Source organism: Aurantimonas endophytica (genome assembly GCF_014196845.1).
GTDB classification, from domain to species: domain Bacteria; phylum Pseudomonadota; class Alphaproteobacteria; order Rhizobiales; family Rhizobiaceae; genus Aurantimonas; species Aurantimonas endophytica.
The window spans coordinates 785,459-841,934 of the sequence record NZ_JACIEM010000001.1 but is presented as its reverse complement, the minus strand read 5'-3'; the positions used below and the strand labels follow the sequence as shown (position 1 = coordinate 841,934).

At 67.2% G+C, this 56,476-nt stretch carries 52 protein-coding genes (1 of these 52 only partly in view); 35 read left to right on the top strand and 17 right to left on the bottom strand.

Translation table 11 applies throughout. The features are described 5' to 3' along the window. The first annotated feature begins 71 nt into the window (after positions 1–71). From GGR03_RS04160 to GGR03_RS04135, 6 genes are read left to right on the top strand one after another with little or no spacing between them, the layout of a single operon-like run. Positions 72–566: a flavin reductase gene (locus tag GGR03_RS04160; protein WP_335632125.1), complete on the top strand. Its 495-nt coding sequence runs from the start codon at positions 72–74 to the stop codon at positions 564–566. A gap of 39 nt (positions 567–605) precedes the next feature. Beyond that, positions 606–1,520, top strand: coding sequence for an AAA family ATPase (locus tag GGR03_RS04155; protein ID WP_183206265.1), 915 nt, complete (start codon positions 606–608; stop codon positions 1,518–1,520). Between the two features lie 4 nt (positions 1,521–1,524). Beyond that, a complete protein-coding gene (locus GGR03_RS04150) occupies positions 1,525–2,772 on the top strand; it encodes a vWA domain-containing protein (RefSeq protein ID WP_183206264.1) in 1,248 nt (415 codons plus the stop codon). Between the two features lie 41 nt (positions 2,773–2,813). Continuing rightward, complete coding sequence (locus GGR03_RS04145) at positions 2,814–3,140, top strand: XdhC family protein (protein ID WP_183206263.1); 327 nt, start codon at positions 2,814–2,816, stop codon at positions 3,138–3,140. Next, entirely contained in the window at positions 3,140–3,856 is a 717-nt protein-coding gene (locus GGR03_RS04140; RefSeq protein WP_183206262.1) for an XdhC family protein, read from the top strand. The genes GGR03_RS04145 and GGR03_RS04140 overlap by 1 nt, the downstream gene beginning before the upstream one ends. Next, the gene (locus GGR03_RS04135) at positions 3,853–5,472 is read left to right on the top strand and encodes an NTP transferase domain-containing protein (RefSeq protein ID WP_183206261.1); all 1,620 of its coding nucleotides are present in this window, start codon (positions 3,853–3,855) and stop codon (positions 5,470–5,472) included. The genes GGR03_RS04140 and GGR03_RS04135 overlap by 4 nt, the downstream gene beginning before the upstream one ends. A 45-nt stretch (positions 5,473–5,517) precedes the next feature. Here GGR03_RS04135 and GGR03_RS04130 read toward each other — a convergent pair whose 3' ends face one another. After that, the gene (locus tag GGR03_RS04130; RefSeq protein ID WP_183206260.1) at positions 5,518–6,435 is read right to left on the bottom strand and encodes a bifunctional helix-turn-helix transcriptional regulator/GNAT family N-acetyltransferase; all 918 of its coding nucleotides are present in this window, start codon (positions 6,433–6,435) and stop codon (positions 5,518–5,520) included. A gap of 142 nt (positions 6,436–6,577) precedes the next feature. Here GGR03_RS04130 and GGR03_RS04125 point away from each other — a divergent pair, with 142 nt between their 5' ends. Together GGR03_RS04125 and GGR03_RS04120 are read left to right on the top strand one after the other, a co-directional pair. Further along, a complete protein-coding gene (locus GGR03_RS04125; RefSeq protein ID WP_183206259.1) occupies positions 6,578–7,306 on the top strand; it encodes an SDR family NAD(P)-dependent oxidoreductase in 729 nt (242 codons plus the stop codon). A 122-nt stretch (positions 7,307–7,428) separates the two neighbouring features. Then, complete coding sequence (locus GGR03_RS04120) at positions 7,429–7,710, top strand: usg protein (RefSeq protein ID WP_183206258.1); 282 nt, start codon at positions 7,429–7,431, stop codon at positions 7,708–7,710. A gap of 9 nt (positions 7,711–7,719) precedes the next feature. Here GGR03_RS04120 and GGR03_RS04115 read toward each other — a convergent pair whose 3' ends face one another. The 4 genes from GGR03_RS04115 to phaC form a co-directional block, all read right to left on the bottom strand. Further along, the gene (locus GGR03_RS04115; protein ID WP_183206257.1) at positions 7,720–8,766 is read right to left on the bottom strand and encodes an endonuclease/exonuclease/phosphatase family protein; all 1,047 of its coding nucleotides are present in this window, start codon (positions 8,764–8,766) and stop codon (positions 7,720–7,722) included. Between the two features lie 105 nt (positions 8,767–8,871). Beyond that, positions 8,872–9,624 (bottom strand): RadC family protein, encoded by a 753-nt coding sequence (radC, locus tag GGR03_RS04110; protein ID WP_183206256.1) that lies wholly within the window; start codon positions 9,622–9,624, stop codon positions 8,872–8,874. 5 nt (positions 9,625–9,629) lie between these two features. Continuing rightward, positions 9,630–10,481: a type I methionyl aminopeptidase gene (gene map / locus GGR03_RS04105; protein ID WP_183206255.1), complete on the bottom strand. Its 852-nt coding sequence runs from the start codon at positions 10,479–10,481 to the stop codon at positions 9,630–9,632. Between the two features lie 108 nt (positions 10,482–10,589). Continuing rightward, positions 10,590–12,422, bottom strand: coding sequence for a class I poly(R)-hydroxyalkanoic acid synthase (phaC, locus tag GGR03_RS04100; protein ID WP_183206254.1), 1,833 nt, complete (start codon positions 12,420–12,422; stop codon positions 10,590–10,592). A 175-nt stretch (positions 12,423–12,597) separates the two neighbouring features. Between phaC and GGR03_RS04095 the strand changes: the two genes are divergently transcribed. The 5 genes from GGR03_RS04095 to recJ all read left to right on the top strand — a co-directional run bounded on the left by GGR03_RS04095 (position 12,598) and on the right by recJ (position 18,649). Beyond that, the gene (locus tag GGR03_RS04095; protein WP_183206253.1) at positions 12,598–13,041 is read left to right on the top strand and encodes a hypothetical protein; all 444 of its coding nucleotides are present in this window, start codon (positions 12,598–12,600) and stop codon (positions 13,039–13,041) included. A gap of 52 nt (positions 13,042–13,093) precedes the next feature. Then, on the top strand, positions 13,094–14,311 hold the full coding sequence (locus GGR03_RS04090; protein ID WP_183206252.1) for an LL-diaminopimelate aminotransferase: 1,218 nt from the start codon (positions 13,094–13,096) through the stop codon (positions 14,309–14,311). Between the two features lie 40 nt (positions 14,312–14,351). Then, positions 14,352–15,656, top strand: a complete 1,305-nt coding sequence (locus tag GGR03_RS04085) for a homoserine dehydrogenase (protein WP_183206251.1) — start codon at positions 14,352–14,354, stop codon at positions 15,654–15,656. A gap of 167 nt (positions 15,657–15,823) precedes the next feature. After that, the gene (gene glpX, locus GGR03_RS04080) at positions 15,824–16,813 is read left to right on the top strand and encodes a class II fructose-bisphosphatase (protein WP_183206250.1); all 990 of its coding nucleotides are present in this window, start codon (positions 15,824–15,826) and stop codon (positions 16,811–16,813) included. Positions 16,814–16,855: 42 nt separating this feature from the next. Further along, positions 16,856–18,649: a single-stranded-DNA-specific exonuclease RecJ gene (gene recJ / locus GGR03_RS04075; protein ID WP_183206249.1), complete on the top strand. Its 1,794-nt coding sequence runs from the start codon at positions 16,856–16,858 to the stop codon at positions 18,647–18,649. On the opposite strand, the gene GGR03_RS04070 is transcribed toward recJ, so the two are convergent. Further along, positions 18,575–21,181: a cation:proton antiporter gene (locus GGR03_RS04070; RefSeq protein ID WP_183206248.1), complete on the bottom strand. Its 2,607-nt coding sequence runs from the start codon at positions 21,179–21,181 to the stop codon at positions 18,575–18,577. The genes recJ and GGR03_RS04070 overlap by 75 nt on opposite strands. A 187-nt stretch (positions 21,182–21,368) precedes the next feature. Here GGR03_RS04070 and GGR03_RS04065 point away from each other — a divergent pair, with 187 nt between their 5' ends. After that, positions 21,369–21,635, top strand: coding sequence for a DUF2312 domain-containing protein (locus GGR03_RS04065; RefSeq protein WP_183206247.1), 267 nt, complete (start codon positions 21,369–21,371; stop codon positions 21,633–21,635). Between the two features lie 43 nt (positions 21,636–21,678). On the opposite strand, the gene GGR03_RS04060 is transcribed toward GGR03_RS04065, so the two are convergent. The 8 genes from GGR03_RS04060 to GGR03_RS04025 all read right to left on the bottom strand — a co-directional run bounded on the left by GGR03_RS04060 (position 21,679) and on the right by GGR03_RS04025 (position 28,905). Continuing rightward, positions 21,679–21,921 carry an Lrp/AsnC family transcriptional regulator gene (locus tag GGR03_RS04060; RefSeq protein ID WP_183206246.1) on the bottom strand — a complete coding sequence of 81 codons (243 nt, stop codon included), beginning with the start codon at positions 21,919–21,921 and terminating at the stop codon, positions 21,679–21,681. 60 nt (positions 21,922–21,981) lie between these two features. Continuing rightward, complete coding sequence (locus GGR03_RS04055; protein WP_183206245.1) at positions 21,982–22,836, bottom strand: alpha/beta hydrolase; 855 nt, start codon at positions 22,834–22,836, stop codon at positions 21,982–21,984. 29 nt (positions 22,837–22,865) lie between these two features. Then, the gene (locus GGR03_RS04050) at positions 22,866–24,086 is read right to left on the bottom strand and encodes an acyl-CoA dehydrogenase (protein WP_183206244.1); all 1,221 of its coding nucleotides are present in this window, start codon (positions 24,084–24,086) and stop codon (positions 22,866–22,868) included. 143 nt (positions 24,087–24,229) lie between these two features. Further along, entirely contained in the window at positions 24,230–24,925 is a 696-nt protein-coding gene (locus tag GGR03_RS04045) for an ABC transporter ATP-binding protein (RefSeq protein ID WP_183206243.1), read from the bottom strand. Beyond that, on the bottom strand, positions 24,925–25,677 hold the full coding sequence (locus GGR03_RS04040) for an ABC transporter ATP-binding protein (RefSeq protein WP_183206242.1): 753 nt from the start codon (positions 25,675–25,677) through the stop codon (positions 24,925–24,927). Before GGR03_RS04040 ends, GGR03_RS04045 begins: the two co-directional genes overlap by 1 nt. Continuing rightward, complete coding sequence (locus tag GGR03_RS04035; protein WP_183206241.1) at positions 25,674–26,681, bottom strand: branched-chain amino acid ABC transporter permease; 1,008 nt, start codon at positions 26,679–26,681, stop codon at positions 25,674–25,676. Before GGR03_RS04035 ends, GGR03_RS04040 begins: the two co-directional genes overlap by 4 nt. After that, positions 26,678–27,604 carry a branched-chain amino acid ABC transporter permease gene (locus tag GGR03_RS04030; protein ID WP_183206240.1) on the bottom strand — a complete coding sequence of 309 codons (927 nt, stop codon included), beginning with the start codon at positions 27,602–27,604 and terminating at the stop codon, positions 26,678–26,680. Before GGR03_RS04030 ends, GGR03_RS04035 begins: the two co-directional genes overlap by 4 nt. 125 nt (positions 27,605–27,729) lie before the next feature. Continuing rightward, complete coding sequence (locus tag GGR03_RS04025) at positions 27,730–28,905, bottom strand: ABC transporter substrate-binding protein (RefSeq protein ID WP_183206239.1); 1,176 nt, start codon at positions 28,903–28,905, stop codon at positions 27,730–27,732. Between the two features lie 371 nt (positions 28,906–29,276). Here GGR03_RS04025 and GGR03_RS04020 point away from each other — a divergent pair, with 371 nt between their 5' ends. The 7 genes from GGR03_RS04020 (at position 29,277) to GGR03_RS03990 (ending at position 40,075) form a co-directional block, all read left to right on the top strand. Further along, positions 29,277–29,930, top strand: a complete 654-nt coding sequence (locus GGR03_RS04020; RefSeq protein ID WP_183206238.1) for a protein-L-isoaspartate O-methyltransferase family protein — start codon at positions 29,277–29,279, stop codon at positions 29,928–29,930. A 150-nt stretch (positions 29,931–30,080) separates the two neighbouring features. Then, on the top strand, positions 30,081–31,541 hold the full coding sequence (locus GGR03_RS04015) for a TolC family outer membrane protein (RefSeq protein ID WP_183207021.1): 1,461 nt from the start codon (positions 30,081–30,083) through the stop codon (positions 31,539–31,541). Positions 31,542–31,715: 174 nt separating this feature from the next. Further along, positions 31,716–32,516, top strand: a complete 801-nt coding sequence (locus tag GGR03_RS24010) for a PopZ family protein (RefSeq protein WP_246367578.1) — start codon at positions 31,716–31,718, stop codon at positions 32,514–32,516. 121 nt (positions 32,517–32,637) lie between these two features. Continuing rightward, positions 32,638–35,550, top strand: coding sequence for a valine--tRNA ligase (locus GGR03_RS04005; RefSeq protein ID WP_183206237.1), 2,913 nt, complete (start codon positions 32,638–32,640; stop codon positions 35,548–35,550). Between the two features lie 322 nt (positions 35,551–35,872). Then, a complete protein-coding gene (locus GGR03_RS04000; RefSeq protein ID WP_183206236.1) occupies positions 35,873–37,285 on the top strand; it encodes a long-chain fatty acid transporter in 1,413 nt (470 codons plus the stop codon). 245 nt (positions 37,286–37,530) lie between these two features. Continuing rightward, entirely contained in the window at positions 37,531–39,255 is a 1,725-nt protein-coding gene (gene ilvD, locus GGR03_RS03995) for a dihydroxy-acid dehydratase (protein ID WP_183206235.1), read from the top strand. After that, on the top strand, positions 39,242–40,075 hold the full coding sequence (locus tag GGR03_RS03990; RefSeq protein WP_183206234.1) for a tetratricopeptide repeat protein: 834 nt from the start codon (positions 39,242–39,244) through the stop codon (positions 40,073–40,075). Before ilvD ends, GGR03_RS03990 begins: the two co-directional genes overlap by 14 nt. A 24-nt stretch (positions 40,076–40,099) precedes the next feature. Here the strand turns inward: GGR03_RS03990 and xth are convergent, their stop codons facing one another. Next, a complete protein-coding gene (gene xth / locus GGR03_RS03985) occupies positions 40,100–40,879 on the bottom strand; it encodes an exodeoxyribonuclease III (protein ID WP_183206233.1) in 780 nt (259 codons plus the stop codon). A 7-nt stretch (positions 40,880–40,886) separates the two neighbouring features. Further along, entirely contained in the window at positions 40,887–41,228 is a 342-nt protein-coding gene (gene erpA, locus GGR03_RS03980; protein ID WP_183206232.1) for an iron-sulfur cluster insertion protein ErpA, read from the bottom strand. A gap of 106 nt (positions 41,229–41,334) precedes the next feature. Between erpA and GGR03_RS03975 the strand changes: the two genes are divergently transcribed. The 12 genes from GGR03_RS03975 to GGR03_RS03920 all read left to right on the top strand — a co-directional run bounded on the left by GGR03_RS03975 (position 41,335) and on the right by GGR03_RS03920 (position 54,505). Further along, positions 41,335–42,549 carry a deoxyguanosinetriphosphate triphosphohydrolase gene (locus GGR03_RS03975; RefSeq protein WP_281378952.1) on the top strand — a complete coding sequence of 405 codons (1,215 nt, stop codon included), beginning with the start codon at positions 41,335–41,337 and terminating at the stop codon, positions 42,547–42,549. Positions 42,550–42,655: 106 nt separating this feature from the next. Then, a complete protein-coding gene (argS, locus tag GGR03_RS03970; protein WP_183206231.1) occupies positions 42,656–44,401 on the top strand; it encodes an arginine--tRNA ligase in 1,746 nt (581 codons plus the stop codon). Between the two features lie 91 nt (positions 44,402–44,492). Next, the gene (locus GGR03_RS03965) at positions 44,493–46,382 is read left to right on the top strand and encodes an SPOR domain-containing protein (protein ID WP_183206230.1); all 1,890 of its coding nucleotides are present in this window, start codon (positions 44,493–44,495) and stop codon (positions 46,380–46,382) included. 119 nt (positions 46,383–46,501) lie between these two features. Next, positions 46,502–47,527 carry a beta-N-acetylhexosaminidase gene (gene nagZ, locus GGR03_RS03960; RefSeq protein ID WP_246367577.1) on the top strand — a complete coding sequence of 342 codons (1,026 nt, stop codon included), beginning with the start codon at positions 46,502–46,504 and terminating at the stop codon, positions 47,525–47,527. An 84-nt stretch (positions 47,528–47,611) separates the two neighbouring features. Next, entirely contained in the window at positions 47,612–48,736 is a 1,125-nt protein-coding gene (locus GGR03_RS03955) for an ABC transporter ATP-binding protein (RefSeq protein WP_183206228.1), read from the top strand. Between the two features lie 45 nt (positions 48,737–48,781). Further along, complete coding sequence (locus GGR03_RS03950; RefSeq protein ID WP_163041881.1) at positions 48,782–49,015, top strand: twin-arginine translocase TatA/TatE family subunit; 234 nt, start codon at positions 48,782–48,784, stop codon at positions 49,013–49,015. 76 nt (positions 49,016–49,091) lie between these two features. Beyond that, entirely contained in the window at positions 49,092–49,547 is a 456-nt protein-coding gene (gene tatB, locus GGR03_RS03945) for a Sec-independent protein translocase protein TatB (RefSeq protein ID WP_183206227.1), read from the top strand. Positions 49,548–49,588: 41 nt separating this feature from the next. Next, positions 49,589–50,362, top strand: coding sequence for a twin-arginine translocase subunit TatC (gene tatC / locus GGR03_RS03940; RefSeq protein WP_183207018.1), 774 nt, complete (start codon positions 49,589–49,591; stop codon positions 50,360–50,362). Between the two features lie 47 nt (positions 50,363–50,409). Then, positions 50,410–51,693 carry a serine--tRNA ligase gene (gene serS / locus GGR03_RS03935; RefSeq protein WP_183206226.1) on the top strand — a complete coding sequence of 428 codons (1,284 nt, stop codon included), beginning with the start codon at positions 50,410–50,412 and terminating at the stop codon, positions 51,691–51,693. Further along, on the top strand, positions 51,693–52,448 hold the full coding sequence (gene surE / locus GGR03_RS03930; RefSeq protein ID WP_183206225.1) for a 5'/3'-nucleotidase SurE: 756 nt from the start codon (positions 51,693–51,695) through the stop codon (positions 52,446–52,448). Before serS ends, surE begins: the two co-directional genes overlap by 1 nt. Beyond that, a complete protein-coding gene (locus GGR03_RS03925; protein ID WP_183206224.1) occupies positions 52,445–53,095 on the top strand; it encodes a protein-L-isoaspartate(D-aspartate) O-methyltransferase in 651 nt (216 codons plus the stop codon). Before surE ends, GGR03_RS03925 begins: the two co-directional genes overlap by 4 nt. Positions 53,096–53,371: 276 nt before the next feature. Continuing rightward, positions 53,372–54,505 carry a peptidoglycan DD-metalloendopeptidase family protein gene (locus GGR03_RS03920; RefSeq protein ID WP_335632275.1) on the top strand — a complete coding sequence of 378 codons (1,134 nt, stop codon included), beginning with the start codon at positions 53,372–53,374 and terminating at the stop codon, positions 54,503–54,505. Positions 54,506–54,568: 63 nt separating this feature from the next. Here the strand turns inward: GGR03_RS03920 and GGR03_RS03915 are convergent, their stop codons facing one another. Then, complete coding sequence (locus GGR03_RS03915; protein ID WP_246367576.1) at positions 54,569–55,453, bottom strand: ATP-binding protein; 885 nt, start codon at positions 55,451–55,453, stop codon at positions 54,569–54,571. Positions 55,454–55,584: 131 nt separating this feature from the next. On the opposite strand from GGR03_RS03915, the gene yajC reads away from it, so the two are divergent. Both yajC and secDF read left to right on the top strand, forming a co-directional pair. Further along, positions 55,585–55,926 carry a preprotein translocase subunit YajC gene (gene yajC, locus GGR03_RS03910; protein ID WP_183206221.1) on the top strand — a complete coding sequence of 114 codons (342 nt, stop codon included), beginning with the start codon at positions 55,585–55,587 and terminating at the stop codon, positions 55,924–55,926. A 132-nt stretch (positions 55,927–56,058) separates the two neighbouring features. After that, on the top strand, positions 56,059–56,476 hold the 5' end (the start) of the coding sequence (gene secDF / locus GGR03_RS03905; RefSeq protein ID WP_183206220.1) for a protein translocase subunit SecDF. The gene runs 2,147 nt beyond the window's last position; the window shows 418 of its 2,565 coding nt (coding positions 1–418); its start codon is at positions 56,059–56,061; the stop codon falls past the right edge of the window.

The following is a 56,476-nucleotide window of genomic DNA, read 5'->3' as shown; positions in this document are numbered from 1 at the left end:
GAATCCCCTCCTGCCGCACTATCTTGTCCGGTGAACGGTACGGGATCCGGCCGCAATGCATGGAAGAATGTTTGCTGACCACATCGACGATCGACCGCGACAGCTTTCGCCAGGCGATGAGTCGCTTTGCGTCCGCAGTGCACCTGGTGACGACCGAGGGACCGGCGGGACGCCGCGGCGTGACCGTGTCGTCCGCCTGTTCCGTCTCGGACGAGCCGGCGACGCTGCTGGTCTGTCTCAACACCTCGAGCCCGGCCAACGACCGCTTCGCGGAGAACGGCAATTTCGCGCTCAATCTCATGTCCGGCGCCGACGAGAAGCTGGCGCGTGCCTTTGCCGGCGAGGGCGGGCTCGACCCGGACGATCGATTCGCGCTGGGCGAATGGGATATCCTGCAGACGGGCGCGCCCGTGCTGCGCTCGGCGCTCGCGGGCTTCGACTGCCGGATGCGCGACACGAGGCTCGTCGCCACGCACCGGGTTATGATCGGGGAGGTCGTGGCGCTGCGCAGCGGCCCGCCCGGCCCGTCTCTCGTGTATCTCGACCGGCGCTATCGCACGCTCTAGCCTGACGCATCTGCCCTGGACCCACAGGAAGCCACCATCGTGACAATCCCATTGCCGGCATCGATCGACGAAACGGAGCGCCTGCTCGATCGGGAGAACTACGTCGCCGACCGGGCGCTCGCCACCGTGCTCTTCCTGTCGCTGAAGATGGGACGGCCGCTGTTCCTCGAAGGCGAGGCCGGCGTCGGCAAGACCGAGATTGCCAAGGTGCTGGCACAGGCGCTCGGCCGGCCGCTGATCCGGCTGCAGTGCTACGAGGGTCTCGACGTGTCTTCGGCGCTGTACGAGTGGAACTACGCCGCCCAGATGATCGAGATCCGCCTGCGCGAGGCCTCCGGCGATACGTCGCGGGATGCGACCCGCTCGGAGATCTTTTCCGAACGCTTCCTGATCCGCCGGCCGATCCTGCAGGCGCTGGAAGGCGAGCCGGGCCGCGCCCCGGTGCTGCTGATCGACGAGCTCGACCGGACCGACGAGGCCTTCGAGGCGTTCCTGCTGGAGATCCTGTCCGACAACCAGGTGACGATTCCCGAGCTCGGCACGATCCGAGCCGCCGAGCCGCCGATCGTCATCATCACCACCAACCGCACCCGCGAGATCCACGACGCGCTGAAGCGGCGCTGCTTATACCACTGGGTCGACTATCCGGGTGCCGCCCGCGAGCTGGAGATCGTCCACCGCAAGGCGCCGCGCGCCAATGCGGATCTTGCCGCCGAACTCGTCGCCTTCGTGCAGCGGCTGCGCACGATCGACCTGTTCAAGGCGCCGGGCGTCGCAGAGACGATCGACTGGGCTAACGCCCTGACCGAGCTTAACGCCGTGGCGCTGGATCCCGCCCACGTCTCCGACACGCTCGGCGTCCTGCTCAAGTACCAGGACGACATCCAGCGCATGGAACGGGGCGAGAGCCGCGAAATCCTCACCGAGGTCAAGCGCGAGCTGGCAGCGTCGTGATACGATGAGCGACCTTTCGCCGACACGCGCCGATCCCGAAGGCCGGTTGGCCGACAACATCGTCTATTTTGCCCGCGCCCTGCGCAAGGCCGGGCTGAAGCTCGGGCCCTCGACGACGATCGACGCGATCGAGGCGGTGAAGGTGGCCGGGCTTTCCTCACGGGACGATTTCTACTGGACACTCCATGCTGTCCTCGTCACCCGGCATGAGGACGACGCGGTTTACGACGAGGCGTTCCGGCTGTTCTGGCGCTCGCGCGAGTTGATCGAGAAGATGATCGCGATGTTCTCGCCGACGGCACCGGCCCGGCCTTCGGACGAGAAGAAGCGGGCCGGCGAGGGGCGTGCGGCCGAGGCGATGTTCGAGGACGCCGAGCAGCGCCTGACGCGCCAGGAGAAGCCGCAGCTGGAGATCGACGCCAGCCTCACCGTTTCCGGCGACGAGGTGCTTCGGCGGAAAGACTTCGCGCAGATGACGCTGGCCGAGGTGGCGGAGGCCAAGCGCGCCATCGCCGCACTGCGGCTGCCGGCGGACAAGGTGACGACCCGGCGATACAGGCCGGACTCGCGCGGTGCGCGGATCGACCCGAGGGCGATGATGCGGGCGTCGATGCGCACCGGCGGCGACCTCGTGCTGCCGAAGTTCCGCTCGCGCCGGGAGATTCATCCGCCGTTGGTGATCATCGCCGACATCTCCGGCTCGATGAGCCAGTACACGCGGATCTTCCTGCATTTCCTGCACGCCCTGACCGAGAAGCGGCGGCGGGTGCACACGTTCCTCTTCGGGACGCGGCTCACCAACGTCACGCGGCAAATGCGCCGCAAGGACCCCGACGAGGCGCTGGCCGACTGCGCCGACGCGGTGCGCGACTGGTCCGGCGGCACCCGCATCGGCGCGGCGCTCGGCGCGTTCAACCGCGACTGGTCGCGGCGGGTGCTCAACCAGGGGGCCGTCGTGCTGCTGATCACCGATGGCCTCGAACGAGATTCGGTCGAGGACCTCTCGCACGAGATGGAGCGGCTGCATAAATCCTGTCGGCGGCTGATCTGGCTCAACCCGCTTCTGCGCTTCGACGGCTTTGCCGCGCGGGCTAAGGGCGTGAGGGCCATCCTGCCGCATGTCGACGAGTTCCGGTCGGTGCATTCGCTGGAGGCGATGGGCGCGCTCTGCGACGCGCTGTCGGGCACCGGCGGCCGCAATGCCGATCCGAAGCTCTGGCTCGAGGCGGCCGAGCGTTCGATCGCCGCCTGATCGGGGCGTCGAAAAGTGCCGCTGGCTCAAGGAGAGCGACAATGTCTGAAACGAGCGAATTCGACGTCCTGAAGACGGCGGAAGCCTGGGCTGCGGAGGGGCGGCGCGTGGCGCTCGCCACCGTGGTCGAGACATGGGGCTCGGCGCCGCGGCCGACCGGCAGCCATCTGGTGATCGACTCCGACGGCAATTTCGAAGGATCGGTGTCCGGCGGCTGCGTCGAGGGGGCGGTGGTCGCCGAGGCGACCGATATCATCGAGGCGGGCGAGCCGCGCATGCTGGAGTTCGGCGTTGCCGACGAGACGGCCTGGCAGGTGGGCCTCTCCTGCGGCGGGCGCATCCGGGTCTATGTCGAGCGAGTGAACTGATGGACCGCGCGCTGCTCGCAGAGCTCAACGAGGAACGCGCAGCCCGCCGCGCCGCCGTCGTGGTCACCGACCTCGCGAGCGGCCGGCAGCGGCTGGTGCGCGAGGCGGAACTCGCCGGCGATCCGCTCGGCGAGGCGATTGGCCGCGCCATCCGCGCCGGCAAGTCTGGCATCGTCGAGACCGAAGCTGGCGAGATGTTCATGAACGCACATCTGCCGCCGGCCCGGCTCGTGGTGATCGGCGCCGTGCACATCAGCCAGGCATTGGCGCCGATGGCGAAGCTTGCCGGCTACGACGTCGAGATCATCGATCCGCGCACGGCCTTTGCCACCGCCGACCGTTTCCCGGGCGTGCCGCTGCATGCCGAATGGCCGCAGGACGTGCTGGCCGGCCGGCCGCTCGATCCCTACACGGCGGTCTGCGCGATCACCCACGACCCCAAGATCGACGACTATCCGCTGATCGAGGCGCTGAAGGTCGGCTGCTTCTATGTCGGTGCCCTCGGCAGCCGGAAGACCCATGCGCGTCGGGTCGAGCGCCTGACTGAAGCGGGGCTTTCGCCGCAGGCGATCGAGCGGATCGAGGCGCCGATCGGCGCCGATATCGGCGCCTCGGCGCCGGGCGAGATCGCCGTCGCCATCCTCGCCTCGGTGATCGCCGGCTTCCGCAAGCGCAAGATGTTCGCCGAGCGCCGCGGCGAGACGGCAGCGGCATGATCTTCGGCCGCGTCCCCGTCGACGAGGCCGAAGGCGCGATCCTGGCGCATTCGCGCAGCCTGCCGGACCGTCGGCTGAAGAAGGGCGCCAGGCTTGCGGCGGAGGATCTGGCGGCATTGCGTTCGGCCGGCGTGACGGAGATCGTCGCCGCGCGGCTCGATCCCGGCGATCTCGCCGAGGACGCAGCGGCCGCAGCGATCGGCGAGGCGCTCCGCGCGGCTTGTATCCGCGTGGCGGAGGCGGCGACCGGGCGGTGCAACCTGTATGCCGAGACGGCGGGGCTGTTCCTGCCCGATCGCGGCGTCGTCGACGCGCTGAACGCCATCGACCCGGGGATCACGCTGGCGACGCTGGACGAATACGAGCCGGTAGAAGCTGGCCGGATGGTTGCGACCGTGAAGATCATTCCGCTCGCCGTGGCTGGCGCCGCAGTCGAAGCGGCGCTGGCGCTGCTGCGGGAGGCACCGGCCTTCCGGCTCGCGCCCTGGCGGCCCCGGCGCGTGGCGCTGATCCAAACCGAGCTTCCCGGGGTGAAGCCGAGCGTGCTCGACAAGACCCGAAGGGCGACCGAGGCCCGGCTTGCCCCGTCTGGCAGCCACATCGTCAGTGAACAGCGCTGCCGGCACGACACCGAGGCGCTCGGGGCGCTGCTGGCAGAGCCGGGCGACGCCGATCTGACGCTGGTCTTCGGCGCCTCGGCGGTGATCGACCGGGGCGACGTGATCCCGGCGGCGATCGAGGCGGCCGGCGGCACGGTGGAGCATCTCGGCATGCCGGTCGATCCGGGCAATCTGCTGCTGCTCGGCCGGCTTGGCGGGCAGCCGGTGCTCGGCGCGCCGGGCTGCGCCCGCAGTCCGAAGGAGAACGGCTTCGACTGGGTGCTGCAGCGCATCCTGGCGGACGTGCCGGTCACCGCGGCCGATATCCGCCGCATGGGCGTCGGCGGGCTGTTGATGGAGATTGCCTCGCGGCCGCAGCCACGCGAGGCGGACACCGCCGCGGCGGAGCCGGTCGTCGACATCATCGTGCTCGCCGCGGGGCGTTCCAGCCGCATGGGCGGCCCGAACAAGCTGCTGGCGACCTTCGGCGGCGTCCCGCTGATCCGGCGGTCGGTGGAGACGGCGCTCGCCGCGCGCAACGCCGGAATGGTCCGGGTGGTGGTGGGGCACATGCACGAGGCGATCGAGGCGGCGCTCGCGGGACTGCCGGTCGAGATCGTCGCCAACCCGGACTTCGAGGCCGGGCTCTCGACCTCGCTGAAGGCCGGCTTCGCCGCGTCGACCGCGGCGGATGGCGTGCTGGTCATGCTCGCCGACCAGCCGCTGCTGGGCGCCGCCGATCTCGATCGCCTGATCGCCGCGTTCACCGGCGAGGGCAAAGGCGCCATCGTCGCCGCCACCGACCGCGGCCGGCGCCGCAACCCGGTGATTCTGTCCACCGGCTTTGCCGACGCCATCGCCGGGCTGGCGGGCGACGTGGGCGCCGCTCCGGTCATTGCTTCGCATCCCGAGGCGCTGACGGAAATCGAGATCGGCGCGGCGGCCGGCACCGACGTCGACACGCCGGCAGCGCTGGCGGCAGCCGGCGGGACCTTTACGCCTGCCTTCGCAAAGTGAATCCGAAGACGGACCCAAGCAGCTGCTTCCGAAAGCAAAGCCCGGTCAGTCGGCGAGGCGTTTGTTCCATGTCTGGCCGACGAGGTCGCAGCCGAAACTGTGGTGCGGCTCCTCGCCGACGAGGCGGAATCCGGCCGCCTCATAGAGCCGGCGCGCCGCGACAAGCACGGAATTCGTCCACAGCGTGATGTCGCGATAGCCGGCATCAGCGGCAAAGCCGACCGCCCGTCCCACCAGTTCGGCACCAAGACCCTGGCCGCGAGCGCTGGGCTCGACATAGAGCAGGCGGAGCTTTGCCACGCTTTCCGACTGGCTGACGACGAAGACAGAACCGACGATCGCGCCATCCTGTTCGGCAATCCAGCAGCGTTCGCGATCCGCCTCGAAACGGGTGACGAAGTCCGACACGATACCCGCCACCAGCGCCTCGTAGGTCCAGTCGAAGCCATATTCGCTGGCGTAGAGAACGGCCTGGCGATGCGTGACCCACGCCAGGTCGCCGACGGCAGGCGGACGCAGGACCGGCGGCGTCCGCCGGGCGGTGAGGAGGCGACGAAGCTCCCGCATCGCCGCGACCAGCCGCTGGCGGTCCGCCGGCGGCAACGGCGCCAGCCAGGCCGCCACGGCGTCGGCGGCGGCCGCATCGAGCCGGGCAAAGACTTCAGAGCCTTGCTGCGTCAGTCGGAGAACGGCACGCCGCTGGTCACGATCGGAAGGAGCCCGTGTGACGATGCCTTGCGCTTCCAGGCCTGTTAGCATGCGGCTGAGAAGCCCCTGGTCCATGCCGAGGAAGCGGGCGACATCGACCGCCGCCGGGCTCTCCCGCGTGGCGATCTCGTAGATGAGGCGGGCCTGGCTGAGCGAGAACGGCGTGCTGAGCAACCCCTCGTCCAGCAGCCCGATTTGACGGGTGTAGAAGCGGTTGAAGTCGCGGACGTCCGCGATGTCTTCAGACAACGGCATGAGAGGCACTCCGGGCTAGAAGCGTGATCCTCGGTAAGAAACTTGACATAGTCAAGCAACCGGCATTGCCGATGCAGCGCGCTGTGTCGCACTTGCAGGCGTTGCGCAAGAACGCATCTGCCAAGCCGCAACGGAGGACTGCATGGCGAGATATCTGATCGTGGGCGGCCAGGGCGGGGTCGGTGAGGCAATGGCGCGACGACTGGCTGGGGCGGGACATGAGCTCGTACTGACCGGACGATCGGCCGAAGGTGTCGAGCCGCTCGCCGCCGAACTCGGCGCGGAAGCGCTCGCGCTGGACGTCCTCGACGACGCCGGCATCCAGCGCCTCTCGGCTGTTGCGGCCGAGCCGCTCAACGGCCTCGTCTATGCGGCCGGCACGATCACGCTGAAGCCGTTCGACCGGCTCGTCGAGGACGACTTCCTCAATGTTTTCAGGGTCAACGCGCTGGGCGCGGCGAAAGTGATTCAGGTCCTGCTGCCGGGGCTGAAGGCCGCGCCCGAGGGGGCGAGCGTCCTGCTCTTCTCGACAATTGCCGTCGACCAGGGCTTTGCCGCGCACGCCTCGATCGCGATGGCGAAGGGCGCGGTCGTCGGCCTGGTCAGGTCGCTGGCGGCGGAGTTCGCGCCGCAGATCCGGGTCAACGCCATCGCGCCGTCGCTGCTCGACACGCCGCTCGGCCGCACCGTCGCCGGATCGCCGCGCATGGCGGAGGCGGTGGCGAACCTTCACCCGATTCCGCGGCTCGGCACCACCGGCGACATCGCCGCCATGGGCGAGCTGCTGCTGACGGAGGCGGGGTCGTGGATCACCGGGCAGGTGATCGGCATAGACGGCGGCCGTTCGCGGCTGCGCACGCCGCGCGGCTGAGCGTTTCGCCGCACCGCTGCCGGCTTGCCAGACGGCGGCCGCTTAAGCCATTGTTAACCGCTTACGCCGCAGCCTTTGCCTGCCGGCCTCCTGTCCGGCTGGCGCTGCGATGGGGTGCGCCGATGACGAAGAGAACTGCCGACCCGCAATTCGTCCGCATGCTCGGCGGCTACGGCCTGACGAGCGCCGAGGTGCTCTACCGGATGCCGGATCATCCGAGCTTCCTGCAGAGCTTCTTCTGGCAGTTCGAGGACCTCGCACCCGACTACCCCAGGCTGAAGCGGTTTCTCGATCACTGGGAACGGGAGGTCGAGGCGGCGATCCATTCGGTAAGGGTAATGCATGCGGGCCTGATCAAGCCGCGCGAGGTGCGGCTGGTCAAGGATGGCGGGCTGCTCCACTGATCGACGGGCTCAGCCTGTTGCGTCTTCGGCGGCGGCCTTGAGCGGATTGAATTCGAAGGTCGCACGGATGACCCCGTGGTCGTTCGAGCCGAGATCGCGGTGTGCGTCGAAGTTCAGGTGGTCGTTCTGGACAACGAGATCCTTGAAGCTCCAGATGCGCCGCCGGCTGTTGTCGTAGAATTCCTGGCTGACGAGGATCTGGTCCAGCGATTCCCGCTCGTTCTGGAAGACGTGGGTGTAGTAGACGTCGCGGGTGCTGCGATATTGCTGCAGGGTCTGGGCGGTGTAGAGGTCGGTGTCGCCACCCCCCGTCTGGAAGCCCATCAGGTAGCGCGGCTGACCGGTGAGGATGTTCAGCGTGTTGCTGAGCAGCCCGTCATTGACGTCGCCGAGGACGACGACCGGATCGTTCGTGCCTTTCATGAGCCTGGTGAGGATCATGCGCAATGCCGTTGCCTCGGCCGTGCGCCTGATGGTCGAAAGGCCGGCGCCGATCGCCTCGGCATAGGGTGCATGCACCGGCTTGTCGTACCATGGCTCGCGGAAGACCTGGGTCGGCGCCTTCGACTTGAAATGGCAGACGAAGACGTGGATTTCGGGGGATGTCGCAACCGGCTTGATCCGGAAGTGCAGGACCGGCCGCGAGAAGCGGCTGACCGAGACGGCGATCTCGCTCGTCTGCTCGTCATCGCCCCCGCTCTTCAGGATGAAATCGTCGGGAAAACGCTCGATCCATTCGGGGTCGCCGATGAGGATCTCGCTCTTCACCGCGCCGGCACAGACGATGCGCGAGCCATCATGTCCGGGCGGAACCAGCGCCGTGTAGGCCCGCTCCATCCCCGCTCCGCTCAACACGTCGACGAGAGCATCGCCGTGCCACAGCTCCTGGAAGCCGTACACGTCGGACCGCAGGGTTTTCAGCTGGCGCGCCGTATAGTCGATCTTGGCGTCGTACTCTTCCAGCGTCCAGGGCTTGCTCGACTTGTAGAGCGGCAGTCCGGGCCGGTTGAGATTGAGGAGGTTGAATGTCGTGAAGCTTAACCGCGCCCGGGCCATGTTGGTTCCCGTGTAACAAACGACGATTTGCTTACGATATACGTAGCATCACCCTGCGGCAAGCGGCAGTTCGTCTTATTTCTTTAGGGCGGAGCGGGACTGCGCTCAGAGCAGCCGGAGGCCCTTCAGGCTGGCGTGACCGGCCTTGCCGATGATGATGTGGTCGTGGACCTCGATGCCGAGCGGCCGGGCCACATCGGCGATCGTCCGGGTCATCTCGATATCGGCGCGGGAGGGGGTGGGATCGCCCGAGGGGTGGTTGTGGACCAGGATGATCGCCGTCGCGGAGAGTTCGAGCGCCCGGCGGACGACCTCGCGGGGATACACCGGCGTGTGGTCGACGGTGCCGGTGCCCTGCACCTCGTCGGCTATCAGGGCGTTCTTCTTGTCCAGAAACAGGATGCGGAACTGCTCACGGCTCTCGTGCGCCATGGCCGCCGTGCAATAATCGAGTACCGCCGCCCACGACGACAGCACCTCGCGCCGCCGGACCGCCGACCGCATCGCCCGCTGGTTGATCGCGGCGACGATGGAAAGATCGAGCGCCACCGCGTCCTTCACCCCGGCGATTTCGGTCAGCCGGCGGCGGGGCGCGTTGAGCACCTCGGCCAACGAGCCGAACCGGGCGATCAGCGCCTTGGCGATCGGCTTGACGTCGCGGCGCGGGATCGTCCGGAACAGGATCAGCTCGAGCAGCTCGTAGTCGGCGAGGGCGTCTGCGCCCGCGGCGGCGAAACGTTCGCGAAGCCTGTCGCGGTGGCCGTCGTGATGAGCGGCAGGTTGATCCTGTGCCGGACGGCCACCGGCTTCCGAGAGACCGGACTGTTCGGTTTCTTCCTCGGAGCCGGCGGGCGACATGGCTTCTAGTCGGCCGATCCGGCCGAACCGTCGACTGCGAGACCCGGCGTGTCCAGACCGCCAGGCGACAGGGTGAAGACCTCGCAGCCCGTCTCGGTGACGCCGACCGTGTGCTCGTACTGAGCCGAGAGCGAGCGGTCCCGGGTGACCGCCGTCCAGCCGTCACTGAGAATCTTCACGTGCGCCCGGCCGATATTGATCATCGGCTCGATGGTGAAGATCATGCCGGGGCGCATCTCCGGCCCTTCGCCACGCCGGCCGTAATGCAGGACGTTCGGCGCATCGTGAAACAGGCGCCCGACGCCGTGGCCGCAGAAATCCCGCACGACGGAGCAGCGCTCGGCCTCGGCGAAGGTCTGGATCGCCTCGCCGATGTCGCCGATATGGCCGCCCGGGCGGACCTGTTCGATGCCGAGAAGCAGCGAGCGATAGGTGACGTCGCAGAGCCGCTCCGCCGCCCGCTTGATCCGCCCCACGGGATACATGCGCGAGGAGTCGCCATGCCAGCCATCGACGATGAAGGTGACGTCGATATTGACGATGTCACCTTCCTTGAGCGGCTTGTCGTTCGGAATGCCGTGGCAGACGACGTGGTTGATCGAGGTGCAGACGCTCTTTGTGTAGCCGCGGTAATTCAGCGTCGCCGGCACCGCGTCGTTGGCGATGGCGAAATCGTAGACGAACCGATCGATCGCTTCGGTCGGCAGGCCTGGCTCGACGATAGCGGCCAGTTCATCCAGGCATCTTGCCGTCAGCTGGCAGGCGCGGCGCATGCCCGCGAAGGCCGCCTCGTCGTAGAGCCGGATGGCGCCCGTGTTGCGCGTCGGATTGGCTTCGGCTGCGAGATAGGTGGTCATGGGCGGGGCCGGTCGACGATCAGGATGGTTGGCGAGGCGTTCAAGCTGATGTCGCATCGAACCGCACTGGCTTCAACCCCTGTGGCGTGGGCGGCAGCGGGTTCCGGCTCAGGCCATGACCTTCACGTAGGATCCCGGCGCGTCCTCGATGGGCTTCAGCTTGCGCCCGCCCGGCTTGCGCGCCTTGACCTTGGCGCCCGATTGCGGCGCCAGCCATTCCTGCCAATGCGGCCACCAGGAGCCCCCCGTCTCGCGCGCGGCGAGCAGCCAATCCTCGTAGCTGCGGCCGATGTCCGGCGAAGGGCCGGTCCAGAACTGATACTTGTGCTTGGCCGGCGGGTTGACGACGCCGGCGATGTGGCCGGAGCCGGTGAGGACGAAGGTGACCTGCGATCCAAAGGCGAGGCTGCCGGTGTAGACGCTCCGTGCCGGTGCGATGTGATCGTCCTTGGTGGCGAGGTTGTAGATCGGGAGATCCACCGTCGACAGGTCGAGCCGGCGGCCGCCGATCTCCATATGGCCTCGCGCCAGCTTGTTCTCCAGATAGCAGTTGCGCAGATAGAAGAGATGGTTGGCCTTCGGCATGCGCGTGGAATCAGCGTTCCAGTAGAGCAGGTCGAAGGGCAGGGGCTCCTTGCCCTTCAGGTAATTGTTGACGAAATACGGCCAGATCAGATCCCCCGACCGCAACATGTTGAACGCCGTCGCCATCTGCGAGCCGTCGAGATAGCCCTTGGCGTCCATCGACCGCTCGATCAGCTTCAGCTGCGCCTCGTCGACGAAGACCTTCAGGTCGCCGGCATGGGTGAAGTCGATCTGTGTGGTCAGGAAGGTGGCGGAGCGGATGCGCTCGTCGCCGCCGGCCTTCAGATAGGCCAGCGAGGCACCGAGCAGCGTGCCGCCGACGCAGTAGCCGACGGCGTTGACCTCGCGCTGGGCCGTCGCCGCCTCGATCGTGTCGAGGGCGAAGACGATGCCTTCCTCGATATAGGCCTGCCAGTCCTTGCCCGCCTGCTTCTCGGACGGATTGACCCAGGAGACGACGAAGACCGTGTGGCCCTGCGAGACCAGCCAGCGGATCAGCGACTTTTCGGGGTTCAGGTCGAGAATGTAGAACTTGTTGATCCAGGGCGGCACGATGAGCAGCGGCCGCTTGAACACCGTCTCGGTCTGCGGCGCGTACTGGATGATCTGGCAGACGTCGTTCTGTGCGACGACCTTGCCGGGAGTGACCGCCATGTCGCGGCCGACCTTGAATGACGAATAGTCCGCCTGACGCAGCTTCAGCGTGCCGTGGCCCGCAGCCATGTCCTCGGCGAACATCTTCATGCCCCGAACGAGGTTCTCGCCGTTGCAGGCGACGGTCTCGCGAAACAGTTCCGGGTTGGTGACGACGAAGTTGGACGGCGAGATCGCGTTGGATATCTGCCGGACGTAGAAGGCCGCCTTCTGGCGGGTGTGGGGATCCAGCCCCTCGGTCTTGTCGACGAGGTCATCGGCCCATCTGGCGGTGAGCAGGTAGGCCTGCTTGACGAAATCGAAGAACGGATGGTTCTGCCACTCCGCATCGGCGAAGCGCTTGTCGCCTGTGGCCGAAGCGATCGGCGGCAGGTCGGCTTCGCCCGCCAGCCGACGGATCGAGTTGTTCCACACCGCCATGTAGCCGGCGAAGAGCGTCGTCTGAGCCTCGATGGCGCGGGCCGGGTCCGTCAGCCAGTACTCCGAGACCTTTGATAGCGTCGTGACGAGTTCGCTCATCGGCAGTGGGCCGCTGTCGACGACCTCGCCCTTTTCACGCGGCTCGACCCAGGCGGCCGCTGCCTTGCCGATCTGTTCGAGCATCCGCGCCATGTTGCGTGCGAAAGCCTCCGGGTCCCGAACGACGTAATCCTCGCCGATCGAACCGGGGCCCTTGCCGTCGTGCGGCTGTTTCGCCGTCATCGTTCTGCCTCCCGTCGTGCCCGTGCCCGGCCATGTCGGCCGCGGCCGCTGCGAGCCGAAAACGCCGATCGACTCGTCGGACCTGTCATCCGGAGCAATCGCGCCGTGTCGCTTTGTAAACGGTCACTCTCTAGGATATGAGACAAAGCGCTGTTTCAAGAAGGCCCTTCTGGCAATGATACCGCTTTCCCTGCTGCGAACCCTTGCCGTCTGCTGCGCTATCGTGCCGGCCGCCGGTTGCCAGTCGTTCTTCGGGGACGACGAGGACACGTCGGTTGGCGCGATGCGTCTTGCTGCGGCGCCTGCCGTGCCGTCTGCGCAGCGTCGGGACGAGGACGGCTTTCCGTTGCTCGGCGCGGTGCCGAGGGCCGCGGCGCCGCAACTGACGGATGCCGAGGCGCAGGCCGGCCAGGCGCAGCTCGGTGCCATGGCCCAGCAGCGCGCTGCGACTCCGCCGTCCAGCGGCCCCGCGCAGGTCGCACGGCTCCAGGCGCTGCGCCAGCAGCAGGCGGCCGAGGTCGACGCGGCGCTGGCACGGCGCCCGGAGGCGCAACAGCCCGCTGCGTCACGCCCCCAGAGTCCGGAGGACGTGCTGCGCCAAATCGAGGCCGGAGAGTAGACGCGAGACGTCGTTTGCGCCATTCCCGCGAACCAGCCGGGAGACGAGCACCATGGAAGAATTTCATAAAGTCCGCAGACTGCCGCCTTACGTGTTCGAGGAGGTCAACCGCCTGAAGGCGGCGGCCCGCGCCGGCGGCGCCGACATCATCGATCTCGGCATGGGCAACCCCGACCTGCCGACGCCGAAATTCATCGTCGACAAGCTCTGCGAAGTGATCCGCGACCCGCGGTCGCACCGCTATTCGGCGTCGAAGGGCATTGCCGGTCTTCGCAAGGCGCAGGCCGCCTACTACCAGCGGCGGTTCGGGGTGAAGCTCGACCCGGCGACGCAGGTCGTGGCGACGCTGGGCTCCAAGGAGGGCTTCGCCAACATGGCGCAGGCGATCACCGCGCCGGGCGACGTGGTGCTCTGCCCGAACCCGACCTATCCGATCCACGCCTTCGGCTTCCTGATGGCCGGCGGAACGATCCGCGCCATTCCCGCCAGGCCGGATGCCGAGTTCATGGTCGCGATCGACCGCGCCGTCCGCTATTCGATCCCCAAGCCGATCGCGATCATCCTCAACTATCCGGCCAATCCCACCGCCTTCGAGGCCGACCTCGACTTCTATCGCGAGGTCGTCGCCTTCGCGCGCAAGCACTCGATCGCCATCCTTTCCGACCTCGCCTATGCCGAGATCTTCTTCGACGGCTCGCCGCCGCCCTCGATCCTCGAGGTCGACGGGGCGATGGACGTCGCGGTCGAGTTCACCTCGATGTCGAAGACCTTCTCGATGCCGGGCTGGCGGATGGGGTTCGCCGTCGGCAACGAGCGGCTTCTGGCGGCGCTGGCTCGGGTGAAGTCGTATCTGGACTACGGCGCCTTCACGCCGATCCAGGTCGCGGCGACCGCCGCCCTCAACGCCGGCGACGAGGTGATCGAGGAAGTGCGGACCGTCTACCGCCGCCGCCGCGACGTTCTGGTGGACTCCTTCGGGCGTGCCGGCTGGCAGATTCCGGCGCCATCCTCGACCATGTTCGCCTGGGCACCGCTGCCGCCCGCCTATCGCGGCATGGGCTCGCTGGAATTCTCCAAGCTGTTGATCGAGAAGGCGGATGTCGCCGTGGCGCCGGGCATCGGCTTCGGTGAGCACGGCGACGATCATGTCCGCATCGCGCTGGTCGAGAACGAGCACCGGATCCGGCAGGCGGCTCGCAACATCCGCCGCTTCCTTGCCACCGGCGAGGAAGCCGGGCAGAAGGTCGTTTCCTTAGCCGGGCAGCCCTGACCGGGAACCCGGCCGCGACCCCGAGAACGATCAGGTACCCATGAACAGTCCCTTGCGGCTCGGCCTCGCCGGGCTCGGAACCGTCGGTGCGAGTCTTGCACGGCTGATTGAGGCCAAGTCGGAGACGCTGGCGAACCGCGTCGGACGGCCGATCGAGGTCGCCGCGGTGTCGGCGCGCGACCGGACGAAGGACCGGGGCATCGATACGACGGGCCTCGCCTGGTTCGACGATCCTGTCGCGCTGGCCTCCGAAGCCGAGATCGACGTGTTCGTCGAGCTCATCGGTGGCGCCGAGGGGCCGGCGCACGATGCGGTCAAGGCCGCGCTCGGCCGCGGTATTCCTGTGGTGACCGCCAACAAGGCGCTGCTTGCCCATCACGGCGTGGCGCTCGCACGGCTTGCCGCGCGCAAGGGCACCGAAATCCTGTTCGAGGCGGCGGTCGCGGGTGGTATCCCGATCATCAAGACGATGCGGGAAGGTCTTTCCGGCAACAGCGTCAGCCGCGTCTACGGCATCCTCAACGGCACCTGCAACTACATGCTCACCCGCATGGAGGCCGAGGGAATCGCGTTCGACGACTGCCTGGCGGACGCCCAGCGGCTCGGCTATGCCGAAGCCGACCCGACCTTCGACATCGGCGGATTCGACGCCGCGCACAAGCTGGCGATCCTGACGTCGCTCGCCTTCGGCTGCGAGATCGACCTCGACAGCGTGTTCATCGAGGGCATCTCCGCGGTCACCAACGACGACATAGCGGCCGCCGCCGAGCTCGGCTACCGGATCAAGCTGCTGGCAGTCGCCCAGCGCACCGAGACCGGCATCGAGCAGCGCGTGCACCCGACGATGATCCCGTCGAGCTCGGCGATGGCGCAGGTGAACGGCGTGACCAATGCGGTGGCCGTCGACACCGACCTTCTCGGCTCGATCCTGCTCGCCGGTCCCGGCGCCGGCGGCGAGGCGACCGCCTCCGCCGTCCTGTCCGACATCATGGACGTTGCCGGCGGAGTGCTGCCGCCCACGCTCGGCCTGCCGCCGGCCAAGCTCGCGCCCTACAAGCGGGCCCGCATGCGCGCCCATGAAGGCGGCTACTATATTCGCCTGTCGGTCTACGACCGGGTGGGCGCCTTTGCCTCGATCGCGCGGCGCATGGCCGAGAACCAGATCTCGCTGGAATCGATCGTGCAGCGCAAGCAGGCAGGCTCGGGCGATCCGTCGACCGCACCAGTCGTTCTCGTGACCCACGAGACCACGGAAGCGGCGGTTCGCAAGGCGTTGGAGGCGGTGTCGAAGGACGGGCACCTGAAGGGCGAGCCGAAAATGATCCGCATCGAGGCGCTCAGCTAAGAGCCGCAGGCAGCCTCGGGATCGGCGCGGCTGCAGGTCGCGGGCGCCGTCGGACCTGTCGACGTGAAGCGCCATGCTTCAATGACATTGCGCTTTCACACGGCCGGGACATATCAGGCGCAGGCCGAAGCCGGAGCGAAATCCGGACGCCAGGAGGAGACGGGGACATGACCGAGGGCAATACAGGCGGCGAGATGCTGGACCGGGTCCTGACTCTCGAGATCGCCCGGGTCACCGAGAAGGCCGCCGTCGCGGCGGCACGGCTACGCGGCCGCGGCGACGAGAAGGCGGCAGACCAGGCCGCAGTCGACGCTATGCGCTCGGAGCTCAACCAGCTGGCCATCGACGGCACCATCGTGATCGGCGAGGGCGAGCGTGACGAGGCGCCGATGCTGTACATCGGCGAATCGGTCGGAACGAAGGTCGGGCCGAAGGTCGACATCGCCCTGGACCCGCTCGAGGGCACAACGGTCTGCGCCAAGAACCTGCCGAATTCGCTCGCCGTCATCGCCATGGCGGTGCGAGGCAGCCTGCTCAACGCGCCCGACGTCTACATGGAGAAGATCGCGGTTGGCCCGGGCTACCCGGACGGGATCGTGAACCTTGCTCTGTCGCCAGAGGAAAACCTCGCGGCGCTGGCCAAGGCGAAGGGCGTCAAGATCACCGAGATCACCGCCTGCATCCTCGATCGTCCGCGCCACGCGCAACTGATCGAGACGGTACGCGCCGCGGGTGCGGCGATCCGCCTGATCGGCGACGGTGACGTTGCCGGGGTGATCCACACGACGGATTCGGAAGAGACCGGCATCGACATCTACATGGGCATCGGCGGCGCGCCGGAAGGCGTGCTGGCCGCGGCGGCATTGCGCTGCACCGGCGGCCAGATGCAGGGCCGGCTGCAGCTCAACACCAACGAGAAGCGCGCCAGGGCGGAAAAGATGGGGATCAGCGATCCCTACCGGATCTATACCGCCGAGGAGATGGCTTCGGGCGACGTGATCTTCGCCGCCACCGGGGTCACCGACGGCAATCTGCTCGACGGCGTGCGCTTCTACCGCGACCGCGTCACCACCCACACGCTGGTGATGCGCTCGCGCTCCCGCACCATCCGCGAGATGCGGGCGCAGCACTACGACCGGACGAAGTTCGCGATCTGAACGCTCTTGCACCTGTCGCCCCTCGTCGCCAGAACGGGGGCAATGGCTGAGACCCACCGCACCTTTCTCGGCGTCGATTCGTCCCTTGGCGGCCGGCGCTGGCTGAACGCCCTCGACACCCGCGCTGAGGGGGCGGCGCTGCGCATCGCGCAGATCCACGGCCTGCCGGACATCGTCAGCCGGGTGCTCGCCGGGCGCGGCATCGACGACAGCCAAGCGCTGGCGTTCCTCGAGCCGCGGCTGCGCGACCTGATGCCGGACCCTGCGACGCTGACCGACATGGATGCCGCGGCCGCGCGTCTTGCCGATGCCATCGACGCGAACGAGACCGTGGCGATCTTCGGCGACTACGATGTCGACGGCGCCGCATCGGCGTCGATCCTCTGGCGGTACCTAAACCATTTCGGCGTCAGGGCGACGATCCGCATTCCCGACCGGATCACCGAAGGCTACGGGCCGAACCCCGAGGCGATGCGCGAACTCGCCGCCGACGGCGCGACGCTGATCGTCACCGTCGACTGCGGCACCGGCAGCTTCGAATCGATCGAGGCGGCACGAGAATTGGGCGTCGACGTCGTCGTGCTCGACCATCACCAGACCGGTCCGGAGCTGCCGGCGGCGAGGGCGGTGGTCAACCCCAACCGGCAGGACGACCTTTCCGGCCTCGGCCATCTCTGCGCTGCCGGCGTCGTGTTCATGAGCCTCGTCGCCCTCTCGCGGGAGCTGCGGCGGCGGGGCCGGCCGGCGGCATCGCTGCCGGACATCTTCGCCATGCTTGATCTCGTCGCGCTGGCGACGGTCTGCGACGTGGTGCCGCTGGTCGGGCTCAACCGCGCATTCGTCGTGCAGGGCCTCCGGGTGATGCACGGCCAGCGCAATGTCGGGCTCGCGGCGCTGGCACGGGTGGCGCGGCTGTCCGGGCCGGTCGAGTGCCACCACCTCGGCTTCCTCATCGGGCCGCGGATCAATGCCGGCGGACGAATCGGCGACGCCTGGCTCGGCAGCCGGCTGCTGTGCCTCGACGAGGCATCGGAGGCGGACGAGCTGGCGGCACGCCTGCACGGGCTCAACGAGGAGCGCCAGGCGATGGAGCAGGCGATGCTCCAGGAGGCCGAGGCCGAGGTTGCGGCGGAGATCGGCACCGGCGAGGGACCGGCCGTGCTGGTGGCGGCATCGGCCGGTTGGCACCCCGGCATCGTCGGCCTGCTGGCGGCGCGGCTGAAGGAGCGCCATCGCCGGCCCGCCTTCGCCATCGCCTTCGACGCGTCGGGGCGCGGGACGGGTTCAGGCCGGTCGATCCCGGGCTTCGATCTCGGCCGGCTGGTGCGCGAGGCGGTGGCGGCGGGCATCCTGGTCAAGGGCGGCGGCCATGCCATGGCGGCCGGCGTGACGATACAAAAGGAACGGCTTGGCGATCTGCGCGCCTTCCTCGAGGCGGGCGCTGCCGCTTCGGTCGGCGCACTGCGCGAGGGGGACACGCTGAAGCTCGATGGCTCGGTCAGCGCTGCCGGCCTGACGCCGGCGCTCTATGCGACCATCGCGCGTGCCGGACCGTTCGGGGCCGGTCATGGCGAACCGGTCTTCGCGCTGCCGCGGCACCGCATCGGGTCTTCCTCAATCGTCGGCAAGGGTCATGTCCGCGCGACGCTTTCCGGCGCCGACGGCAGCAGCGTCTCGGCCATCGCCTTCAAGGCTGCTGAAACCGCCGTTGGCCGCCGGCTGCTGGAAGCCCGCGACCGGCCGGTGCATGCGGCAGGGACGCTATCGCTCGACCGGTTCCGCGGCCGCGAGGAAGTGCGCTTCCGGATTCTCGACCTCGCCGAAGCCTTCGACTGAGCCGGGTCGGCGGGTACCGGCCACGACGGTGCCCGATTGTTCGGGCGGGACGCTTCCGGCGGCATTCTCGTCGCGCCGCTGCAGGGCGATCGCCTCGATGCGCTTCTTGAGCGCCGGGTGCAGTGCCAGGAACCGCTGGAAGTCCGCAGCGGAGAGCCGCAGCAGCGCGCAGTAGGCGATGGCGCTCACGTCGGCCTGTCGGCGTTGATCGAAGAGCAGCGCCATCTCGCCGAAGATGTCGCCGCGTCCGAGCCGCACCAGGCTGGCACCGGTGTCGATCTCGACCGCACCGGAAGAGATGAAATACGCCGCGTCGCCGATTTCCCCGCGCCTGATGATCCGCATGCCGGGTTCGGCGAAGAAGGGCCGCATCAGTGGCGCGAGATCCTGCCGTTCGCGCGCCGAGAGCTCGGCGAAAAGGTCGCTGCGCTCGATCAGCGTCGCGGTGTCGAGCCCCAGATCGAGGGTCGGGCGGCGGAACCGGGCGTTGCCGCGGGCGGTACGACCGGCCAGCACGTCGCGTTCGACCTCGCTGCTGATGACGCCGGAGCGACGGAGCCGCTCGATCTCAACCAGTTCGACTGCCTGTGCCGCCCTTACCACGAAGCCGCGTTCCAGCTCGGTGACATAGGCCGGGTATTGCAGCCGGACGGCCGCGATCTCGCGTTCGAGCAGCCCCAGCCGCTCTGCAAGCACTTCGGAGGCCTCGGCGATCGTTGCTGACCCGAGCACCGGCTGCAGTTCGCGCTCGGCGACGTGCGAAAGCGAGCCGACGACGAGGGAGGCCTCGATCAGCATTTCGAAACGGATTGCAAGCCGCCGCGACAAGGGCCGGCTGTAGCCGAAGCGACGCTGCAGGGCGAAGGCGATCCGGTCGACGGGGGCGAAGTCGATCTCGGCGGCGTTGGCGGAGCGGTAGCCGTCCATGCCCCCGCTTCTCGCCAGATCGAGCCGGCGCCGGGCATCGGCCGCCAACCTCCGAGCGATCGGCGGCGCCACGGTGCCGTCGGCAAAATGCTCGAGGATCATTTCGCGCTCATGCGCCGTCAGTGCCACCAGCGCGATCGCCGTCCGCGCCGTCTGCGGCAGTTCCCCTGCCGTCGATCCGGGGGGTGGAATGCCGGCCGTGTCGCTCGGCCGCGCCGGGATCAGTTGATCGGCGGGCGCATGGCCGAAGCGATCGGCCATGTCGTCGGCGAATCGCCGGACCCGCTCGCCGGCGACATCGAGCGCCAGATCGCGGACAGAGCGGTCGATGTCGTTCAACCGGTCGAGGCCAAGCCGCTGGATGAGCGGCCGCAGCGTCGTGCCCTGGACGAGGAGGGTCATCAGCGTGAAGCCGGTTGCGAGCGTCACCACGAAGGTCGCGATCGGGCGCGGGATGGCAGGGTTCTCCAGGACCGCCAGCGCCAGAGCGAGGGTCATCGAGCCGCGCAGGCCGCCCCACAGGACGACCACCCGGTACGGAATCGAAATCGGCGAAGACAGGCCGAACCGTGTCAGCAGCGGCAGCATGCCAAAGAGTACCAGCGCACGGGTCAGGAGCGCGGCGGCGAAGACGACCAGCAGCAGCACGAAGTCGAAGGGCCGCAGATCCGACAGGAGCCGCGGCAGGAGCAGCGACGTCAGCACGAAGATCAGGATCGACGACCAAGAGGCGAGCTGCTGCCAGGTGTCCGACAGATGCCGCCATAGCACTCCCGTCACCCGTCCCGGGGCCAGGGACGCGAGGGCGACGCCGGCGGTGGCGACGGCAACGACGCCGGAAACGCCGACCACCCGCTCGGCTACCCAGAAGGACAGATAGGGAAGTGCGAGGCTGAGCGACGCCGTGGTGACCCGGTCCTCGCCGATCAGCTTCAGCAGCTGGATGAACAGCCAGGCCGCGCCGAGGCCGAGCAGCACGCCGCCGATCGGCAGGAGGACGAGATCCTTGATCGCCCCGGTCAGTCCGACCGAGCCAGGGGCGATGATTGCCGCCGAGAAGATCAGCGCGAGCGAGATCGCGGCCGCGTCGTTGAACAGGCTTTCGCCCTCGACGAGCCGCGTCAGCCGCTCCGGCGCACCGACATCGCGGAAGATCGCGATCACCGCGACCGGGTCTGTCGTGGCGACCAGCGAGGCGAGCAGCAGGCACGCCAGAAGCGACATGCCGGCAATCGGCCAGAGGAACAGCGCGACGCCGAAGGTCGCTACCACGACCGCCACGAGGGCCAGCAGGAGGATCGGCAGAAGATCCTCGCGCACACGGTGCAGGTCGACCTCGAGCGCACTCTGGAAGATCAGGGTCGGCAGGAAGACGTAGAGAAACAGGCTGGAGCCGATCGGCAGGTCGACGATGGCCGTGGCCAGTTCGACTGGCAGCAGCCCACCTGGGTTCTGCAGGGAATAGTGACAGGCAAAGCCGAGGGCTGCGCCACCCGCCGCCCAAAGGATCGAGACCGGCAGGCGCAGACGGGTCGCCAGCGGCCGTGCGAGGGCACCGAGGGCTACCAGCGATGCGATCAGAACGACAACGCTGGATACATTCATCGGGTCGGCCGACTTCCCTCACGCGACAACGCTCGTGTCGAACCGGCGAGCGCCGCCCGTCGCACTGCGACATTCTGGTACAGGACGGGCGGTTTCTCAAGCTGGGTGTCGATGCCGCGCGCCGCGGTTAAGGAAGCGGTTACCAGCCGCCGGGATAGTGCGCCTCCCGGTTCACAAAGGAGAAACCATGGACGACACGGCAGGAATCGCAGGCGGCCAGGTGCGCGCCTTCGTCGAGCGCGTCGAGCATATCGAGGCGGAAATCCAGGAGCTGAACGAGGGCAAGAAGGAAATCTTCGCCGAAGCCAAGGGTGAAGGCTTCGACGTCAAGATCCTCAAGGAAATCATCAAGCTGCGCAAGTTGGACAAGGAAGAGCGCGAAGAGCACGAGACACTGCTCGACGTCTATCTGCGGGCCATGGAACAGGCGCCCGCCGCCGCCAACGCCGCCTGATCCTCGACGTCGGGGCGGGCTCGAAGTCCGCCCCGCGATTCGGTCAGCCGAACGCCTTGAACGCGACCAGCGTGAACGTGTCGGCCACGCCGTCGACCGTCTGCAGGCGCTCGGTGACGAAGTGCCCGATATCCTGGTCGTCCTCCAGGTAGAACTTGGCGATCAGGTCGTAATTCCCCGACGTCGAATAGACCTCGGAAATCTCCGGAACGTCCTGCACGAGCTCGTCGGCGACGCCATAGGCCTTGCCGGGGCGGCACTTGAACTGGACGAAGATGGTCTTCATGGGTGTTCGCTCCGGCCGCCTGCGCGGTGCCTGGTGTCGGTTGTCATCTGCGCGACCGTCTCAGTCGGCGCGGGCGCCCGTCAAGGCCGCGACGAGATCGCTCCCTGGATCGAGCAGTTCGTCCACGACATCGAAATGATGCCGACCCGGCGCCTCGACGGCGCGAACCCGCGCGCCGAGCCCGTGCCAGGCATTGGCGAGAAGCGCGTTCTGGCGGCGGAACTCGGGCAGTTCGGCGCCGCCTGCCAGACATAGCAATCGGACGCCCTCCCGCGGATCGAGCAATGCCGGACTTTCCGAGCGTGCCGTCGCGAGATCAAGGCCGAGCACGTCATTCATCTCGGTGCGCAGCAGCGGGCGGAGATCATGCACGCCGCTGATCGAGACGACGCTGTCGATCCGCTCGGCGGTCGCCAGCGCGATCGGCGCATCGGCGCAAAGCATCCGCGAGACCAGATGGCCGCCGGCGGAATGCCCCGATAGGCGGATCGGGCCGGCGATCTCGCCGGCTACCGTGTCGAGGAAGGCACCGATCTCGCGCGTGATGGCCGGGATCGTCGTATCCGGGCACAGCGTGTATTCCGGCAGCGCTACGGCAAAGCCGCGGGAGAGGGCGCCGTCGGCGAAATGCGACCAGGCGGCGATTGCCTGGCCCTTCCAGTAGCCGCCATGGACGAAGACGACGAGCCCCGCCGGCGGGCCTTCCGGCAGGAACAGGTCGTAATGCTGGCGCGGGCGGTCACCATAAGGGATCGCCAACCGGGCCTTGCCGGCCATGCGCTCGCGGAACGCGGCGGCGTCGGCGAGCCAGCGTGGACCGTAGGCGGCAGAGTCGAGGATCGCCGCGCCGTTGGCATAGGCGGCGTCGAAATCGCCGATCGGCTCGCCGCCGGTCCAGATCGTCTCGTGCTGCATGGCCGGCTCACCTACGCGTATCGGCTCGATCAGAAGAACGCCTGGAGGCCCGTCTGCGCCTTGCCGAGGATCAGCGCGTGGACGTCGTGGGTGCCCTCGTAGGTGTTGACGGTCTCGAGGTTCTGGGCGTGCCGCATGACGTGATACTCGCCCATGATGCCGTTGCCGCCGTGCATGTCGCGGGCGACCCGCGCTATGTCGAGCGCCTTGCCGCAATTGTTGCGCTTGACGAGGCTGATCATCTCCGGGGCCATCTTGCCCTCGTCGAACAGCCGCCCGACCCTGAGGCTCGCCTGCAGGCCGAGGGCGATCTCGGTCTGCATGTCGGCGAGCTTCTTCTGGACGAGCTGCGTCGCCGCCAGCGGACGGCCGAACTGGGTGCGCTCCAGCGTGTAGGAAAGGGCGCGCTTCCAGCTGTCCTCGGCCGCACCCATGACGCCCCAGGATATGCCGTAGCGGGCGCGGTTGAGGCAGCCGAACGGACCCTTGAGGCCGCTGACATTCGGCAGCAGCGCTTCCTCGGGCACCTCGACGCCGTCCATGACGATCTCGCCGGTGACGGAGGTGCGCAGCGAGAGCTTGCCCTCGATCTTTGGTGCGGTGAGCCCCTTCATGCCCTTGTCGAGGATGAAGCCGCGAATGGCATTGTCATGGGCGGCCGATTTCGCCCAGACGACGAAGACGTCGGCGATCGGCGAGTTCGAGATCCACATCTTGGCGCCCGAGAGGCGATAGCCGCCGTCGATCTTCTCGGCCCGCGTCTTCATGCCGGAAGGGTCGGAGCCGGCATCCGGCTCGGTCAGGCCGAAACAGCCGACCCATTCGCCGCTGGCGAGCTTGGGCAGGTATTTGCGGCGCTGGTTCTCGTCGCCATAGGCGTGGATCGGATACATCACTAGCGAGGACTGGACGCTCATCATCGAGCGGTAGCCGGAATCCACCGCCTCGACGGCGCGGGCGACGAGGCCGTAGGAAACGTAGGAGGCGCCGGCGCAGCCGTAATCCTCCGGCAGCGTCAGGCCGAGCAGGCCGAGCGCGCCCATCTCCTCGAAGATCGGCCGGTCGGTCGTCTCGTTCTGATAGGCCGCCACCACACGCGGGCGCAGCGACTCCTCGGCAAATGACTGGGCGGTCTCGTAGATCAGCCGCTCGTCCTCGGTCAGCTGGTCGGTGAGGCGGAACGGGTCGGACCAGTCGAAGGCGGCCATCGAGGAGCTCGTGGCGGGCGTTGCGGCGGGGGCGGTCGACATGGCGTTTTCCTTCCTGCTGTGCTTCTGGCGGGCAAGGCAAGGGCTGCAGGCAGCCAGCCGCTCCGCGCGGATCCCGCCAGCCATAGTCCCCCTCTCGCCACGACGAAATAGCAAACACTGCCGCAGGCGCGACGAAGGAGCCGTCAAACGTGCAGGAAGCGATCCTTCACGTCGGGGCTGGCGCGCAGTTCCTCGGTGGTGCCGGTCCAGGCGACCCGACCCTTTTCGATGACGACGTGGCGGTCGGCGAAGCGCGACAGCGCCTCGACATTTTTGTCGATGACGAGGATCGCCGCTCCCTCGTTCTTGATTGCGGCGAGGCAGGACCAGATTTCCTCGCGGATCAGCGGGGCGAGGCCCTCGGTCGCCTCGTCGAGCACGACCAGTCGCGGATTGGTCATCAGCGCACGGCCGATGGCGAGCATCTGCTGCTCGCCGCCCGAGATCTGGTCGCCGTGGTTGCGCCGCCGCTCCTTCAGCCGCGGGAAGAGCCCGTAGACGGCGGCGAGGTCCCAGCGGGATGTGGCGCTGGCGCGGTGGGTGGCGACGAGGTTCTCCTCGACGGTGAGGGTCGGAAAGATCTGTCGTCCCTCCGGAACGAGGCCGAGCCCGTGGCGGGCGATGAGATGCGGTTCCTTGCCGGTGACATCCTCGCCGTCGACCAGAACCTGACCGCCGGTCGGCTTGAGAAGGCCGAAGATCGCCCGGATCGTCGTCGTCTTGCCCATGCCGTTGCGGCCGAGCAGGGTCACGACCTCGCCGGCTGTGACCGCGATGTCGATGCCGAACAGGATGCGCGATTCCCCGTAGGCCGCCTCGAGCCCTTCGACCTGCAGCATCAGGCGACCTCCTCGCCAAGATAGGCGGCGCGTACCTCACGATTGCTCCGGATGTCCGCTGGCGCGCCGGTGGCGATCAGCCTTCCATAGACCAGCACGCTGATCCGGTCGGCGAGGGCGAAGACCGCCTCCATGTCGTGCTCGACGAGGACGATCGTGTGCGTCGCCTTCAGCTCTCGCATCAATCCGACGAGCACGGCCGACTCCTCGTGGCCGGTGCCGGCAAGCGGCTCGTCGAGCAGCAACAGCCGCGCCCCGGTGGCGAGCGCGATGGCGATCTCCAGCTGGCGCTTTTCGCCATGCGAGAGGCTGCCGGCGCGGCGCCCGGCGCGGTCGGCGAGCCCGACGCGGGCAAGCGCCGCCATGGCCGCCTCGTTGAGGTCAGCCTCGCGGGCGGCGGGCGCAAAGAAGCGGAAGCTCGAGCCGGAGCGGGCCTGCACAGCCGCCGCTGCATTCTCCAGTACGCTGAACCCGTCGAGGATCGAGGTGATCTGGAACGAGCGCGCCATGCCCTTGTGGACGCGCTCCGGCACGCCGAGCCGGCTGATGTCCTCGCCGGCGAAATGCACGCTGCCGGCGTCGCTCGAAAGGCTTCCCGACAGCTGGTTGATCAGCGTCGTCTTGCCGGCGCCGTTCGGGCCGATGATGGCGTGAAGCTCGCCGGGCAGGACATCGAAGCTGATGTCGTCACTGACGGGGAGCGCGCCGAAACGCTTGCTCAGGCCGCGAACGGAGAGGAGGGCGGCCGTCATCGCGCCGCCCCGCCGGTCAGGCGCGCGACGAACCCGGATATGCCGCCGCGGGTGAACAGCGCGAGCAGCACGAGAACGATGCCGAGACCGAGGCGCCAGTGCTCGGAGAAGCGCGCCAGCCAGTCCTCCAGCAGCAGGAAGGCGACGGCGCCGACGATGGGGCCGACCAGCGTGCCCATGCCGCCCAGCACGACCATGACGATCAGCTCGCCGGAGCGCTGCCAGCTCATGAAGGCGGGCGCGACGAACTCGGCGTGGTTGGCGAGGAAGACTCCGGCGAGCCCGGCGAGGGCGCCGGCGATGACATAGGCGATGAGCTGATAGGCGAAGGGAGCGTAGCCGATGGCTTCCATCCGGATCCGGTTGTCGCGCGTGCCGCGCAGCACCCGGCCGAAACGCGATGCGACGACAGCGCGGAGACCGAGGAACGCCACGGCGAGGCAGAGGAACACCGCATAGAAGAGCACCAGGTCGCTCTCCAGCAGGTCGGTCCCGAAGAGGGTCGATCGCGACGGCAGCGAGATGCCGTCGTCGCCGCCATAGGCCGAAAGCGAGACCATGAAGAAATACGCCATCTGGCCGAAGGCGAGGGTGATCATGATGAAATAGACGCCGCGCGTACGCAGCGAGATCGCCCCGGTGGCGAGGGCGAAGAGGCTCGATGCGGCGATCGCGACGGCAGCCTGGATGAGGATGTCGTCGATGCCGTGGGCGGCAAGAATCGCCACCGCATAGGCGCCGATCCCGAGAAAAGCGGCGTGGCCGAAGGAAACCAGCGCGCCGTAGCCGAGGATGAGGTCGAGCGACATGGCGGCGAGGCCGAAGATCATCACCCGCGTCGCGATGACCAGCAGGAACGGGTCGTCCAGCATGTGCGCGAGCAGCGGAAACAGCGCCAGCCCCGAGAACAGAAGGCCTGCCGCGGTCGCGGTGCCGGGGCGCCCGACATAGGGGCGCCGCGCTGGCTGGTGCGGGGAAGCGACAGGCCGCGCGTCCGCCTTCATCGTGCGGCGACCTTGACCGGGAACAGGCCGGAAGGGCGCAGGAACAGCACTGCCGCCATAAGGATGTAGATCAGCATCGGCGCCAGCGTCCGCCCGGTCTGCGAGGCGGCGGAAGGGTCCATCAGCGTGCGCAGGATGATCGGCCCGAAGGTCCGGCCGAGCGTGTCGACGAGGCCGACGAGGATCGCGGCGACGAAGGCGCCGCGGATCGAGCCGACGCCGCCGATGACGATGACCACGAAAGTGAGGATCAGGATGCTGTCGCCCATGCCGGGCTCGACGGAGAGGATCGGCGCGACCAGCGCGCCGGCGAGGGCCGCCAGCATCGCGCCCAGGCCGAAGACCAGCATGAACAGCCGCTTGATGTCGACGCCGAGGGCCGAGACGATCGGGGCATTGCTGGCGCCGGCCCTCAGCAGCATGCCGATCCGCGTGTGGTGAACGAGAAGGTAGAGCCCGAGCGCGGTGGCAAGGCCCGCACCGATGATGACCAATCGGAAGAGCGGGTAGCGCATGTTGCCGATCAGCGGGATCGAGCCGGAGAGGATGTCGGGGATCGGCACGCTCAGCGGCGCCGCGCCCCAGAGGATCTTCACGCCCTCGTTGAGGATCAGGATCAGGCCGAAGGTCGCCAGCACCTGGTCGAGGTGGTCGCGTTCGTAGAGCCGCTGGAAGATCAGCCGCTCCAGCAGGATGCCGAAGGCGAGGGCGACGGGCAGGGCCAGCGCCAGGCCGAGGAAGAAGTCGCCCGTATAGGCGGTGAAGGTCGCCGCGAGATAGGCGCCGACCATATAGAGGACGCCGTGGGCGAGGTTGATCAGGTCCATGATGCCGAAGATCAGCGTCAGGCCCGCCGCCACCAGGAACAGCAGGATCCCGAACTGGAGGCCGTTGAGGGTCTGAAGCAGGAAGAGATTGAACATCCGGCTCTTTCGGAGGGCGATGGCGTGCCGCCTCCGACGCGAACCGCCGGCGGCGCGCCGACGCTTAGCGGCCGGCGCGCGGGTTCTGCAAGTCGGATGTGGCGCCGTGTCCGGCGCTGCGGCGGTCAGTTCATCTGGCAGGCGGCGGCGTAATTGTCCGCATAGTCCTCGAAGATCGTCTCGGCGATCTGCGTCTCGAACTTGCCGTCCTCGCGCTTGGCCGCCGTCACCAGGTAGAAATCCTGGATCGGGAAGTGGTTCGGGCCGAAAGCGAAATCGCCGCGAAGCGAGGTGAACTCGGCGGCCTCAAGCGCGGCGCGCAGCGCGTCCTTGTCGGAAAGATCGCCGCCGACCGCCTTCACCGCGCTGTCGATCAGCAGCGCCGCGTCGTAGCCATGCATGGCGTAGCTGCCGGGGACGGTGCCGTATTTCGCTTCGTAGGCGGCGACGAAGGCTTGCGACTGCGGATTGTCCATGTTCGGTGCCCAGTTCGAGCCGCCGAAGAAGCCGACGGCGGCGTCCTGGGTCGCCGGCAGGGTCGTCTCGTCGACGGTGAAGGCGGAGAGGAACGGGATCGTCTCGAGCCCTGCCTGCCGGTACTGCTTGACGAGGTTGACGCCCATGCCGCCCGGCATGAAGGCATAGACCGCATCCGGCTGCTCGGCGGCGATCTGCGCCAGTTCGGCCGAGAAATCCAGCTGGCCGAGCGGGGTATAGATCTCGTTGACCACCTCGCCCTCGTAGGAATTCTTGAAGCCGGCCAGCGCGTCCTTGCCGGCCTGGTAGTTCGGCGCGAGCAGGAAGACGCGGCCGAAGCCCTGGTCCTGGGCGTATTTGCCGAGCACCTCGTGGTTCTGGTCGTTCTGGTAGGAGACGGCGAAGAAGTTCGGGTTGCACTCGGCGCCGGCGAGGTTCGAAGGGCCGGCATTCGGGCTGATCAGGAAGGCGCCGGCATCGGTGACCGGCTTGGCGATGGCGCCGGCGATGTTGGAGAAGATCGGCCCGACGACGAAGTCGGCACCGTCGCGCTCGACGAGTTCCTTTGCCTTGTTGACCGCCACGTCCGGCTTCAGCTCGTCGTCGACGATCTTCACCTCGGTCGCGACACCGCCCAGCTGCCCGCCCATTTCCTCGACCGCCAGCAGGAACCCGTCCCGGGCCTGCTCGCCGAGCACGGCCGCCGGGCCGCTCAGATTGACCATCACGCCGACGGTCAGGGCCTCGGCTGCCTGCGCCATTGCCGCGCCGGTCAATGCGGTGGTCGCAAGGAGGCCAAATGTGGCGGATCGAACGAAACTCATGCCTGTATCTCCCGAAAACGACGCATATTCCTGCTGAATTTCCGGTACGCCACCGGCCGGCGCGGATCGTGCAAAATTGCCGCCGTCAAGACAATAGCAGCCGGGAAAGAGCGGTACTTCGCCGGCCGCGAAACTCGCTACAGCGAATCCTCACGTGCAGCCTGATAGACCGTCCTGATGGTCGGCGGGAACCCAAGGCTGCGGGCCGACGAGCCGTCGACGTGGAGACACCAGGGATTCTGCAAGGGTGCGGAGGAGGCCGGCATGGGACGGCGAAGCCGATACCGGCGTGGCCCTGCTTGCGCCGTGCGGGAGCCGCGATTAAGGAACCGGCATACGGCCAAGATGCGATGCAACACGGGATGTCGTCGATGGATTTCGAATCCGCCCGCACCAAGATGGTGGACAACCAGATCCGCACGACGGACGTGTCCAGTCATGCGATCCTGAGGGCCTTCCTGCAGGTGCCGCGCGAGGAGTTCGTCCCGGCCTCCCGCAAGCCGCTGGCCTATATCGACGAGGACGTGCCGCTGGGCGGAGGGCGCTTCGTCATGGAGCCGTCGCCCTTCGCCAAGCTCGTCCAGCTCGCCGGGGTCAGGCCCGACGACGTCGTTCTGGATGTCGGCTGCGGCACCGGCTACGGGTCGGCGATCCTCTCCCATCTCGCCGGCTCCGTGGTGTCGCTGGAGGAGGATCCCGACCTCGCGGCCCAGGCAACCGACAATCTGGGGCGGCTCGACTTCGTCACCTGCGTGGTCGTCGAGGGGCCCCTCGTCGAGGGATATGCTTCCGAGGCCCCCTATGACGTGATCTTCTTCGAGGGCTCGGTGGAGGTCCTGCCCGAGACATTCTTCGACCAGTTGCGCAATGGCGGGCGGCTGGTCGTGGTGGAGGGTGTCGGCAACGCGGCCGCCGCGCGGCTCTACATCAAGGACGACGAGGGTATCGTCTCCGACCGATTTGGATTCAACTGCAGCATCCGGCCGCTCCCGGGCTTCGCGCGGGCGGCGACGTTCCAGTTCTAATCCATGTTGTCGTTGCAGATTTGCCCCGCCGCGCTGAGAAACTGCTGCTCATAGTGGCTATGCGCTTGATCTCGGGTGGGTGAAACTGGTCAATGTGCGCCAGACATGGTTGACGGATTCGTGCGTCAGGTACGACGTGAAGCGGTCATGATGTATCGAGGGCTCGGGGTAATCGTTTTGCAGAAGAAGCTCTGGATCGCATTGGCTCTCTCGGCAGGGACCTTGCTGTCGACCGGTTACGTGGCGAATGCCGAGACGCTCACCGGTGCGCTGGCCAAGGCCTATGCCAACAGTCAGGGCCTGAACGTCGCCCGCGCCCAGCTGCGTGCCACCGACGAAAACGTTCCACAGGCTCGGGCCGGCATGCGGCCCTTCGTCAATGGTGTCGGAACGGCCAATGCCAGCCGCAACAGAACCACGTTCGGCGACGACATCTCCACCGCCAGGGGGCGGACGGGGTCGATCGGCTTCGGCGTCGAGATAAGCCAGACGATTTTCGACGGGTTCCAGACACCCAACAACGTCGCAGCGGCGCAGGCGCAGGTGCGCGCCTCCCAGAAGAACCTGGCCAATACCGAGCAGAACACGCTGTTCGACGCCGTCGCCGCCTACATGGACGTGCTGCGCGATCGGCAGATCGCCACGCTGCGGCGCCAGAATCTCGGCTTTCTCCAGGAGCAGGTCCGCGCCGCGGGTGCCCGCTTCGAGGTCGGCGAAGGCACGCGTACGGACGTCGCCCAGGCTGAGTCGCAGCAGGCTCTGGCCACGGCGTTGCTGAACAGCGCCCTCTCGCAGGTCGCGGCCAGCGAGGCGACCTATTTCGATGTGATCGGCGACCCGCCGACCGATCTCGAGCCCGGCCGGGCGCCGATGAATGTCCTGCCGAAGTCCGTCGATTCCGCCTTCGCGATCTCGCAGCAGGAACATCCCGCGATCCTCGCCACGCTTGCAGCGGTGGATGCCGCCGCCTTCCAGGTGAAATCTGCCGAAGGTGCACTGCTGCCGCAACTGAGCGTGGTGGGCCAGGTCGAGGACACCTATTCTCTCAGCAAGTCCGAGGGCGGGGATCTTCCGGGCGTGGACACGTCGGCGGGAAGGCCGAATGTCAACACGCAGAATGAGGTTTCCGCCACCATCGGCGCGCAGCTGACGATCCCGATCTATCAGGGCGGCCGCGCCAGCTCGGTCGTCCGCCAGTCCAAGGAAGTGCTGGGCCAGCGCCGGATTGAGGTCGACAATGCACGCGATCAGGTGCGGGCCGCAGTGGCGACGTCCTGGGCGGAGCTGCAGGCGGCGCGTGCCAACATCACCGGCTTCCAGGCGCAGGTGCAGGCGGCGAGGCTGGCGCTCAACGGCGTCATCGAGGAGCGTAACGTGGGCCAGCGCACCACGCTCGACGTTCTGAATGCGCAGGCCGACGTGATCTCGGCGCAGATCCTTCTCGTCGGCTCGCAGCGCGACGAGGTTGTCGCCGCCTACGGCCTGCTGTCGGCGACCGGCTGGCTTTCGGCCGAGCGCCTGTCGCTCGCCGGGCGTAAATACAAGCCCGAGGAACATTACATCCAGGTTCAGGACAAATGGTTCGGCCTGCGCACGCCGGACGGCCGCTGAGGCCGTTCGCTTCGCGCCGTATGAGTCCGCCCGGCCACACGACGCCTCAGTAAGTTGGTGATAGTCCCGCCAGACCGCTTTGCGGGATTCACCTGAAGGCTCGCGCGTCTTAGGCTCCACGCACGATTCGCGCGATAGGGTGCTGCCCTGTCGTGCAACATGCGGGAGCTTCCCATGAGCAATGCCCTTCCGGCCCCCGATCCGTCGATGGATGAGATCCTCGCGTCGATCAAACGCATCATCGAGAGCGGGGACGAGAAGGTCATCAAGCGCCAGCCGGGGCATGCTCAAGGCGATGTCGCCGTGCCGTCGTTTCCCGCCAGCTATGCCGAGGCACTGCGCCCGGTGGCGAACGAGCCGCGCGACCAACCGTCCGAGGATCTTGCCGACACCCGGTGGTATTCGCAGGCGAGGCACGAGCGCCCCGAAGACGCGGAAGATCTCCAGTCCTTTTCAACCGATGAGGCTGAACCCCGGCCGGCAGCGGATGAAGACGTCTCGGGTTTCGATGCCGCGATCGGCGGCAGCCGGTTCGACGATGATGCTTTCGAGACCGAACTGGTCGAGTTGATCGGCGACGGCGACGAGCTTGCCGGCGAGGGTTTCGCGGCCCCCGAGCAGGGTGACGACATCGAAGGCCCGGCTCGTTTCGCGGCTGCCAATAGCGACGAAGCCGGCTTGCGCCAACCGTCGCGGGCGGCCCTGGACGAGCCGCCGATCGTGGCGGCACGGGCGCTCGCCGACCCGACCGAGACGCACCGCCTCATCTCCCAGGAAGCCGGCGCGCGGGTTGCCGCCTCGTTCGAAGATCTCGCCCGGGCCATCCGCGAGGATCAGATGCGGTCGGTGGAGGATGCGGTGCAGGAAATGCTCCGTCCGATGCTGCAGGATTGGCTCGACGACAATCTGCCGCGGCTCGTCGAGCGGCTGGTGCGCGAGGAAATCGAGCGCGTGGCGACCGGCGGCCGCCGCTAAGTCGCAGGGCTTCGGCGGCGGAATCACCGTTCCGGCCGGCGCCGGGACGCGGCGCTGCGTTGACAGTGCCGAAAGCGAGGCTGTAACCGGTGGCGACGCGCAACGCTCCCCCGGACACAGCATGATCGAGAAAACCTACGACGCCGCGGCCATCGAGCCGCGCATTGCCCAGCGCTGGGAAGACGCAGGCGCGTTCCGCGCTGGCGCCGGCGCCGCGGAGGGGGCCGAGCCCTTCTCGATCGTCATCCCCCCGCCCAATGTCACCGGCTCGCTGCACATGGGGCATGCGCTCAACAATACGCTGCAGGACATACTGGTGCGGTTCGAGCGGATGCGCGGCAAGGATGTGCTGTGGCAGCCTGGCATGGACCATGCCGGCATCGCCACCCAGATGGTCGTCGAGCGAAAGCTCGCCGCCGATAAATTGCCGGGCCGTCGCGAGATGGGTCGCGAAGCCTTCATCGAGAAGGTCTGGGAGTGGAAGGACGAGTCGGGCGGGTTGATCTTCAACCAGTTGAAGCGGCTCGGTGCCTCCTGCGACTGGTCGCGCGAGCGTTTCACCATGGACGAGGGCCTGTCCGAGGCTGTCCGTGAGGTCTTCGTCACGCTCTACAAGCAGAGCCTGATCTATCGCGGCAAGCGGCTGGTCAACTGGGACCCGAAATTCGAGACGGCGATCTCGGACATGGAAGTGGAGTCGAAGGAAGTCGACGGCCATATGTGGCACTTCAAGTACCCGCTGGCCGGCGGCGAAACCTACACCTATGTCGAGAAAGATGCCGACGGCAGCGTCGTCCTTTCCGAAGAGCGGAACTATATCTCGATCGCCACGACGCGTCCCGAGACCATGCTGGGGGATGGCGCGGTCGCCGTTCATCCGTCCGACGAACGCTATGCACCGATTGTCGGCAAGCTCTGCGAGATTCCGGTCGGACCAAAAGAACATCGCCGCCTGATCCCGATCATCACCGACGAGTATCCGGAACCGGATTTCGGCTCGGGCGCGGTCAAGATCACCGGCGCCCACGACTTCAACGACTATCAGGTCGCCAAGCGTAACGGCATTCCGCTCTATCGCCTGATGGATACGAAGGCCGCGATGCGCGACGACGGCGAACCCTATGCGGTCAGCGCGGCGCAGGCGCTTGCAATCACCAGGTCCGGCAAGCTGCCGAGCGAGAACGAGGTGGATGAGATCAACCTGGTTCCCGAGGAGTATCGCGGCCTCGACCGGATGGAGGCCCGCGCCAAGATCATCGACGCGATCAATGCGGACAGGCTGAGCGTCACCATCAAGGACGCCGAGGGCAACGACATTCCTTATGTCGAGAACAAGAAGATCATGCAGCCGTTCGGCGATCGCTCCGGCGTCGTCATCGAGCCGATGCTGACCGACCAGTGGTTCGTCGACAACAAGGCGCTGGCGGGTCCGCCGCTTGATGCCGTGCGCGACGGCCGTGCGAACTTCGTGCCGAAGAACTGGGAAAAGACCTATTTCAACTGGCTGGAGAACATCGAGCCCTGGTGCATATCGCGCCAGCTCTGGTGGGGCCATCAGATCCCGGCCTGGTACGGCCCGGATGGGCAATGCTTCGTCGAGAAGAGCGAAGAAGAAGCGCTGGATGCCGCCATACAGCACTATCTGGCGCATGAAGGTCCGTGGAAATCCTGGGTTCAGGACAGGATCGAGAAACTGCAGCCGGGCGAGATCCTGATCCGTGACGAGGACGTCCTCGACACCTGGTTCTCGTCGGCGCTCTGGCCTTTCTCGACGCTGGGCTGGCCCGACAAGACACCGGAACTGGAGCGCTACTATCCGACGAGCGTTCTCGTCACCGGCTTCGACATCATCCCGTTCTGGGTCGTCCGGATGATGCAGATGGGCCTGCATTTCATGAAGGATGCCGAGGGAAATGGCATTGCGCCATTCCACACGATCTACATCCATGCGCTGGTTCGCGACAAGAACGGCGACAAGATGTCGAAGTCGAAGGGTAACGTCGTCGATCCAGTGGAACTGATCGACGAATACGGTGCCGACGCGTTGCGCTTCACGCTGGCGATCATGGCGGCCCAGGGCAGGGACGTTAAGCTCGACACCCAGCGCATCGCCGGGTACCGGAACTTCGGCACCAAGCTCTGGAACGCGACCCGCTTCGCCGAGATGAACGGCGCGGTTCACGGCACGGCGGTCGACCCGGACGGACTGAAGCTGCCGCTCAACCGCTGGATCGTCACGGAACTCGGCAAGGCCTCCAGCGAGACGCGGGCTGCGCTGGAAGCCTACCGCTTCAACGACGCCGCCGCTGCACTGTACCGATTCGTTTGGAATACGTTCTGCGACTGGTACGTCGAGCTCGCCAAGCCGGCACTGGCGGGCGGCGACGAGGCTGCGGCCAACGAGGTCCGCGCGGTCACCGGCATGGTGCTCGACCGCATTTTCGCGCTCCTCCACCCGTTCATGCCGTTCGTCACGGAAGAGCTCTGGGCGGCAACAGTCGAGGGCAACCGCCCGCGGCTGCTGTGCCACACCGAGTGGCCGGCGATCGACTTCGCCGATGTCGAGGCGGCTGACGACATCAACTGGCTGGTGGACCTCGTCAGCGAGATACGCTCCGTCCGCTCCGAGATGAACGTTCCGGCCGCGGCGGAAGCGGCGCTGGTCGCCATCGGCGCCGATGCGCTGGCCATGGAGCGCCTCGAACGGCATGGCCCCGCGCTGAAGCGGCTGGCGCGGGTCACCGCGGTGACCACGGCAGAGCAGGCGCCGGAGCAGGCCGCGCAGATCGTCGTCGGTGGACTGACCTTCGCCCTGCCGCTGGCCGGGATGATCGACATCGCCGCCGAGCGCGCCCGCCTCGAGAAGGCCCGGGAGAAGGCCCGCACCGAGATCAAGCGCATCGACGGCAAGCTCTCGAACGAGCGCTTCGTGGCCAACGCGCCGGAGGAGGTGGTTGCGCAGGAGCGGGAGAAGCAGGCGGCCTACCGGGCCGAGGAAGAGAAACTCGCCGCAGCCCTGGACCGGCTTCGCTGAAACAAGCCGCTGCCTCGACAGTGTCACAGTTCTGACACGGTCGGGGCAGGATCACTGGGCGGCGTTTTCGCTCTTCTGAACGCTGATCAGGAAGGTGACCTTCCGATCCGATTCCGCCAAAGGCGTCTCCTGCCATTACATTCAACGGGTTAGGCAACAGGGTCGGGCCGCTTTCGCGGCGGGCAGAACCTGTTGCCCTTTCGCCGCAATTGTGGCGCTCGCGTTACAAACCGTATTTCCGCCCGAGACTTTCTCGTTTACGTTTGCGTCAACTGCTGAGGGGCGGAGGCGCACAGCAGAGAAAATGTGTGAGGGGGAAACTATGTCACATTTCCGCAAGATCATGGCCGGCACGGCGATCGCGACCATGGCGCTGTCATCGACGGCGCTGGCCGGGGGCTTTCAGCGCGGCACAGCCGACACGGACATTCTTTATGAGCCCGGCACGTTCAGCATGCGGACCGGCCTGACATACGTGGCGCCGCAGCGCGGCTTCGACTCGGTCAACGGCGTCAGCGGCGACTACGGCGACTACACCGGCCACTACTCGATCCCCTCCTTCTCGGTCGGCTTCGGCGGCGACCTGTTCGGTTGCGCCGGCACCTACACGGAATCCTTTGCCGCCACCGCCGACTATAGCGATACGCTGGACGGCGCCCTGCCGCGGCAGGTGAGCTCGACACAGAGCACGTCGAACGCCGATCGCCTCAACTTCGCCGGCGCGACCTCGACGTCCCGCACCCGCACGATCGGCTTCGAATCCAACGAATTCGGTCTGACCTGCCGGGTCAGCTACACCGCCGACGTCGGTCGCTTCAGCCTTCTAGGCGGCGTCTTCGCGGAAGATTTCAATTTCGATGGTTCCAGCTACGGCTTCCGCAATCTGAACGGGGCCTTCGTGGCATCTGGTCCCCAGGGCAGGGCGCTGGTCGGCGGCCTCACCACCTTGGTCCCCGGCGCGCAGGTCACGCTTCCGAGCCTCGTCGAGGTCGATTCGCGCGGCGGCTACAAAGGCGGCTATCGCATCGGTCTAGCCTACGAGAAGCCGGAGATCGCGCTCCGCGCGCAGGTGCTCTACCGCTCGGAGGTCAAGCATGACGACGTCACCGGCACCGGCACCGTCACCATTCTCGACACGGCCTACGCCTCGCTCAACGGCCAGCGCGTCTCGATCCCGCAGCTCGACGGGCTGATTGCTGCCGCCGGGCGTGGCGCGGGCGCCATTCCCAACCGGGTCATCGATGTCGATTCGAGCCTCAACGAGGCGATCAGCCCGCAAAGCCTCTACATCAATGCCCAGACCGGCATTGCCGAGGGAACGCTGCTGCTCGGGTCGTTCCGCTGGACGGACTGGAGCACCAACGGCTCGGTCGTCAGCACCATCACCAGCGCCGAGACCGGCACTTCCTCCAGCTACTCGCCCTATAACTGGCGCGATGGCTACACCGCCTCGATCGGCATCGGCAAGGCGTTCAACGAGCAGATTTCGGGCGCCGTGTCCCTGGGTTACGACCGGGGCGTGTCGACCGGTTCGGAGACCACCTATACCGACCTCTACACGGTATCCGCCGGCGTCTCGTTCAAGGCCAACCAGTGGAGCGAAATCCGCTTTGGTGGCCTGGTCGGCTACTGGACCGACGGTGATCAGTCGGTCGCGGACGGCGGCTACTATGACGGCACGGTCGGCGATGACGTCGTGCTGGGCGGGACCGCTTCGCTCAAATTCACCTTCTGAGGCATCGACCAAAAACCGATCTGCGACATCGACGAAGGGCGCGTCCTATGGGCGCGCCCTTCGCGTGAAAAGTTCCACCTTCGTTCCTAGAAAGAGCCGATGTGTGATTGACGCAACACTATTGCAAGCGTGCACCCCTTATAGTCGGGGACGGGAAATTCGCCGCGTTGCCGCCACAAAACGCCGTCACCCCGGACGGAGCGCGGAGGTGCGGCTCGGTGCTTTGTCAAGAGTTGGGAGAGACGATGGATTCGCACGTTTTCGATAAGAAGAACCTGCCCAGCCGCCATGTGACGGAAGGGCCGTCGCGCGCGCCGCATCGCTCGTACCTCTATGCAATGGGCCTGACCAAGGAAGAGATTCACCAGCCGCTGGTGGGTGTCGCGTCCTGCTGGAACGAGGCCGCGCCCTGCAATATCTCGCTTATGCGCCAGGCCCAGGTGGTCAAGAAAGGCGTCGCCGCCGCACGTGGCACGCCGCGCGAATTCTGCACGATCACCGTCACCGACGGCATCGCGATGGGCCACCAGGGCATGAAGGCGTCGCTGGTGTCCCGCGACCTTATCGCCGATTCGGTCGAGCTGACGATGCGCGGCCATGCCTATGATGCGCTGGTCGGGCTGGCGGGCTGCGACAAGTCGCTGCCCGGCATGATGATGGCGATGGTCCGGCTCAACGTCCCGTCAGTGTTCATCTATGGCGGGTCGATCCTGCCCGGCAATTTCCGTGGCCAGCAGGTCACCGTCCAGGACATCTTCGAGGCGGTCGGCAAGCATTCGGTCGGTGACATGAACGACGCCGATCTCGACGAGATCGAGCAGGTCGCGTGCCCGTCGGCCGGATCCTGCGGCGCGCAGTTCACCGCCAACACGATGGCGACCGTCGCCGAAGCGATCGGCCTGGCGCTGCCCTATTCCTGCGGTGCGCCGGCCCCTTACGAGATCCGCGACAAGTTCTGTTACGCCTCCGGCGAGATCGTCATGGAACTGCTGGCGCGCAACATCCGGCCGCGCGACATCGTGACCCGCAAGGCGCTGGAGAACGCCGCCGCCGTGGTCGCGGCAACCGGCGGTTCGACCAACGGCGCGCTGCACCTGCCGGCCATCGCGCATGAATGCGGTATCGAGTTCGACCTGTTCGACGTCGCCGAGATCTTCAAGAAGACCCCGTACATCGCGGACCTCAAGCCGGGCGGCAAGTACGTCGCCAAGGACATGTTCGAGGCAGGCGGCATCCCGCTGCTGATGAAGACCATGCTGGAGCACGGCTATCTGCACGGCGACTGCATGACCGTGACCGGCCGCACCATCGCCGAGAACATGGAGAAGGTCGCCTGGAACCCGCACCAGGACGTCGTGCGCGAAGCCAACAACCCGATCACCGTGACCGGTGGCGTGGTCGGCCTCAAGGGCAACCTCGCCAGCGACGGCGCGATCGTGAAGGTCGCGGGCATGAAGAACCTGCGCTTCTCCGGCCCCGCCCGCTGCTTCGACTCGGAAGAGGCCTGCTACGAGGCGGTTTCCAAGCGCGACTACAAGGAAGGCGAAGTGCTCGTCATCCGCTACGAAGGGCCGAAGGGCGGTCCCGGCATGCGCGAGATGCTGTCGACCACGGCAGCGCTCTACGGTCAGGGCATGGGCGACAAGGTCGCGCTGATCACCGACGGGCGCTTTTCCGGCGCCACGCGCGGCTTCTGCATCGGCCATGTCGGCCCCGAGGCCGCTGTCGGCGGCCCGATCGGCCTGCTGCGCGACGGCGATATCATCACCATCGATGCGGTCGAGGGCACGCTTGACGTGGCGCTCTCGGATGACGAGCTGAAGCTGCGCGCCGATGCCTGGCAGCCGCGCGAGACGGACTATCAGTCGGGCGCCATCTGGAAATATGCCCAGCAGGTCGGAACGGCCCGCAAGGGCGCGGTGACGCATCCGGGCGCTGCCGCAGAGAAGCATTGCTATGCGGATCTCTAGGAGAATAGCCCTTTCGGCGTCGTTCGTCGGCGCGGTGCTGTTTTCGGCAGGCGCCGCGTCGGCCCTCGACCCCGCCGCGCGGGTGAATCCGGAGGCGGGAACGCTGGAGCTGTTCTCCTTCGGCTTCAAGGCCTATCAGCGCGGCGAGAAGCTCGAGGCTTTCGAGGCTTTGCGTTACGCCGCCGACAAGGGACACCCCGGCGCCCGCTGGAAGCTCGGCAAGATGTATGCCGACGGAGATGGCGTTCCCGAGAACGACTACGAGGCGTTCAAGATCTTCGAGCAGATCGTCCGCGATCAAGACGAGGATGGCGGCGGGTATGCCAATGCCGCCTACGTCTCGAGCGCCGTCGTCGCGCTCGGCGACTACCTGCGCCGCGGCATCCCGAGCACGCCGGTTGGCGCGGACCTGCCGCGTGCCCGGCAGTTCTATTTCCATGCCGCCTCGTTCTTCGGCGATCCCAAGGCGCAGTTCGAGCTGGGCCGGATGATCCTGCAAGGCGAGGGCGGCAAGGCCGATCCACGCCAGGCGGCGCGCTGGCTGAAACTGGCCGCGGAAAAGGAGCATGTCGGCGCCCGGGCGCTGCTCGGCTATCTGTTGTTCGACGGCCAGAAGATATCGCTGCCGGCACAGCCCGTGCAGGGGCTCGGCATGCTGACCCTGGCGCTCAAGCGGGCATCGCCGGCCGATGCACAGTGGATACGTCCGCTGCAGGAGGAGGTCTTCTCGATGGCTTCGGAGGCCGATCGCCGGACCGCACTCGCCTATGCCGAGCAACAGATGGCAGCGGCCGGGGGCGCATCCGTCGCCAGGAATTGACCGCAGCCGCCCGGCGTTCGGCGATCAGGCAAGTTCGATCAGCACCGGCACATGGTCGGACGGCTTTTCCCAGCCGCGCACATGGCTGTCGATCCCAGCGGATACGAGCCGTCCCTGCGCTTCCGGCGACAGCAGCAGATGGTCGATGCGGATGCCGTTGTTCTTCTGCCAGGCACCGGCCTGGTAATCCCAGAACGTATAAGTCCCGGCCGCGTCGGTTGTCGCCCGCAACCCGTCCGCAAGGCCGAGATTGAGCAGCCGCCGATAGGCGGCGCGGGTCTCCGGCTGGAACAGCGCGTCGTCGCGCCAGACCGCCGGATTTGCGGCGTCCGCCGGCTCGGGGATGACGTTGTAGTCGCCAGCGAGGACGAGCATCTCCTCGCGCGCCATCGTCTCTTTCGCGTGGGCGACGAGGCGGTCCATCCAGGCGAGCTTGTAGGTGAACTTCTCCGTGCCGATCGGATTGCCGTTCGGCAGATACAGCGACGCGACGCGCAGTGGCTGTCCGTTGAAGTCCCAGACCCCTTCGATGAACCGCGAATGCTCGTCCGCCGTGTCGCCGGGCAGGCGCGGCTCGATCGACAGCGGCTTTTGCTTCGAAAGCAGCGCGACGCCGTTGAAGCCCTTCTGGCCGTGCGTCTCGACATGATAGCCGAGGGCCTCGATCGGCTCGCGCGGGAAAGTCTCGTCGACGCTCTTGATCTCCTGCAGGCACGCGATGTCGGGCGAGCGCGCAGAGAGCCAGGCGGTCAGGCCCTCGATGCGCGCCTTGACGCCGTTGATGTTCCAGGTAGCGATGATCACGTGTGGGTCAGACCGAGAAACTGGTGCCGCAGCCGCAGGCAGCGACCGCGTTGGGGTTGCGGATCTGGAAGGACTGCCCCATCAGGTCGTCGACGAAATCGACCACCGAGCCTTCGAGATAGGCCAGCGAGACCTGATCGATCAGTACCCGCGCGCCGTCGCGCTCCAGCACGAGATCGTCCTCCTCGCGCTCGTGCGTCAGGTCGTATTTGTACGAGAAGCCGGAACATCCGCCTCCCTCGACCGATATCCGCAGCGAGTCGGCATCCTGACTGCGTGCGAGAATCGTGGCGATGCGCCGGGCGGCGTTGTCGGAAATCGTGACGGGCAGGGTAGCGGTGTCGCTCATCTGGTAAATCGGCGCGTCGGCCTGCGCCGGCGCCGCTCCTTGTTCGCGGGCTCTTCCCTAAGTATGGACCGGGGAGAGGCCGGTCAATCGGGACACATCGTTTCCCATGCAAGTGAACACGATCGCACAGATCGGAATGGGCGGGCTGGCGCGCGCCGCCTATGCCGTACAGCCGGAGGAGTCGCGGGGCCGGCTGTTCGCCGAAACGGCGAGCCCGACGCGCACGCCCTTCCAGCGCGACCGCGACCGCATCGTCCACGCCACCGCCTTCCGCCGGTTGAAGCACAAGACGCAGGTTTTCGTGGCGACGGAAGGCGACCATTTCCGCACGCGGCTCACCCATACGATCGAGGTCTCGCAGATTGCCCGTGCGTTTGCCCGGGCGCTGCGCCTCGACGAGGACCTCACCGAGGCCATCGCGCTCGTCCACGATTTCGGCCACACGCCGTTCGGACACGCCGGGGAGCGTGCGCTTGATCGTCGGATGCGCCCGTATGGCGGCTTCGACCACAATGCCCAGTCGCTGCGGATCGTTACTGCACTGGAGCGCCACTATGCCGAGTTCGACGGCCTGAACCTCGCATGGGAAACGCTGGAGGGCCTCGTCAAGCACAACGGCCCGCTGATCGGGCCATATTCGACAAGCGGGTGCCCGGTGCCACGGCCCATCGCGGATTTTGACCAGCTGTTCCCGCTCGACTTAGGCAGTTTCGCCAGTCTCGAGGCGCAGGCCGCGGCCATCTCCGACGACATCGCCTACAACACCCACGATCTCGACGACGGCCTGCGGGCAGGGATGATCGGTCTCGACGACCTTGCCGGGCTCGACCTGGCGGGGGCGATTCTGACGGAGGTCCGCGCGGCCTATCCGAACCTCGACCCTGCGCGCACGGCGCACGAGATCATGCGGCGGCACATCACCCGGATGGTCGAGGATGTCATCGAGACGACTGTCGCCGGGATTGGTGCGCTGGCGCCCGTCGACGCGGCGGCGGTGCGCGGGGCGGACCTGACGCTCGTCGCCTTCTCGGCGCCGATGCGTGCGGCGGTCGACCAGACGCGCAGCTTCCTTTTCGAACGGGTCTACCGCCACGACGACGTGATGCGCGTCATGCGAACCGCCGAGGGGATCGTCGAGAACCTCTTCGACCGGCTGATCGAGCGCCCGGACCTGATGCCCGGGGCCTGGAGCGTCGCCTCCGACCGGCTGGGCGACGATCGTCTGGCGCGACGGGTGGCAGACTATCTGGCGGGGATGACCGACACCTACGCCCTGGCCGAGCATGCAAGGCTGTTTGACGCAACGCCGCGTTTGCGCTAGCCGGCCAGTCTTCCTTCAGCCCGGTCGGCACAGGCAGGCGATCTCGCGATCGTTCCTATGTGAGCGGGCCAACCCGGACGCTCCCGGAAAGATGCAAGGCACGCAGATGAACATCTTCGCCGATTTCGAAAACCGGGTGAGAGTCGCGGTGGAAGCCGTTCTGACGCAAGGCGAAATGCCCGCGCAGGACCTCTCCCGCGTGACCGTGGAGCCGCCGCGGGACGCGACCCATGGGGACCTGGCGACCAACGCCGCGATGGTGCTCGCCAAGCCGCTCGGGGCGAAGCCGCGCGAACTCGCGACCAAGATTGCCGCGCGCCTCGCCCGCGACCCGGACGTCGAGACGGCCGAGGTCGCCGGTCCCGGCTTCATCAATCTGCGGCTGAAGCCCGCCTTCTGGACAAGCCATCTCGCCGACATCCTGACGGCGGGCACCGATTACGGGCGCGGCAGGCCGACCGGCCGCAAGGTGAACGTCGAATATGTCTCGGCCAATCCGACCGGCCCTATGCATGTCGGCCATACGCGGGGCGCCGTGGTCGGCGACGCCATCGCCAACATCCTCGCCTTCGACGGCGCCGACGTCACCAGCGAGTACTACATCAACGACGCAGGCGAGCAGGTGAACGTCCTCGCCCGCTCCGTCTTCCTGCGCTACCGCGAGGCGCGGGGCGAGACGATCGGCGACATTCCGGCCGGGCTCTATCCCGGCGACTATCTCAAGCCGGTGGGCGAGGCGCTGGCGGCCGAATACGGCGACCGGCTGGCCGCGATGGACGAGGCCGAATGGCTGCCGCTGGTTCGCGAGCGGGCGATCACGGCCATGATGGCGATGATCCGCGCCGACCTGAAGCTGCTCGGCGTCGAGCACGCCGTCTTCTTCTCCGAGCGCAAGCTGCACGACGACGGCCTGATCGCCGCCGCGATCGAGGATCTGCGCGCCAAGGGCTTCATCTACCAAGGCGCGCTGCCGCCGCCGAAGGGCCAGGTTCCGGAGGAATGGGAGGATCGCGAGCAGACGCTGCTGCGCTCGACCGAGGTCGGCGACGACCAGGACCGGCCGCTGGTGAAGTCGGACGGCGCCTACACCTATTTTGCCGCCGACGTCGCTTACTTCCGTGACAAGTACCGGCGCGGCTTCGAGGAGATGGTCTATGTGCTCGGCGCCGACCACGGCGGCTACGTCAAGCGGCTGGAAGCCGTGGCGCGTGCCGTGGCCGGTGAGACGGCGCATGTCGACGTGGTGCTCTGCCAGCTGGTGAAGCTGTTCCGCAACGGCGAGCCCGTCACCATGTCGAAGCGCTCGGGCAGCTTCGTGACGCTCGCCGACGTGGTCGAGGAAGTCGGCCGCGACCCCGTCCGCTTCATGATGCTCTATCGCAAGAGCGACGCGCCGCTCGACTTCGATTTCGAGAAGGTAACCGAGCAGTCGAAGGACAATCCGGTCTTCTACGTGCAGTACGCCCATGCCCGCGCCGCCGCGATCTTCCGCCAGGCGGCCGAGACCGGCATTGCCGCGCCCGACTTCACCCGGCCCGGCGACATGGATCTCGCCTGCCTGACGGACGAGGGCGAACTCGGGCTGATCCGCAAGCTCGCCGAGTTCCCGCGGTTGATCGCGTCGGCCGCCGAGGCCAAGGAGCCGCATCGGCTGGCCTTCTACCTCTACGACGTCGCAGCGACGTTCCACGCCCAGTACAATCGCGGCAAGGACTTGCCGCACTTACGGTTTGTTAACCCTGATGAGCCCAAAGTGACTGAGGCTAGACTGGCCCTGGTTCGGGCAGTTGCCATCGTCATCAAATCAGGACTCGGCCTCGTCGGCGCCGACGCTCCGGAAGAAATGCGATGAGCCATCACGCTTTGGTCAACTTCCTCTCATAGCGCTGGAAGACGGTGGCCTTAGGCCTCCGGCGCGAGGGGAACAGGCGGGGACGATGTCGATGGGGGACTTGACGGACGGCGATCGCGGAGTCGGCAGGCAGGCCGATCCGTTCGATGACGATCCTTTCGCAGAACTCGCCAGACTGATCGATGCGCCTGAGGCACAGCGCTCCTCAGCCATGAAGCCCGAGCCCGTCGAGACCTGGCAGTTCGATCTTCCTTCTGATACCGGCGCGGATGCCGATTTCGATCTCGACATGGACGCTTTCGCCGGCGCCCTCGACGAAGAACTCGCGCGGGAAACGTCCGACACGGTGATGGGCGCCGTGCCTGTGGCCGCTATAGCGAGCCCGCTCCCGAAGGCTGCCGCTTCCTATTCCAACTGGATTTCGCCGGCGCCGCGTGCGCCCGCTCCGACGGCTTCGAAGTCTGCGCCGGTATCGTCGGCCTCGCCGGCAACAGCTGACGATTCCGTTTCAGATCCGGTTCTCGAGGCCGCTTTCCGTGGGCTTTCGGCGCCGGCCAACCCGCGCGACGCCAAATTCCAGGTGAGCGAAGCCTTTGCGCCGGCGAGGACGCAGGACGCCAGCGTCGCCGAGCCGACGGCGCAGCTCTTCGACGATTTCGATGCGCTGATCGCCAGCGAGCTCGCTGCGATGCAGAAGCCGTTGCAGGCAGCTCCGTCCGAGGGACGCAACCACGCCTTCGCCGGGGATGATACGGCTGCACGGAATGAGCCGGCACCCGAACATGATGATCTCTCGCCGTCGGCGCCGGAAGCGCGCCAGACCGCGCATGCCGCGCGCCGGCAGGCAGTGTCCGGCAGGCGGGCCGGTCTCGCTGCCGCGAGCACGGTAGCGTCGGCGTCGACACGGCAGCTGCCGATTTCACGACGGATGATGAGCGTCGGCGCCAGCCTGCTCGTCATCGCGCTGATCGGCGGGGCCGGCGCATACATGCTCACCGGAAACGGTGGAAAGGTCTACGACGCTCCGCTGATCGTTCAGGCCGATTCCGAGCCGGTGAAGGTGGCACCGAAGGATCCGGGCGGGCGCGCCATCCCCAATCAGAACAAGGCCGTCTACGAGCGCGTCCAGAGCGCCAGCGCCGCCATCGAGCCGTCGCAGCAGACGCTGCTGACGGCCGCCGAGGAGCCGGCGGAGCTGCCGCAGCCCGAACCCGAGCCGGCCTTCTCGGATCTGCCCGGTGTCGATCTCAATCCGATCGGCACCGCCCTGGCGGCTGAGCCGGTCCGCGTGGCCGATGCCGGCGGCGACGATTCACCGATCGCCGTCCTCACGCCGCGCCGCGTCCGCACGTTGACGGTCAACCCGGACGGTACGCTTGTCGCATCCGAGCAGGTGCCGTCCACGTCGCTGCAGGAATTGCGCGCTCAAAACCCGGCGCTGATCGATGCGGCCTCACGGCCGCTGGATTCGCTCGCGACCGGAACGACACCGTCGCAGGAGCAGAGCGCGTCGGCCGAGAGCGATTCCGCGTCCGGCGTTCCGATGCCGTCCATGAAGCCGGGCACCGAGGCGGCCGCAGCAATGCGCGTTGCCGCCGTGACACCCGCGGAGCCGCAGCCGGACCCCGTCCTGACGCAGGAGGCTCCGGCCACGCCGCCTGTTGCCGTAGCACCCGAGCCGGAGCCGGCGGCGACGGAAGTCGCAGCTCTTCCGGCGGCGACTCCTCCCGCTGTCGAGGGTGGCTACTACGTGCAGATCTCCTCGCAGCCTTCGCGCGAAGCCGCCGAGGACTCGTCGCGAACGCTTGGCCAGCGCTTCTCGGAGGTGATCGGCGGTCGCAGCCTGGTGATCCAGTCCGCCGATATTCCGGGCAAGGGCACCTACCACCGCGTCCGCGTCGCCACCGGCTCGAAGAGCGAGGCCAACGATCTATGCCAACGGTTGAAGTCCGCCGGCGGCAGCTGCTTCGTCTCGCGCTAGGCGCGGCGACGCTCGGCCTTCTCGGCCGGTCCTCGGGGCCGGCCTATTCTCCCACATCATCATCGGGCGGGCCGACCAGCCGTTATTGCGGCGGGCCGGCCACGTCACCGGAGTGCAGCATGAGCGGATCGAAGGCGTGGATCGCCGCGCCCCTGGGGCAGCGGCTGTCGGCGGAGGAGCGCGCCTTCTTCGCCGGAGAGCGACCATACGGCTTCATCCTGTTCGGGCGCAACATCGCCAGCGGCAGCCAGTTGTCGGACCTCGTCGAGGAACTGCGCGAAGCGGGAGGCCGCGCCTCAACGCCGATCTTCGTCGACCAGGAGGGCGGGCGCATCAATCGCCTCAAGCCGCCTCTGGCGCCGAGCTATCCGACCCCGGCTGACATCGGCCGTCTTTACGCGACCGATGCGGAAGCCGGGGAGCGGGCCGCCTGGCTGCAGGGTCGGCTACTAGCAGGCGACCTGATGCCGTTCGGGATCAACGCCGACTGCATACCCTGCGTCGATGTGCCGGTTCCCGGCGCGAACTCCGTCATCGGCGACCGCGCCTATGCGGAAACGCCGGCGGATGTCGCGGTCCTGGGCGAGGCCGTGGCGGCCGGGTTGATGGCCGGCGGCGTGCTGCCGGTGATGAAGCACATCCCTGGACACGGTCGCGGCAACGCCGACAGCCATCACGCGCTGCCTGTGGTTGCCACCAAGCGGGACGAGCTCGCACGCACGGACTTCGCGCCGTTTCGCGCGCTGCGCTCCCTGCCGGCGGCCATGACGGCGCATATCCTCTACAGCGACATCGATCCACGCGCCCCAGCGACGCTGTCTCCCATCGTCATCGGGGAGGTGATCCGCGGCGAGATCGGTTTTGACGGATTGTTGATGACGGACGACATGTCGATGAAAGCGCTGGCCGGCGACCTTGGCGATCTCGGGCGCAGGGCGCTGGAGGCCGGTTGCGACGTGCTGCTCCATTGCAATGGCGAGATGGACGAGATGCGCCGCGTCGCCGCGGCGGCAGGCCCCCTTAGCGGCGACGCCCAACGGCGGGCGCGCGACGCCGAGGCCGTGATCTCCGGTGGCATCACGGACGCGAGCGACGACGCGGCACTGCGCGCCGAATACCAGGCTTTGATGAGCCGCATCGCCTGACATGTTGCCGCCGGGCTCCCGAAGCGATAGCGAAGGCTCGTTGGCGTCGCGCGCGCTGATGAAAGCTAGCGAGCAGGCCAGGACTTGCAGGACCACGACACCGTCTCATACCAGGCCGGCCAGAACGCCGGCGGGCGCACCAGTGCCGGCGTCAGCTTCGCCGCGCGGCTGAGCTTCGAGAACGTCTCTCACTCCGCCGGTTCCGTCCGTATCCTCGACGGCATCGACCTGACGGCCGAGCCGGGCGAGGTCCTCTGCCTTCTCGGCCCTTCCGGCTCCGGCAAGACGACCATGCTGCGCGTCGCAGCGGGAATAGAGCGCCAGAGTGCCGGGCGGCTCGTGCTCAACGGCCAAGAGATTGCCGGCGACAGCGTCTTCGTGCCCCCGGAGCGACGCGGCATCGGCCTGATGTTCCAGGATTTCGCGCTGTTTCCGCACATGACGATCCTCGACAATGTGCGATTCGGGCTGACCGCCATGCCGGGCGCCGCCGCCAAGAGGGAGGCGCTGGTCGCGCTGGAGCGGGTCGGGCTGGCGAGCGTCGCGGGCCAATACCCGCACACGCTTTCCGGTGGCGAGCAGCAGCGCGTGGCGCTCGCGCGGGCGCTGACGCCGCGGCCCTCCGTCCTGTTGATGGACGAGCCGTTCTCCGGGCTCGACAGCCGGCTCAAGGACGTGGTGCGCACCGACACGCTGCAGATCCTGCGCGAGAGCCGTGCGACGGCGATCATCGTCACCCATGACGCGGAGGAGGCGATGCGGCTCGGCGACCGCATCGCGCTGCTCAGGGATGGACGGCTTGTCCAGACCGGGACCGCGGCCGAACTCTACAGCCGGCCCACCAACCTCTTCGCTGCCGGCTTCTTCTCGGAACTCAACGTCATCGAGGGCGAGGTCCGGGGCGGGCGGGTGGTGACGGCACTCGGGCCCGTCGCAGATTCGTCATCATCCGACGGTACGCGGGTGACGGTTGCCCTTCGTCTTTCTGGCCTGCGCCTCGACGAACGACCGAGCGGCGTTTTCGGGCGTATCACAGCGAGACGCTTTCTCGGTGGGGTCGATCTGATGACGGTAGCGGTCGAAGGGCTGGACAAGCCGCTTCGATCGAGGATGCGGGCCGGTATCGTTGCTTCGCACAAGCGGGATGTCGTTGTTTCCGTTGATCCGCAGGACGTTATCGTGTTTGAAAAGTCGGCCGACGATCGTTAGCATGGCGAAAGCGAGCGCGCTCACGCGCTCATAGGAGAATTGGTTATGGGTAGCTTCAGCATCTGGCACTGGCTCATCGTCCTCGCCGTCGTGCTGCTTCTCTTCGGCCGGGGCAAGATTCCCGAATTGATGGGCGACGTCGCCAAGGGGATCAAGAGCTTCAAGAAGGGCATGTCCGAGGAAGAGACCGAAGCGGCTGCCCAGGAACGCCGGGCCCTCGACCATCGCGAGGGCGATGTCGTGGCGCGCGACGTGAAGACCGAGAAGTCAGTCAGCTGATTGGTCGATCGGCGGCGGAGGGCGCGGGGCGTGCCGCTCCGCAGCCGTCCTCCGTGGTCGCCTTCGAGTAAGAGACATGTTCGATATCGGCTGGACCGAGCTACTGGTGATCGCGGTCGTCCTTGTGGTCGTCGTTGGCCCCAAGGACCTGCCGCGGATGCTGCGGACATTTGGGCGCACCACGAAGCAGGTGCGCTCGATGGCGTCGGATTTCCGCCGGCAGTTCGACGATGCGCTTCGTGAGGCCGAACTCGATGAGGTTCGCCAGACGATGGCGGACGCCAAGAAGTTCGACCCCACCAAGGACGTCCGCGCCGCGATGAACCCGATGAAGGCGATCGGCGACGAGATCCGCTCCTCGCTGACGGCCGCCACGAAGGCGCCTGAGCCGAAGGTTCCGTCATCGACGGCACCGGCGGAACCGGCCGAAGCGCAAAGCCCCGGAACTACCGCGCCGTCAGAAGCAACCACCGATGCCGGCGCGGCGTCGACGAGCGAGGCCAAGGCCCGCAAGACCGAGGACGCCGCGTGAGTGCACCCAAGGACGATATCGAGGCCTCCTCAGCGCCGTTGATGGAGCATCTGCTGGAGTTGCGGCGCCGGCTGATCTGGAGCATCGGCGGCTTCATGATCGCTTTCATCTGCTGCTTCTTCTTCGCCAAGGAAATCTTCAATTTCCTCGTCGTGCCCTATCAGACGGCGACCGTCTGGGCCGGCATCGACGACCGGCAGGTCGAGCTGATCTACACGGCGCCCCAGGAATTCTTCTTCACCCAGGTGAAGATCGCCGCCTTCGGCGGTCTGTTCCTGGCGTTTCCCGTCATCGCCAGCCAGATCTACAAGTTCGTGGCGCCCGGGCTCTACCGCAACGAACGCCATGCCTTCCTGCCGTTCCTGATCGCGACACCGGTGCTGTTCCTGATGGGAGCGATGCTGGTCTATTATTTCTTCACCCCGATGGTGATGTGGTTCTTCCTGTCGATGGAGCAGACCGGTACCGGTGGCCAGGCGGCGATCCAGCTCTTGCCGCGGGTTTCTGAATATCTGTCGCTGATCATGACGCTGATCTTCGCGTTCGGCCTGGTCTTCCAGCTTCCCGTCGTGGCGACGCTGCTGGTGCGGGCCGGCCTCACCAGCGCGGACGGCCTGGCATCGAAGCGGAAATACGCCATCGTCATCGCCTTCGTGGCGGCGGCGATCCTGACGCCACCCGATCCGGTCTCCCAGATCGGTCTTGCCCTGCCCACGATCCTTCTCTACGAGGTGTCGATCATTGTGGCGCGGATGATCGAGAAGAAGCGGGCGGCCGAGGCGCTCGGTGGCGACGGAGCTCAAGCCGAGAGCTGAGACCGGTTGGCCCGTGTCCCGTCGCATTTCGACGGAACGGGAATTTCATGCTCGACATCAAGTGGATACGGGAAAATCCGGAAAAGCTGGACGAGGCCTTGGCGCGTCGCGGCGCGGCGCCCGCCGCCGCCGATCTGATCAGGCTCGATGAGGCGCGTCGCGAGCATCTAAAACGTTTGCAGGAGCTCCAGAACCGGCGCAACGAGGCATCCCGGGAGATCGGCAAGGCCAAGGCCACCAAAGACGAGACGCTGGCCGAACGGCTGATCGCCGAGATCGCCGAGATCAAGGCCGAGATCCAGGACGGCGAGGAGACCGAGCGACGGCTCGATGGCTCGCTTGAGGACGCGCTGGCGCGCATACCGAACTTGCCGCTCGACGACGTTCCGGTCGGCAAGGACGAGGCCGACAATGTCGAGATGCGCCGGGTCGGCGAGCGGCCCGACTTCGCCTTCAAGCCACGGGAGCATTACGAGCTCGGCGAGGCCATGGGCCTCATGGATTTCGACCAGGCCGCCAAGATCTCCGGTTCGCGCTTCACCATCCTGAAGGGTGCGCTGGCGCGGCTGGAACGGGCGCTCGGCCAGTTCATGCTGGACCTCCACACCACCGAACACGGTTATCAGGAGGTCGCGGCCCCGCTGCTGGTGCGCGACGAGGCGCTCTTCGGTACCAACCAGTTGCCGAAATTCGCCGAGGACCTGTTCCACACGACGGAAGGGCGCTGGCTGATCCCGACCGCCGAAGTGCCGCTGACCAATCTTGCGCGCGAGCGGATCATCGATGCCGCCGACCTGCCAATGCGGGTGACGGCGCTGACGCCGTGCTTCCGCTCGGAAGCCGGATCGGCGGGGCGGGACACGCGCGGCATGCTGCGCCAGCACCAGTTCTACAAGGTCGAGATGGTCTCGATCACGGCGAGCGATGCCTCGCTCGACGAGCACGAGCGCATGACGAAGGCTGCCGAGGAGGTGCTCAAGCGCCTCGGGCTGGCGTATCGCGTCGTGACGCTGTGCACCGGCGACATGGGCTTCGGCGCCCGCAAGACCTACGACATCGAGGTGTGGCTGCCGGGGCAGGGCGCCTATCGCGAAATCTCCAGCTGTTCGGTCTGCGGTGATTTTCAGGCCCGGCGGATGAGCGCCCGCTACCGCGCCGAGGGCGAAAAGGCGACACAGTTCGTCCACACGCTGAACGGGTCCGGCGTCGCCGTCGGGCGGGCGCTGATCGCGGTGATGGAGAACTATCAGAACGAGGATGGCAGCATCACCATCCCGCCGGTGCTCCGGCCTTACATGGCCGGGGTCGAGCGGATCGGCGGGCCCGCCTGATGCGGCTTCTCCTGACCAATGACGACGGCATACACGCCGAGGGGCTGGCAGTGCTGGAGCGGATCGCCCGGACGCTGACCGACGATGTCTGGGTGGTCGCGCCTGAGACCGACCAGAGCGGCCTGTCGCACTCGCTGACGCTGTCCGCGCCGCTGCGGCTGCGCGAGGTATCGGAGAAGCGCTACGCTCTTTCCGGAACGCCAACGGACTGCGTCATCATGGCGGTGAAGCGGTTGATGGATTCGCCGCCGGATCTCGTTCTGTCCGGCGTCAATGCCGGCCAGAACATCTGCGACGACGTCACCTATTCCGGCACCGTGGCCGGCGCCATTGAGGGGACGATGCTCGGCCTGCGTTCGATCGCGCTCAGCCAGGCCTTCACCCCGGGGCGGGATCGCGAGGCGCTGTGGGAGACGGCGGAACGCCACGCACCCGCCGTGCTCGATCGGCTGGCGGGCTTCCCTCTGCCGCCCGGCCACCTGATCAACGTCAACTTCCCGGCGGTACCGGCGGACGAGGTGTCCGGCGTCTCGGTGACCCGGCAGGGCAAGCTCGACTATTCGCTCGGCATGGAAGAGCGCCGCGACGGCAGGGGCTTTCCGTATTTCTGGCTGACCTTCGGCCGCCAGGCAGGACCGGAGGTGGAGAATTCCGACATTGCGGCGCTCCAGGCCGGCCGCATCTCGATCACGCCGCTGCAGCTGGACCTGACCGCGCACGAACTGCGCGACGATCTCGGCGCACTCTTCGCATGAACCCCGAAGGCCGTGACCGCGAGGATCTCGCGGCCTTCCTGCTGGCATTGCGCTTTCAGCGTATCGGCGGACCCACCCTGCACCAGGCTGTGGCATCGGTGCCGCGTCGGCTGTTCGTCCCCGAGGGCGTCGAGGACGCCTACGAGGACCGGTCGGCACCGCTTGCCTGCGGCGAGACGATGCCCGGCGCGCTCGCGGCAGCTCGTCTCGTGGCGGCGCTCGAGCTCGAGCCTGAGCACCGGGTCCTGGAGATCGGCACCGGCAGCGGTTACGCGACGGCGCTTCTGGCCCGCATGAGCGCCCACGTCTCCTCCTTCGACCGCTTCCGCCGGCTGGTCGAGCCAGCCGGAACGCGCCTGAAGCAGGTCGGCGTCACCAATGTCTCGCTCTTCCTGGAGGACGGACGCGATGGCTTTCCCGGCGGCGCGCCGTTCGACCGCGCGATCATCCATGCCGCGTTTCCCGCCGTGCCTCGCCAGTTCCTGGAACAGCTCGGCATGCAGGCGGTGCTGATCTGCGCGATCGGCCCGGGCGACGGCGAGCAGATGCTGGTGCGGCTGCGAAAGGTCGGCAGCCGATTCGAGCGCGAGGACCTCTGGCCGGTGCGGTACCAGCCGCTGGCCTTCGGAACGGCAGAGGTTCTCTGAGCCTGCGGGTGGCAGGCGTCGGCAGCGCTGTCTCGCTCGGCTCGCGCTTCGGCCGGACTGCTGGCGATTCCCCGCATCGATCGTCGAGAATCGTCTTCCGTCGCCAGAGACTTAACCCGGCAGTAACATTAACGCGCTTCAATGCTCCCGAAAGCGAATTTCTGCGTGCAAGGGACGGCGATGCGTATCGATGTGCTGAAACCTCTACGGCTCCGTATGGTGCGTTCCGCTGCGATGGTTGCTCTGGCGGGCCTCGCGGCCGGGTGCAGCTCCGACGTGGCGCGGTTCGATGACGGCTTCTACACCGGCGCGGTGCCGCGTGCGGGGATGACCCAGACCGCTGCCGCGCAGCCCTATCCGGGCGGCGTCGACCAGCTGAACACGGGCGCGATCGGCAACGGTACGCCAGCCTACCAGCAGAACCCGACCTATGGCGCCAGCGCCGCGACCCCGTCGGTGCAGAGCCAGACCCTGCCGCCGCCGCCCGCGCCGAACTACGGCACGCCACCTAGCTCCTCGATGGCAGCGGCACCGGCCAGCGCCAACGATGTACCGACCCGCGGCGCTCCGCCCTCGACCCTGCAGGCGCAGGCAGCGCAGATCTCGACACCGCAGCGCCGTCCGTCCGGCGACCAGCGCCCCGCTTCCTCGGGCGGATCGGTCACTGTCAGCTCGGGCGATACGCTGGCGGCGATCGCACGCCGCACCGGGACGTCGGTTGCAGCGCTCAAGCAGGCCAACGGCCTCAGCGGCGATTCGATTCGCATCGGCCAGTCACTGACCGTGCCGGGTGCCGGCGCGACGCCGACCCAGGTGGCCAGCGCCCAGCCGGCGGCCTCCACGGTCCAGACGCCGCCGGAAGCCAAGCCCATCACGACGCCCGTCGCCTACACGGCGCCTGCGACCGCCGAGAAATCCAGCCGTCCGTCGACCGAGCAGGCCGAGGCGCCTGCAGCGCCCGCTGCCGCTCCCAGCAGCACGGTGTCGGAGCAGGCCGAGACACAGGTTGCGGCCATCGCCCCGACCTCCACAGGCATCAGCCAGCTGCGCTGGCCGGTCCAGGGGCGGGTGGTCAATCGCTTCGGAGAAAAGGTGGGCTCGCGCCGCAATGACGGCCTGAACATCTCGGTGCCGCGCGGCACTTCGGTGAAGGCAGCCGAGAACGGCGTGGTCATCTATGCCGGCGACGGGTTGAAGGAATTCGGCAACACGGTTCTGGTCAAGCACGACAACGGCATGGTCACCGTGTACGGACACGCCGACTCCCTGTCCGTCAAACGCGGTGCCACCGTGACCCGGGGCCAGGAAGTCGCCAAGTCCGGCATGAGCGGAGACACGGACGTCCCGGTCCTGCATTTCGAGGTCCGCAAGGACTCCACGCCGGTCGACCCGACGAAGTTCCTCCAGTAGACGCCGACCTCCAGGCGTTCGGCCCGGTTCCGTTCCGTCAGGAGCGAACCGGGCCTTTTTGCTTCAGGCTGCCGGCGCGGCGAGGGTGCGCCCCAGGCGCCCGGCAAGGTCCTGGACGAACTGGAAGGCGACCCGGCCGGACCGGCTGCCGCGGGTCGTCGCCCATTCCAGCGCTTCATGCCGGGTGGCTTCCGGGTCGGCATCGATCCCGTAAGCCGACAGGTAGGCGTCGATCATCGCCAGATAATCCTCCTGGCTGCAGCGGTGGAAGCCAAGCCACAGGCCGAACCGGTCCGACAGCGACACCTTTTCCTCGACGGCCTCGGCAGGGTTGATCGCCGTCGAGCGCTCGTTCTCGATCATGTCTCGCGGCAGAAGGTGCCGGCGGTTGGACGTCGCATAGAACAGGACGTTCGCGGGGCGGCCTTCCACGCCGCCTTCCAGGGCGGCCTTCAGCGACTTGTAGGAGGAATCGCCCATGTCGAAGGACAGGTCGTCGCAGAACAGTAGAAACGCGTAAGGCGCCGCGCGTACGAAGCCCATCAGGCGAGGCAGGTCGTCGATGTCCTCGCGATGGATCTCGATCAGCTTGAGCGGGTTCGTGCCGTTGGGCAGGGAGGCGTTGACCGCGGCGTGGGCGGCCTTCACCAACGATGACTTGCCCATGCCCCTCGCGCCCCAGAGCAGCGCATTGTTGGCGGGCAGGCCGCGCGCGAAGCGCGCCGTGTTGTCGAGGAGCGTGTCGCGCGAGCGATCGACGCCCTTCAGCAGCTCGATCGGAACGCGGTTGACCGTCTTGACGGGAACCAGCCCTGCCGGCGGCTCGAACACGAAGCAGTCGGCAGCGGCAAAGTCCGGTACGGACGCAGGCGGAGGCGCCAGACGCTCCAGGCTCGCGGCAATGCGATCCATGGTCTCCCGCAGCCGGGCAAAATCTTCGACTTCCATGACGTTTCTGCTGTGTCCCTGGGCGGCGTTCATGTCGCGGAACAGACGCCTTGTTGCATTCGAGGCGACCGTTCGTATATTCCGCGCACTCCGTAAAGGGCTTCCCGCCCTCGATTCCGAAGAGGTTCCCGATGTTCGTGTCCGAGGCTTTCGCGCAGAGCGGCGTTCCTGCCGCCGGTGGAAGCGATCTCCTGATCAGCGTGCTGCCCTTCGTCGCGGTCTTCGCCATCATGTATTTCCTCATCATCCGGCCGCAGCGCACGGCGATGAAGAAACGCGAGGCGATGCTCAGCAACATCCGCCGCGGCGACACGGTGGTCACCGGGGGAGGCATCATCGCCAAGGTGACGAAGGTCTTGGAGAACGGCGAACTCGAGGTGCAGATTTCGGAACAGGTCCGGGTCCGTGTGCTGCAGAGCATGGTGACGGACGTGCGCGTCAAGGGCGAGCCGGCGGCTGCCAACACCAAATAGCCGCGATTGTTGAGGATACGGCAACTGCCGTAGATACGACCGTGTTTCGCCTCCGGCCTGTGCCGACCGTGTGGACGGAATGCCACTGACGAACGCCGCCGAAGCGCGTTCGTCGACCCGCCTGGGAACCCAATGCTGTATTTCTCGCCCTGGAAGAAGTTTCTCGTCCTGCTGACGGTGGCCGTCGGCATCCTGTATGCGGCCCCCAACTTCTTTCCGCGGCAGATGCTCGATCAGCTGCCATCGTTCGTGCCCAAGCAGCAGGTGACCCTCGGTCTCGACCTGCAGGGCGGCTCCTACATTCTGCTCGAGATCGACCGCCAGTCCCTGCAGGGGGAACGCGTCCAGACGCTCAGCGACGACGCGCGCCAGACGCTCCGCACCGCGCGTATCGGCTATGCGGGCCTCTCCGACTCGGGAACCACCGTCACTGTCAGGTTGCGCGACCCGGCCCAGGCCGACGCAGTACTCGAAGCGCTCCAGCCTCTGGCAACTCCCTTGTCGGCAGGAATGCTCGGCAGCGGCTCCGTCGCCGAGGTCGCGATTGCAC

What these genes read in the sequence shown, in the direction of transcription:
- GGR03_RS04150 (WP_183206264.1), top strand. Translation starts at nt 1,525, where the DNA reads ATGAGCGACCTTTCGCCGACACGCGCCGATCCCGAAGGCCGGTTGGCC.
- GGR03_RS04145 (WP_183206263.1), top strand. Translation starts at nt 2,814, where the DNA reads ATGTCTGAAACGAGCGAATTCGACGTCCTGAAGACGGCGGAAGCCTGG.
- GGR03_RS04140 (WP_183206262.1), top strand. Translation starts at nt 3,140, where the DNA reads ATGGACCGCGCGCTGCTCGCAGAGCTCAACGAGGAACGCGCAGCCCGC.
- GGR03_RS04135 (WP_183206261.1), top strand. Translation starts at nt 3,853, where the DNA reads ATGATCTTCGGCCGCGTCCCCGTCGACGAGGCCGAAGGCGCGATCCTG.
- GGR03_RS04130 (WP_183206260.1), bottom strand. Translation starts at nt 6,435, where the DNA reads ATGCCGTTGTCTGAAGACATCGCGGACGTCCGCGACTTCAACCGCTTC.
- GGR03_RS04125 (WP_183206259.1), top strand. Translation starts at nt 6,578, where the DNA reads ATGGCGAGATATCTGATCGTGGGCGGCCAGGGCGGGGTCGGTGAGGCA.
- GGR03_RS04120 (WP_183206258.1), top strand. Translation starts at nt 7,429, where the DNA reads ATGACGAAGAGAACTGCCGACCCGCAATTCGTCCGCATGCTCGGCGGC.
- GGR03_RS04115 (WP_183206257.1), bottom strand. Translation starts at nt 8,766, where the DNA reads ATGGCCCGGGCGCGGTTAAGCTTCACGACATTCAACCTCCTCAATCTC.
- radC (WP_183206256.1), bottom strand. Translation starts at nt 9,624, where the DNA reads ATGTCGCCCGCCGGCTCCGAGGAAGAAACCGAACAGTCCGGTCTCTCG.
- map (WP_183206255.1), bottom strand. Translation starts at nt 10,481, where the DNA reads ATGACCACCTATCTCGCAGCCGAAGCCAATCCGACGCGCAACACGGGC.
- phaC (WP_183206254.1), bottom strand. Translation starts at nt 12,422, where the DNA reads ATGACGGCGAAACAGCCGCACGACGGCAAGGGCCCCGGTTCGATCGGC.
- GGR03_RS04095 (WP_183206253.1), top strand. Translation starts at nt 12,598, where the DNA reads ATGATACCGCTTTCCCTGCTGCGAACCCTTGCCGTCTGCTGCGCTATC.
- GGR03_RS04090 (WP_183206252.1), top strand. Translation starts at nt 13,094, where the DNA reads ATGGAAGAATTTCATAAAGTCCGCAGACTGCCGCCTTACGTGTTCGAG.
- GGR03_RS04085 (WP_183206251.1), top strand. Translation starts at nt 14,352, where the DNA reads ATGAACAGTCCCTTGCGGCTCGGCCTCGCCGGGCTCGGAACCGTCGGT.
- glpX (WP_183206250.1), top strand. Translation starts at nt 15,824, where the DNA reads ATGACCGAGGGCAATACAGGCGGCGAGATGCTGGACCGGGTCCTGACT.
- recJ (WP_183206249.1), top strand. Translation starts at nt 16,856, where the DNA reads ATGGCTGAGACCCACCGCACCTTTCTCGGCGTCGATTCGTCCCTTGGC.
- GGR03_RS04070 (WP_183206248.1), bottom strand. Translation starts at nt 21,181, where the DNA reads ATGAATGTATCCAGCGTTGTCGTTCTGATCGCATCGCTGGTAGCCCTC.
- GGR03_RS04065 (WP_183206247.1), top strand. Translation starts at nt 21,369, where the DNA reads ATGGACGACACGGCAGGAATCGCAGGCGGCCAGGTGCGCGCCTTCGTC.
- GGR03_RS04060 (WP_183206246.1), bottom strand. Translation starts at nt 21,921, where the DNA reads ATGAAGACCATCTTCGTCCAGTTCAAGTGCCGCCCCGGCAAGGCCTAT.
- GGR03_RS04055 (WP_183206245.1), bottom strand. Translation starts at nt 22,836, where the DNA reads ATGCAGCACGAGACGATCTGGACCGGCGGCGAGCCGATCGGCGATTTC.
- GGR03_RS04050 (WP_183206244.1), bottom strand. Translation starts at nt 24,086, where the DNA reads ATGTCGACCGCCCCCGCCGCAACGCCCGCCACGAGCTCCTCGATGGCC.
- GGR03_RS04045 (WP_183206243.1), bottom strand. Translation starts at nt 24,925, where the DNA reads ATGCTGCAGGTCGAAGGGCTCGAGGCGGCCTACGGGGAATCGCGCATC.
- GGR03_RS04040 (WP_183206242.1), bottom strand. Translation starts at nt 25,677, where the DNA reads ATGACGGCCGCCCTCCTCTCCGTTCGCGGCCTGAGCAAGCGTTTCGGC.
- GGR03_RS04035 (WP_183206241.1), bottom strand. Translation starts at nt 26,681, where the DNA reads ATGAAGGCGGACGCGCGGCCTGTCGCTTCCCCGCACCAGCCAGCGCGG.
- GGR03_RS04030 (WP_183206240.1), bottom strand. Translation starts at nt 27,604, where the DNA reads ATGTTCAATCTCTTCCTGCTTCAGACCCTCAACGGCCTCCAGTTCGGG.
- GGR03_RS04025 (WP_183206239.1), bottom strand. Translation starts at nt 28,905, where the DNA reads ATGAGTTTCGTTCGATCCGCCACATTTGGCCTCCTTGCGACCACCGCA.
- GGR03_RS04020 (WP_183206238.1), top strand. Translation starts at nt 29,277, where the DNA reads ATGGATTTCGAATCCGCCCGCACCAAGATGGTGGACAACCAGATCCGC.
- GGR03_RS04015 (WP_183207021.1), top strand. Translation starts at nt 30,081, where the DNA reads ATGTATCGAGGGCTCGGGGTAATCGTTTTGCAGAAGAAGCTCTGGATC.
- GGR03_RS24010 (WP_246367578.1), top strand. Translation starts at nt 31,716, where the DNA reads ATGAGCAATGCCCTTCCGGCCCCCGATCCGTCGATGGATGAGATCCTC.
- GGR03_RS04005 (WP_183206237.1), top strand. Translation starts at nt 32,638, where the DNA reads ATGATCGAGAAAACCTACGACGCCGCGGCCATCGAGCCGCGCATTGCC.
- GGR03_RS04000 (WP_183206236.1), top strand. Translation starts at nt 35,873, where the DNA reads ATGTCACATTTCCGCAAGATCATGGCCGGCACGGCGATCGCGACCATG.
- ilvD (WP_183206235.1), top strand. Translation starts at nt 37,531, where the DNA reads ATGGATTCGCACGTTTTCGATAAGAAGAACCTGCCCAGCCGCCATGTG.
- GGR03_RS03990 (WP_183206234.1), top strand. Translation starts at nt 39,242, where the DNA reads ATGCGGATCTCTAGGAGAATAGCCCTTTCGGCGTCGTTCGTCGGCGCG.
- erpA (WP_183206232.1), bottom strand. Translation starts at nt 41,228, where the DNA reads ATGAGCGACACCGCTACCCTGCCCGTCACGATTTCCGACAACGCCGCC.
- GGR03_RS03975 (WP_281378952.1), top strand. Translation starts at nt 41,335, where the DNA reads ATGCAAGTGAACACGATCGCACAGATCGGAATGGGCGGGCTGGCGCGC.
- argS (WP_183206231.1), top strand. Translation starts at nt 42,656, where the DNA reads ATGAACATCTTCGCCGATTTCGAAAACCGGGTGAGAGTCGCGGTGGAA.
- GGR03_RS03965 (WP_183206230.1), top strand. Translation starts at nt 44,493, where the DNA reads ATGGGGGACTTGACGGACGGCGATCGCGGAGTCGGCAGGCAGGCCGAT.
- nagZ (WP_246367577.1), top strand. Translation starts at nt 46,502, where the DNA reads ATGAGCGGATCGAAGGCGTGGATCGCCGCGCCCCTGGGGCAGCGGCTG.
- GGR03_RS03950 (WP_163041881.1), top strand. Translation starts at nt 48,782, where the DNA reads ATGGGTAGCTTCAGCATCTGGCACTGGCTCATCGTCCTCGCCGTCGTG.
- tatB (WP_183206227.1), top strand. Translation starts at nt 49,092, where the DNA reads ATGTTCGATATCGGCTGGACCGAGCTACTGGTGATCGCGGTCGTCCTT.
- tatC (WP_183207018.1), top strand. Translation starts at nt 49,589, where the DNA reads ATGGAGCATCTGCTGGAGTTGCGGCGCCGGCTGATCTGGAGCATCGGC.
- serS (WP_183206226.1), top strand. Translation starts at nt 50,410, where the DNA reads ATGCTCGACATCAAGTGGATACGGGAAAATCCGGAAAAGCTGGACGAG.
- surE (WP_183206225.1), top strand. Translation starts at nt 51,693, where the DNA reads ATGCGGCTTCTCCTGACCAATGACGACGGCATACACGCCGAGGGGCTG.
- GGR03_RS03925 (WP_183206224.1), top strand. Translation starts at nt 52,445, where the DNA reads ATGAACCCCGAAGGCCGTGACCGCGAGGATCTCGCGGCCTTCCTGCTG.
- GGR03_RS03915 (WP_246367576.1), bottom strand. Translation starts at nt 55,453, where the DNA reads ATGGAAGTCGAAGATTTTGCCCGGCTGCGGGAGACCATGGATCGCATT.
- yajC (WP_183206221.1), top strand. Translation starts at nt 55,585, where the DNA reads ATGTTCGTGTCCGAGGCTTTCGCGCAGAGCGGCGTTCCTGCCGCCGGT.